At 42.2% G+C, this 57671-nt stretch carries 47 protein-coding genes (1 of these 47 running past the window's edge); 27 read left to right on the top strand and 20 right to left on the bottom strand.

What is annotated here, in order from left to right:
- The 3 genes from CHU92_RS14280 to CHU92_RS14270 all read right to left on the bottom strand — a co-directional run.
- Positions 1 to 1278, bottom strand: the 5' portion of a protein-coding gene (locus tag CHU92_RS14280) for a COG3014 family protein (protein WP_094416735.1). Its footprint begins 213 nt before the window's first position; the window shows 1278 of its 1491 coding nt (coding positions 1-1278); its start codon is at positions 1276 to 1278; its stop codon lies off the left edge, out of view.
- 10 nt (positions 1279 to 1288) lie between these two features.
- Positions 1289 to 1885, bottom strand: a complete 597-nt coding sequence (locus CHU92_RS14275; protein ID WP_094416733.1) for a penicillin-binding protein activator LpoB — start codon at positions 1883 to 1885, stop codon at positions 1289 to 1291.
- 216 nt (positions 1886 to 2101) lie between these two features.
- Positions 2102 to 2296 (bottom strand): hypothetical protein, encoded by a 195-nt coding sequence (locus CHU92_RS14270; RefSeq protein ID WP_094416731.1) that lies wholly within the window; start codon positions 2294 to 2296, stop codon positions 2102 to 2104.
- Positions 2297 to 2366: 70 nt separating this feature from the next.
- Here CHU92_RS14270 and CHU92_RS14265 point away from each other — a divergent pair, with 70 nt between their 5' ends.
- Positions 2367 to 2753, top strand: coding sequence for a pyrophosphohydrolase domain-containing protein (locus CHU92_RS14265; RefSeq protein WP_094416755.1), 387 nt, complete (start codon positions 2367 to 2369; stop codon positions 2751 to 2753).
- A gap of 55 nt (positions 2754 to 2808) precedes the next feature.
- Here CHU92_RS14265 and CHU92_RS14260 read toward each other — a convergent pair whose 3' ends face one another.
- Positions 2809 to 3873 carry a branched-chain amino acid aminotransferase gene (locus CHU92_RS14260; RefSeq protein WP_094416729.1) on the bottom strand — a complete coding sequence of 355 codons (1065 nt, stop codon included), beginning with the start codon at positions 3871 to 3873 and terminating at the stop codon, positions 2809 to 2811.
- A 174-nt stretch (positions 3874 to 4047) separates the two neighbouring features.
- Here CHU92_RS14260 and CHU92_RS14255 point away from each other — a divergent pair, with 174 nt between their 5' ends.
- From CHU92_RS14255 to CHU92_RS14245, 3 genes are all read left to right on the top strand, one after another.
- Complete coding sequence (locus CHU92_RS14255) at positions 4048 to 4704, top strand: DUF4920 domain-containing protein (protein ID WP_243389614.1); 657 nt, start codon at positions 4048 to 4050, stop codon at positions 4702 to 4704.
- The gene (locus CHU92_RS14250; protein WP_094416727.1) at positions 4704 to 5156 is read left to right on the top strand and encodes a hypothetical protein; all 453 of its coding nucleotides are present in this window, start codon (positions 4704 to 4706) and stop codon (positions 5154 to 5156) included. The genes CHU92_RS14255 and CHU92_RS14250 overlap by 1 nt, the downstream gene beginning before the upstream one ends.
- A 178-nt stretch (positions 5157 to 5334) precedes the next feature.
- Positions 5335 to 5844 carry a hypothetical protein gene (locus CHU92_RS14245; RefSeq protein WP_094416725.1) on the top strand — a complete coding sequence of 170 codons (510 nt, stop codon included), beginning with the start codon at positions 5335 to 5337 and terminating at the stop codon, positions 5842 to 5844.
- Here CHU92_RS14245 and CHU92_RS14240 read toward each other — a convergent pair.
- Both CHU92_RS14240 and CHU92_RS14235 read right to left on the bottom strand, forming a co-directional pair.
- Positions 5841 to 6332, bottom strand: coding sequence for a hypothetical protein (locus CHU92_RS14240; protein ID WP_094416723.1), 492 nt, complete (start codon positions 6330 to 6332; stop codon positions 5841 to 5843). The two genes, CHU92_RS14245 and CHU92_RS14240, sit on opposite strands and share 4 nt — an antisense overlap.
- 147 nt (positions 6333 to 6479) lie before the next feature.
- Positions 6480 to 8453, bottom strand: a complete 1974-nt coding sequence (locus CHU92_RS14235) for a trehalase family glycosidase (protein WP_094416721.1) — start codon at positions 8451 to 8453, stop codon at positions 6480 to 6482.
- 172 nt (positions 8454 to 8625) lie between these two features.
- On the opposite strand from CHU92_RS14235, the gene CHU92_RS14230 reads away from it, so the two are divergent.
- Positions 8626 to 9678 (top strand): T9SS C-terminal target domain-containing protein, encoded by a 1053-nt coding sequence (locus CHU92_RS14230; RefSeq protein WP_243389613.1) that lies wholly within the window; start codon positions 8626 to 8628, stop codon positions 9676 to 9678.
- 247 nt (positions 9679 to 9925) lie between these two features.
- Here CHU92_RS14230 and CHU92_RS14225 read toward each other — a convergent pair whose 3' ends face one another.
- A complete protein-coding gene (locus CHU92_RS14225) occupies positions 9926 to 10483 on the bottom strand; it encodes a DUF1543 domain-containing protein (RefSeq protein WP_094416719.1) in 558 nt (185 codons plus the stop codon).
- A 106-nt stretch (positions 10484 to 10589) separates the two neighbouring features.
- On the opposite strand from CHU92_RS14225, the gene CHU92_RS14220 reads away from it, so the two are divergent.
- Entirely contained in the window at positions 10590 to 11096 is a 507-nt protein-coding gene (locus tag CHU92_RS14220) for a hypothetical protein (RefSeq protein ID WP_129583100.1), read from the top strand.
- Positions 11097 to 11373: 277 nt separating this feature from the next.
- Here the strand turns inward: CHU92_RS14220 and CHU92_RS14210 are convergent, their stop codons facing one another.
- Both CHU92_RS14210 and CHU92_RS14205 read right to left on the bottom strand, forming a co-directional pair.
- A complete protein-coding gene (locus tag CHU92_RS14210) occupies positions 11374 to 13746 on the bottom strand; it encodes a glycosyltransferase (protein WP_094416713.1) in 2373 nt (790 codons plus the stop codon).
- A 45-nt stretch (positions 13747 to 13791) separates the two neighbouring features.
- Entirely contained in the window at positions 13792 to 14049 is a 258-nt protein-coding gene (locus tag CHU92_RS14205) for a hypothetical protein (RefSeq protein WP_094416711.1), read from the bottom strand.
- A gap of 343 nt (positions 14050 to 14392) precedes the next feature.
- On the opposite strand from CHU92_RS14205, the gene CHU92_RS14200 reads away from it, so the two are divergent.
- From CHU92_RS14200 to CHU92_RS14190, 3 genes are all read left to right on the top strand, one after another.
- Positions 14393 to 16582, top strand: a complete 2190-nt coding sequence (locus CHU92_RS14200) for a glutamine synthetase III family protein (RefSeq protein WP_094416709.1) — start codon at positions 14393 to 14395, stop codon at positions 16580 to 16582.
- A gap of 205 nt (positions 16583 to 16787) precedes the next feature.
- Positions 16788 to 17570, top strand: a complete 783-nt coding sequence (locus CHU92_RS14195; protein WP_094416707.1) for an OmpA family protein — start codon at positions 16788 to 16790, stop codon at positions 17568 to 17570.
- Between the two features lie 140 nt (positions 17571 to 17710).
- Entirely contained in the window at positions 17711 to 18577 is an 867-nt protein-coding gene (locus CHU92_RS14190; protein WP_094416705.1) for an OmpA family protein, read from the top strand.
- A 10-nt stretch (positions 18578 to 18587) separates the two neighbouring features.
- Here CHU92_RS14190 and CHU92_RS14185 read toward each other — a convergent pair whose 3' ends face one another.
- A complete protein-coding gene (locus CHU92_RS14185; protein ID WP_094416703.1) occupies positions 18588 to 19814 on the bottom strand; it encodes a sterol desaturase family protein in 1227 nt (408 codons plus the stop codon).
- A gap of 59 nt (positions 19815 to 19873) precedes the next feature.
- Positions 19874 to 20797 (bottom strand): LysR family transcriptional regulator, encoded by a 924-nt coding sequence (locus CHU92_RS14180; RefSeq protein WP_094416701.1) that lies wholly within the window; start codon positions 20795 to 20797, stop codon positions 19874 to 19876.
- An 89-nt stretch (positions 20798 to 20886) separates the two neighbouring features.
- On the opposite strand from CHU92_RS14180, the gene CHU92_RS14175 reads away from it, so the two are divergent.
- The 8 genes from CHU92_RS14175 (at position 20887) to CHU92_RS15920 (ending at position 27203) form a co-directional block, all read left to right on the top strand.
- Positions 20887 to 22323: an NADP-dependent isocitrate dehydrogenase gene (locus CHU92_RS14175; protein WP_094416699.1), complete on the top strand. Its 1437-nt coding sequence runs from the start codon at positions 20887 to 20889 to the stop codon at positions 22321 to 22323.
- Positions 22324 to 22661: 338 nt separating this feature from the next.
- A complete protein-coding gene (locus tag CHU92_RS14165; RefSeq protein ID WP_094416695.1) occupies positions 22662 to 23498 on the top strand; it encodes a DUF6671 family protein in 837 nt (278 codons plus the stop codon).
- A gap of 3 nt (positions 23499 to 23501) precedes the next feature.
- Positions 23502 to 24476, top strand: coding sequence for an L-threonylcarbamoyladenylate synthase (locus tag CHU92_RS14160; RefSeq protein WP_094416693.1), 975 nt, complete (start codon positions 23502 to 23504; stop codon positions 24474 to 24476).
- Positions 24473 to 25429 carry a sodium-dependent bicarbonate transport family permease gene (locus CHU92_RS14155; protein ID WP_094416691.1) on the top strand — a complete coding sequence of 319 codons (957 nt, stop codon included), beginning with the start codon at positions 24473 to 24475 and terminating at the stop codon, positions 25427 to 25429. The genes CHU92_RS14160 and CHU92_RS14155 overlap by 4 nt, the downstream gene beginning before the upstream one ends.
- A 91-nt stretch (positions 25430 to 25520) precedes the next feature.
- Positions 25521 to 26213 (top strand): Crp/Fnr family transcriptional regulator, encoded by a 693-nt coding sequence (locus CHU92_RS14150; RefSeq protein WP_094416689.1) that lies wholly within the window; start codon positions 25521 to 25523, stop codon positions 26211 to 26213.
- A 1-nt stretch (position 26214) separates the two neighbouring features.
- Positions 26215 to 26487, top strand: coding sequence for a cyclic nucleotide-binding domain-containing protein (locus CHU92_RS14145; protein WP_094416687.1), 273 nt, complete (start codon positions 26215 to 26217; stop codon positions 26485 to 26487).
- A 128-nt stretch (positions 26488 to 26615) separates the two neighbouring features.
- Entirely contained in the window at positions 26616 to 27035 is a 420-nt protein-coding gene (locus CHU92_RS14140; protein ID WP_094416685.1) for a DM13 domain-containing protein, read from the top strand.
- A gap of 3 nt (positions 27036 to 27038) precedes the next feature.
- Positions 27039 to 27203, top strand: coding sequence for a hypothetical protein (locus CHU92_RS15920; RefSeq protein WP_165764672.1), 165 nt, complete (start codon positions 27039 to 27041; stop codon positions 27201 to 27203).
- Positions 27204 to 28021: 818 nt separating this feature from the next.
- Here the strand turns inward: CHU92_RS15920 and CHU92_RS14130 are convergent.
- The 7 genes from CHU92_RS14130 to CHU92_RS14100 all read right to left on the bottom strand — a co-directional run bounded on the left by CHU92_RS14130 (position 28022) and on the right by CHU92_RS14100 (position 37572).
- Positions 28022 to 28363 (bottom strand): cadherin repeat domain-containing protein, encoded by a 342-nt coding sequence (locus tag CHU92_RS14130; protein WP_094416681.1) that lies wholly within the window; start codon positions 28361 to 28363, stop codon positions 28022 to 28024.
- 59 nt (positions 28364 to 28422) lie between these two features.
- Positions 28423 to 29868, bottom strand: a complete 1446-nt coding sequence (locus tag CHU92_RS14125; protein WP_094416680.1) for an alpha-amylase family glycosyl hydrolase — start codon at positions 29866 to 29868, stop codon at positions 28423 to 28425.
- A gap of 19 nt (positions 29869 to 29887) precedes the next feature.
- The gene (locus CHU92_RS14120; protein ID WP_094416678.1) at positions 29888 to 31723 is read right to left on the bottom strand and encodes a glycoside hydrolase family 13 protein; all 1836 of its coding nucleotides are present in this window, start codon (positions 31721 to 31723) and stop codon (positions 29888 to 29890) included.
- An 82-nt stretch (positions 31724 to 31805) separates the two neighbouring features.
- Positions 31806 to 34115, bottom strand: coding sequence for a glycoside hydrolase family 65 protein (locus CHU92_RS14115; RefSeq protein ID WP_094416676.1), 2310 nt, complete (start codon positions 34113 to 34115; stop codon positions 31806 to 31808).
- A gap of 1 nt (position 34116) precedes the next feature.
- The gene (gene pgmB / locus CHU92_RS14110; RefSeq protein ID WP_094416674.1) at positions 34117 to 34773 is read right to left on the bottom strand and encodes a beta-phosphoglucomutase; all 657 of its coding nucleotides are present in this window, start codon (positions 34771 to 34773) and stop codon (positions 34117 to 34119) included.
- Positions 34774 to 34781: 8 nt separating this feature from the next.
- Positions 34782 to 36347, bottom strand: coding sequence for an MFS transporter (locus CHU92_RS14105; RefSeq protein WP_094416672.1), 1566 nt, complete (start codon positions 36345 to 36347; stop codon positions 34782 to 34784).
- Between the two features lie 202 nt (positions 36348 to 36549).
- A complete protein-coding gene (locus tag CHU92_RS14100; RefSeq protein WP_094416670.1) occupies positions 36550 to 37572 on the bottom strand; it encodes a LacI family DNA-binding transcriptional regulator in 1023 nt (340 codons plus the stop codon).
- A gap of 236 nt (positions 37573 to 37808) precedes the next feature.
- Here CHU92_RS14100 and CHU92_RS14095 point away from each other — a divergent pair, with 236 nt between their 5' ends.
- The 9 genes from CHU92_RS14095 to tsf all read left to right on the top strand — a co-directional run bounded on the left by CHU92_RS14095 (position 37809) and on the right by tsf (position 49998).
- Positions 37809 to 40898 carry a SusC/RagA family TonB-linked outer membrane protein gene (locus CHU92_RS14095; protein ID WP_165764671.1) on the top strand — a complete coding sequence of 1030 codons (3090 nt, stop codon included), beginning with the start codon at positions 37809 to 37811 and terminating at the stop codon, positions 40896 to 40898.
- Between the two features lie 11 nt (positions 40899 to 40909).
- Positions 40910 to 42463, top strand: a complete 1554-nt coding sequence (locus tag CHU92_RS14090) for a RagB/SusD family nutrient uptake outer membrane protein (RefSeq protein ID WP_094416666.1) — start codon at positions 40910 to 40912, stop codon at positions 42461 to 42463.
- Between the two features lie 15 nt (positions 42464 to 42478).
- A complete protein-coding gene (locus CHU92_RS14085) occupies positions 42479 to 43579 on the top strand; it encodes a SusE domain-containing protein (RefSeq protein ID WP_094416664.1) in 1101 nt (366 codons plus the stop codon).
- A gap of 54 nt (positions 43580 to 43633) precedes the next feature.
- The gene (locus tag CHU92_RS14080) at positions 43634 to 46489 is read left to right on the top strand and encodes an alpha-amylase family glycosyl hydrolase (RefSeq protein ID WP_094416662.1); all 2856 of its coding nucleotides are present in this window, start codon (positions 43634 to 43636) and stop codon (positions 46487 to 46489) included.
- A 112-nt stretch (positions 46490 to 46601) separates the two neighbouring features.
- Positions 46602 to 47096 carry a hypothetical protein gene (locus CHU92_RS14075; protein ID WP_094416660.1) on the top strand — a complete coding sequence of 165 codons (495 nt, stop codon included), beginning with the start codon at positions 46602 to 46604 and terminating at the stop codon, positions 47094 to 47096.
- Positions 47097 to 47277: 181 nt separating this feature from the next.
- The gene (gene rplM / locus CHU92_RS14070; protein WP_094416658.1) at positions 47278 to 47733 is read left to right on the top strand and encodes a 50S ribosomal protein L13; all 456 of its coding nucleotides are present in this window, start codon (positions 47278 to 47280) and stop codon (positions 47731 to 47733) included.
- A complete protein-coding gene (gene rpsI, locus CHU92_RS14065; protein WP_094416656.1) occupies positions 47733 to 48119 on the top strand; it encodes a 30S ribosomal protein S9 in 387 nt (128 codons plus the stop codon). The genes rplM and rpsI overlap by 1 nt, the downstream gene beginning before the upstream one ends.
- Positions 48120 to 48297: 178 nt before the next feature.
- Positions 48298 to 49074, top strand: coding sequence for a 30S ribosomal protein S2 (rpsB, locus tag CHU92_RS14060; protein ID WP_094416654.1), 777 nt, complete (start codon positions 48298 to 48300; stop codon positions 49072 to 49074).
- Positions 49075 to 49173: 99 nt separating this feature from the next.
- Positions 49174 to 49998, top strand: coding sequence for a translation elongation factor Ts (tsf, locus tag CHU92_RS14055; RefSeq protein ID WP_094416652.1), 825 nt, complete (start codon positions 49174 to 49176; stop codon positions 49996 to 49998).
- 829 nt (positions 49999 to 50827) lie between these two features.
- On the opposite strand, the gene CHU92_RS14045 is transcribed toward tsf, so the two are convergent.
- Both CHU92_RS14045 and CHU92_RS14040 read right to left on the bottom strand, forming a co-directional pair.
- Positions 50828 to 56038, bottom strand: a complete 5211-nt coding sequence (locus CHU92_RS14045) for a histidine kinase dimerization/phosphoacceptor domain -containing protein (protein WP_094416648.1) — start codon at positions 56036 to 56038, stop codon at positions 50828 to 50830.
- Between the two features lie 330 nt (positions 56039 to 56368).
- Positions 56369 to 56863: a YkgJ family cysteine cluster protein gene (locus tag CHU92_RS14040; RefSeq protein ID WP_094416646.1), complete on the bottom strand. Its 495-nt coding sequence runs from the start codon at positions 56861 to 56863 to the stop codon at positions 56369 to 56371.
- Positions 56864 to 56938: 75 nt separating this feature from the next.
- Between CHU92_RS14040 and CHU92_RS14035 the strand changes: the two genes are divergently transcribed.
- Positions 56939 to 57670, top strand: coding sequence for a class I SAM-dependent methyltransferase (locus tag CHU92_RS14035; RefSeq protein ID WP_094416644.1), 732 nt, complete (start codon positions 56939 to 56941; stop codon positions 57668 to 57670).
- The last annotated feature ends 1 nt before the right edge of the window (position 57671 follow it).

Genomic DNA, 57671 nt, shown 5'->3' with positions numbered 1-57671 from the left:
CCTTGCATAGCTTATTGTTGCAGGCAGGGTCTGCCAGTTTCGCGTATCGGCTTTTTCGGTGGCTGCACCCGCAATATCGCTGGCTGCCCTTACGATATCGCCCCAGTCCCCTCCCAGGTTTTCTTTAGCGATAGTGCCTAACCCCGCTCCGGCGGCTTTTTTTGTGGCAAACCTCAGGGCCAGGTCTACTACTTCGCGCATCATGCGGTCATTGAGGCATTGTTCGGCTATAGGATAAAAATCCTCAACCGTTTCCAGGTTTTGCTCGTTGCTATTACAGGTTACAATAGCATGCTTGTAAAAGCTTTCTCGCCTGTTGTATTTAGGTATGGCAATGGCATTAATTACGCCAAGGTCAACATCACGGGGTATTGGAATTATAATCTCACGTGTTATGCCGTCTTCAGTATAGGTCGCCACAAATGCGCCAAGAGAGGCCGATACAGTCAGTATAATCTGGTCTTTAGCCGGGCCGAGCCCATTTTCCCAAAATAGTATTGCTTCCGCGGGAGCAGGCGGGGCCGGGACATAATCTTTAGCAAAGTTGAATTTTTTGAGGTAGTCATCATATTCCTGCCTGAAGCCGAGTTGCATTGCGGTGCGCAGCAGGTCTTGCTTTAACTGCTCCGGGAATTTTACACCGAAATAAACGTTGTTGCTGCTGCTGTATATTTCTTCCGCATTGCGGTAGGCTATAAAGGCGTTATTGATATCACCGGTTGACTCATAAATTATACCCTGTAGTATCTGCGAAAAAGCATCACGGGTATATTTATTTTTCCTTCCTTCATATTTGTCATTAAATTCAAGCAGCCTTAAGTTTATGCGTTTTGCTTCTACAAGCGCATCATCCGGCCTGCCCATCATAAAAAAGTTGATAGCCTTATAATAATGAATGGTAACTTTTTCAAAGTCTTCGCCTTTGTATGGCTCGGCATTGGGGTTGGTAAATTTAGCGGCTACATACTGCGCGGCCGATGTTTTGATTTTATCATCCACCAGTAAATAGGCTTCTTCAAGAAGGCGGTTGCTGGCTTCATAGTTGCCCCTCAAGTGTTCCGCCTTCCCCTTTTCAAGCAGGTATAACAGCCTGTTCTTGTCTTTTTTCAGGAAACGGTTATTCTCAATAGTAGAAGCTACTTTATCAAAATCACCGTTGTACAGGTCATTTTCAATCCCCAACTGGCTGTTATAAGTGCTGCAGGCACTCAAAGCAAACAGTAACAAAAAGGGCAAAGGCCTAATAATAGCGGCAATAATGTTATTGGCTGCTTTCATCAGGCGCAGGTTATTTTCTTACTACTTTTTTTATCTTTTTGTCACCAATCCATACTTTATCATTTGTCTGGATATTGGTAAGCTCAAGGTCTATCTGGTAATATACAGTTTTGTTTTTGCCGGCCTGGTCTACTATAGAGTTTATGGTACCCTGCAACATGAAATCTGCACCGTTTTCCAGGCCAAATTTTTTCATGGTTGACTGGGAAGCAAAATTTTGCTGGTCTGCCCTTTCGGCGCGTATTTCTTCACGCATGGCACCACCCTGGACTACTTTCATCCTTCCGGAATTTATCATTTCCTTCTCTATATCTTTTGAAAATGTTTCAGTAGCAATATGTTCATGTGATTTATTGGTAATGATACCTACAATTATAACAGGTTTTTTTCCTGTATTTTCTGAAGCATAGGTGCTATACCAGGAGTGCGACATCAGTTCGGCGGTTATTTCCTGAGCCGTTACCCTTGAATCGGTCTCATTCCAGCGGCCACTAAGGTCAGTTACTGTATCTTCATTAACACGTGTTACTTTTGGAGCAGATGAACAGCCCCCAATTAATAGTGCCGTAGCGGAAAAGAACGCCAAAGAAAGTAATTTGATTTTCATGATTTTAAAATTTATTGTGCAAATTAATACTATTACTTATAATGTTAAAATTTTTATAACGATTTTACCCATTACACATACCGTGCCAATTTAACAATTTAACTGATGAATAAAAAGAGATACCAGGATAAGTCATGCTCCCTCTTCAAAACATGTAATGATTACTTTAACAGGCTTTTTAACAGGCTATATGATATTCAAAAACTTTGCAAATTATCAGGGATTGGCTTTAAGAAAGCTTTTTAATACAAATAAGAGCCCTATAAAAATCAGGAAACATATCAATATCCAGTAACTGCCTTTATAATATTTTTTATGCAGGGCAAGGTCTTTCCTGTAAACATAAACCATAACGGCAACAAAAACTACAATAAACAAGCCGGCAAATACAAGTTGTCCTCTGCTAAACATGTTGAAATCTTTTTTGCAAAGCTACAACATAGGCTTTAATATTATCTATTTTTATTGCAAATTCAGAAATATGAAAAAGCAACTTGAAGCTGTACAACAATTCCATGCCGCTTTCGGGCTGGGCATAAGCGAAACACCAAAGGCATCGCTTGGCGAACAGGTAAACATGCTCCGGTATAACCTGATGAAAGAAGAAAATGAAGAATACCTTGAAGCTGCACGGAATAATGATGTGGTAGAAATTGCCGATGCGCTGGGTGATATGTTATATATTTTGTGCGGTACAATAATCGAGCATGGCCTACAGCACAAAATAGAGGAAGTTTTCGATGAAATTCAGAGAAGCAATATGAGCAAACTGGGCCAAGACGGCAAGCCTATTTACCGGGAAGACGGCAAGGTAATGAAAGGCCCCAACTATTTTAAGCCAGATTTTAAAGAAATACTTGGACATTAAAAGGCATTAGCCATACATTCTTTTGGTGTACGTATGGTTCCTGCCCTTGATATTCCTATACCTTAACTGTCCAGCCAAATGTATCTTCGGCGAGTTTATATTGTATGTTGGTAAGTTTTTCTTTTAATTCTGCGGCAAAAGTGTCTTCGCTTACAGGAAGTTCATAGTATTTGCCCTTGTAGCTGAAGCCGCATATCGGATTAATAACTGCCGCTGTGCCCGCGCCAAATATTTCTTTAAGCGTGCCGTTTTCAGCAGCTGCAACAATTTCTGATACCAGTACAGGCCTCACCTCTACAGGTATATTTTCACGGGCGGCAAGTTCTATAATACTTTTGCGTGTTACACCGTCCAGGATTCTTTCACTGGTAGGTGCGGTATATAAGGTATCATTTATCCTGAAAAAAACATTCATGGTTCCGGCTTCTTCAAGCCTTGTGTGCGTAGCATCATCCGTCCAGATGATCTGCTGGAAGCCTTGTTCATTGGCCAGTTTTGTAGGGTAAAATTGGGCCGAATAGTTACCTGCAGCCTTCGCCGCGCCTATCCCGCCATTGGCGGCGCGGCTATAATGCTCCGCAATAATAACCTTTACTTCCCCTGAATAATATGATCGGGCAGGTGAGAGGATAATCATGAAGCGGTATTGGGTTGAGGGCGCGGCTATCACACCTGAACCTGTAGCTATCATGAAGGGCCTTATATAGAGTGAATTGCCTTTCCCTTTTTTTACCCATTCGCGTTCTATGTTTAGTAGTGCTTTCAGCCCGCCGATAAAAATATTTTCCGGTACTTCGGGCATTGCCAGCCTTGCGGCCGATTTATTAAAACGGTCATAATTTTCATCAGGGCGGAAAAGCCATACATCATCATGCTCATCCTTATACGCCTTCATTCCTTCAAAAATTGCCTGGCCATAATGAAAAACTTTGGCCGAAGGATCAATCATGAAAGGTTCATAGGGTTTTATTACAGGAGCCTGCCACGCGCCGTTGCTGTACTCGCAAGCAAGCATATGGTCAGTAAAAACATTGCCGAAAGTAAGGTTTTCAAAATCAACCGAACCTATTTTAGATACCGTTGCTCTGGTAATATTTATAAGGGTTGGGGTTGTATCCATCAAGTGGTGGTTAGTAGTTGTATGGCTGCAAAGTTACTAAAAAAAGATACCCTGTAACTTTTTGATAAAAATTTACATTATACCTGCCTTTTATGAGAAAGGTTCTAAATAAAGTTAAATGTTTTGCTGTTAGAGTTTTCTGTATAACTTTGCTTTCCAAAGAAAATTAAAAATATGAAAAAAATAGTTGTTGCAGCCGCTGTATTATTTTCATTTACAGCCTGCCAAAAGCATAAAGAAACAGAAATAAAGAGTGAAGATACAGTTATTGAGGGAAAGGCAGATACTATGCATGTTGACACCGATACCGTATCAGATACTAATAGTGAAGCAGCTCCCCCGGCAGCTCCTGTTGAGGCTAAAGAAGCGCCTGCCGCTAAAATTGTATCCGGCAATACTATGGAACCTGCCAGGCAGGAAGTTAAGGCTCAATACAGTTCATTTGGTGCGAAGATAGTTGCCGATAAGGCACTTACTAAAGAACAGATGCTGCAAAAGTACAGGTCACTAAAACCGGGGGATACTATAACAGTTAAGTTCAGGTCAACCATAAAAGATGTTTGCCAGAAAAAGGGTTGCTGGATGGAAATGGAGCTTCCGGGCGGGCAGAAATCGTTCGTTAAATTTAAAGACTATGCTTATTTTGTCCCGCTAAATGCAGCGGAGTCAGAAGCAATAGTGAGCGGAAAAGCTTTTGTAAGCGAAACATCAATTGCCCAGTTAAAGCATTATGCTAAAGACGGTGGGCAAAGCGAGGCTGAGATTGCAAAAATAACCCAGCCTAAGATTGAGTATAAGTTTATGGCTGACGGCGTGCTTATAAGTAAGTAATGAAAAAGTTCCCTGTCATACTTTCATCGCTTGTAATTTTTAGCGCCTGCGCCAAAAAAGCGGAAGAGCCAAAGCCGGTAGCCCCGAAAGAGACCGCAAAAAAGCCCGAAAAGGAATTCGTGATGTACGAAATGTCTGAAATGGCAGCTTTAATGGAACAGATGTACGTGGACAACCAGCGGCTTAAGGAGCGCATAAAAAATGGCGATACTATAGGTACTTTCCCTAAGCATATATTAAAAATACATTCCTCAGTAATGACCGACCCTGATGAAAATGATGCTTTTTTCAAGGAACAGGCCGCAAAGTTTATCAAGGCGCAGCAACTCATTTACCAAGATACCCTTAACGCCACAAAGCATTTCAATGATGCTGTTGATGCATGTGTACGCTGCCATGAAGCAAAATGCGAAGGCCCGGTATCGAGAATAAAGAAATTATACATTAAATAAATTGAACATAGCATGAAATATTTTGTGCAATGATACTTTTAAATATTCTGCACAAAATATAAGTATGACTAAAAATGGATATTATTTATATGTATTCAGGTACCTAAACGTATCGTTATACGCGTTGTAACAAATATCTTCTCCTTGCGACCTATAACCGTAACTTTGATATAGGCTTATGGAACTAAAATGGAAACAGGAAAATGATACTGCCTACTCACTAAGCACTGATGGCTTGTTACTAGCCACGTTAGAATGGCATATAACAAAGGGAACGGCAACTGGCACTGTTGATGGCAAACACTACAAAATATACCGTAAAGGCTTTTGGAAAACTGCCATTATTATCCAGAACCACGAAGGTGCTATTGAAATAAAGCCCGTTAACTGGTATGGACATAAGTGGTATTTCAATTATGAAGGTAAAAACTATACCCTTTCGGTGAGTAACAATCCTATGGCCGGGTGGAGCATTACTCATAACGGGCAAGTCATATTGGCCTATAACCTTGATTCTGAAAATAGTAAAGCCACTCTTCGCATTGATGGTAACTCTACCAACGGATTACTGCACTGTCTGCTGCTTTACATGATGCTCCCTATACTTTCAGAAAATTCAGCTGATTTTACAGGATTGATGTTTATAGTTACTGCTAATGCCGATGCTAATGGATTAACGCTGCATTAGTCATCATTAGTATGCTCTTGCTCTATTACGTTAGTTATTTTACTGCTTGCGTTACTGATTTCAGGATGATTAATTTTACCTCCCGTGCTTCCTGTCAATAGTGCAAAATAAACTACACCCATGTTGTAGCAAACCGTAGCCGGGGCCAGAATCCGCGAAATCTTCTGCTGCCTCATGCTGGCCCACAAACTCACTGCAGACAGTAATCCCAGCAGGTAAGATAAAACCGCAAAAGTACCCGCTGCATCTTCATGGGCTTCTATAAGGTTGTGCCCTACAGTGGGCAGTTGCTCTACAACTTCTTCTGCCCCTTCACCACTTGCCATTGCGGCGATAGTGGCAAGCGAACCGGCAATTAATATACAATAAGCGGTTCGTTTTATAACTTCAGTTCGGGTTACCAGTCCGCCCACCAATACGGCCAGTCCAATGGCAGGTATGATAATAGGGAGGTGATTTACAATCAGGTGAAAATGTGCATCATTCATAATTACATAATTTTAGAGCCAAAATTATCCAACTTTAACACAACATGTAATAAGGATGTGGAATACTAAGCAAAATTTAAGTTTACAGCTTCCCTGTCTGTACCACTACCTTTTGTGGTATGTAAGGTGACAGCATTATAGTTGCTGCTATTTAAATATGGCTTCCGGCTTTTCCAAATTATTTAGCTTTTGCACATATTCCGGTTCAAGCAGGCTGAGGCCGAGCTGGTACGAGGCATTCATCCAGCCGAAGCCGCTCCGGGTTATGTAGGCAAACTCAGCCCCAACATTGCCATATTCAGCATAAACCTTGTGCGTACTTTTCACTACATCATATTTTTCCGGTATTGTGCCATTATAGTCTACCGCGTTTTGTGTAATCATATACAGCCATCGGTATATCATTTCACGGGCCTCAGCTTTATAGCCATAATGTAGCAGGCCCTTCCACAGCATCATTTGGTGAGGGGCCCATCCGTTTGGGTAGTCCCACTGGCGCTGCACGTTATTTGTAGCGTATTTATAGGTGCTGTCCCGGCCTGAGGCCAGGAAACCTCCCGCTGCTTTCAGCTCATGCAGGAGCAGGGGTACTATGGCAGCGGCTTCCTCTTCTGTACAAAGGCCTGCCCACAACGGGAAAAAATTTGTAGCCGACATAAAATCCGTTTGGCGTTGTTTTTTTATATTGTAGTCATAAAAACATTGTGCTGTTTTGTCCCATAGGTATTGTTTCATAAGCAGTTTGCGCGTTGCTGTTTTTTCATGCCAGTAGCCGGTGGTGTAAGTATTGCCGTTTTCGGCAGTAAATTCATTGTCAAAATATTTTGCAATTAAATATTGAAAATCGGCCTCATATTTATATAAAAGGGCATTAACATCAACACAATTCAGGTCTGCTGCCACGTTATCCAGCCTCCATGATGTATCATGGCCGCTTTCGCGCAATGTCCGGTCATGGACGAAGTAGCGGTCTAGCCCGGCATCCATGATCCTGCCACTCTTGTATTGTTCCTCAAATTCCAAAATGCTCAGGTTATATTTTTTTGCATAGCTATCAAGCACTTCCCTGAAATGCCCTGGTTCTGTTTCTGGCGGAATGCCAAGGCCGTCAGCATAATAGCGGTTAAGGCCCGTCTGTGGCGTAAACCGTTTGCCCTGCATCCACACCGTTTCATATTCGTGTATAGCCATGGACAGGCTTTCTGCAAGCCACCTTTTATCTTTAACAGGCATGGCTTCATATACTTCTTTGATAAATGATGAGAGGAATGGCGGCTGTGTCCGGGTAAGATAGTAGGAACGGTTAGCATTTAGTATTTTACCGTAAAATTTTATCTGGTAACAGAAATTGTCAACCATAGCTTTTGCAAGGTCAGCCCGCCCATCGAGAATCAGGCCAACACCTTCAAAGTAGCTGTCCCATCCATACATTTCATTAAACCGCCCGCCGGGTACTACAAAAGGTACGCCTTTCCCATTTTTGATTTTCAATGTTAATATTCCCGGTTTGCTATTTATGGAACGCACATATTCCGGTGTGATTACAGGGGGAAGGATGTTCACTTCAAGGTTCCTCCGGCGCTTTTGCAGCTCCAGAAAATAGGCAATGCCCGTACTGTCATAATAGGGTACATATACCCTCTGGTGCGCATCATGCATTTTTTCATCGGTGGCAATACGGTCTAATCCGGCTTCATCAACAGTACGCGTAAGGTCATCCCAAAAATGTGTGCGGATGCGGCGCGATATACGTTCGGCTGGCGGCTCCTGTATTTGCCTGAGGTTTATACTTAGCGTTTCCTGTGCGCTGTCTGCAGCTATGGCAAGTTCCTGCAGCAAATTACTGATGTGATAAGTATTGCGGAGAATTACGGTATCGCCTTTAGTACTTATCATAAAGTAATCTTTCTGGGGGGCATCATCTTTAGTAATACGTTTATCGCCATCGCTATCATAGCCGAGCAGCAGGTCGTTCATGGTTTTTTTTACCGGAAGTTCAAAATAAATTTCCTGTTCTGTAAATCGGGCACTACAGTTCATAAATACATTGGCCGTAAAAATGGTTCCTAAAAAACCTATACAGGCAGATTTTTTAAGATTATGATTAATACCATAGCTCATGAACCTAAAATTACAAATCTTGCAGAAGCTATGAAGCCCTACCAGCCATTCTTAACATTATATTATAATTATTTAAAGAAATATTGAGGTAGGATGGTATACGAAGCCGGGGAACTTACTATCTATACAGGGGAACGTTTTAATATTAAAATTTACTAAAACAATATCTTCAATGAATCAGAATGCATATTTTAGTGCTAAACTACAGGATTCTACAATGAAGATAAATGCAATAGTATGGGTTTTATTATTCTCAGCAGTTACCGCCGTGGCCCAGGTACCCGGCTGTACTGATCCGCTGGCCGGTAATTACAACCCTGATGCTACCATTAATGACGGTAGCTGCACTTACCCTCCAGCTTCGGTAAACCCGGTGGCTTCGGTAGGCCTTTCCCCTGTGCTCAAGGAGACATCCGGCCTTATTCTCTGGGGCAGTAGCTTATATACGCATAATGACGATACGGATATAAACCTATATGCTATTGATCCGGGTACCGGCGCAGTGGGGCAGCCTATTCCCATAAACGGGGTAAGCAACCAGGATTGGGAAGATGTGGCACAGGATGAGGATTATATATACATCGGCGATTTTGGTAACAATGCAAACGGAAACCGTACTGACTTAAGGATAATAAAGGTAGCGAAAACTTCACTGCTGAATGGCGAACCCGTTACGGCAAACATAAATTTTAGTTATGCCGGCCAAACCGATTATACAGCCAAGGAGGCAAACCACACCGATTTTGATTGTGAAGCACTCATCGCCTCTGCAGACAGCCTGTACCTGTTTACCAAACAATGGATAAGCAAAAAGACGTCGCTATACGTATTGCCTAAAGAGCCGGGTACTTACCAGGCAACATTGAAAGCAACATTTGATACACAAGGCCTGATTACAGGTGCGGTATATATTGAAGATAAAAAGATTGTAGTCCTTACCGGTTACAGTACATTTTTGCAGCCATTCCTGTACCTGCTATATGGCTTCAACGGGCATGATTTTTTTTCGGGCAATAAAAGGAAGCTCCGGCTGGGCCTGTCATTCCACCAAATAGAAGGCATTGCCGGCAATAATGGCATAGATTTTTATGTTACCAATGAAAAGTTTGCTAAAGCACCATTTATTGATGTCCCACAGAAACTCCATCATTTCAGCCTGGCCCCGTTCCTGCAGCCGTACATCAGTATAGCTACTGCCCCGGGGCCTGATGGCAAAGCAAGGTAGGTTGTGTCCTGCCTGGCCACTATTTTATAAAAGCCAGATGGATGCGCTCATAGTATAAGCAGCCAGGATAAGACTGGTGTTTTTGCCTAGCCGCGATGGAAGCGGCATCCTCCCCGCCGCCGCGCTTATGGCGGCGGGTGAGATATAGCGGACAGCGCGACCAAACCTTGCAGAAAAGCGCTTAGCCGGCTGCTCCAAGTAAATAACAAGGGTTAGATTTGTGTCCCGGCAAGAGGCAGTGGTGTAGTTATACCGGGCCTATCTTCAGGTAGCCTATGTGCAGGATGTCTTCCCGAGGGTTTTGCGCGGCTGCCAGCTCTAAGGCGTATTTTTCCCTGAAGTGTGGTGCCAGCATGTCTTCAACAGGGTATACATCATCTACATCAATGCCATATTTGTCATCAATATGCGACTCGGCACCCCTGAAGCCAAAATGCTTATAAAAAGCTGATGCTTTTGATTTTTTTATTGCTTCGGCCATGGTAGGCGCCACCATAATCATTTTATAATGGTATTCTTCAAAATCACCGGGACGGTAACCGCCAAGGTTGATGAAAAAAAGTTTGTCACCGCCAGGGCGCATGCTTTTCCTGGGCACTACTTTTATAGTACAGCCTTCCACGGTGGTTACTTCACGCCATGAATCAATGTGCAGGGTGCCGGCATCGGGCCAGAAAGCATACATTTCTTCTTTTAGCGCTTCCGGCGATGTCCCAATCCCGAAAAAAATATCATGCTGTTCCGTGAACCTGCCCTTGGGCTTACAGCCCAGTAAAATCATGTAAAGTTTAAAATCCGTATCCATAGTCTTGCAAAGTTATTCAAATAAAAATAACCAAATTTCTCCTAAATTTAAATTTTGGTGCAGTTTTTGGAATTACCTTTATGACAATAAAAAACAGTTTATAATTATGAAAAAGATTTTCCTATTTTTTGCCTTTGCCGGAATGGCCGTTTTTACAGGTTGTGATAATGACGATGATGTAGTCTATACCGATAATGATACGATTAGCCAGGTAATTGAACTGACCAATGTTGATTTTAATGCCGGAAACAACTTTACGATTTTTTACCAATTTGCACCCCCGACTTTCGATGCGGATGTGGTGCTGGTGTACAGGCTTGTTAATGTTGACGGGTTTGATGTATGGCAGCAAATCCCCCGGACTATATATTTAAATAATGGTGGCGAAGTGGATTATGACTTCAACTTTACCGCTGATGATGTGGAAATTTTTATGCAGTCAAACGAATTTGCCGACCTGAACGCCCTGCCGGGCCTTACCCAAAACCAGATTTTCAGGATTGTGCGCGTACCCGGATTTTTTGCCAATACGGTCAACGTTAATAGTTATGATGCCGTAATTGAAGCCCTTGGCCAGCAGGGCGGGGTGGAAGTACACAGGCTTGAAAATTAATTACAGCTCCTGGCATAGCAAAACAAAAGCCGGTCGTATCAGCGCCGGCTTTTGTTTGTCAGTTATGTAAAGAAAGTATTTCCGGTAAGGCATTGTACTTATACGTTTTCCTGATACTCAGTAATGTACTGCTTTTATTTTTTTGGCAGCTATTTCCCGCTCTCAGCTCTATCTCCCCGCCGCAAAAGCGGGCGGCGGGGAGGATGCCGCTTCCATCGGGGCTGGAAAATGTAGTTGCCAGCCTTGCCTCTGCTTGTCCGGGACATTTTTCGCGGGCTTAGAAATGGAGTCCGTCCATTGCTGCCAGTTGGTCGGCCCTGTTCCTCCTGCGGAAATAACTGCCCTCAGGATTGCCAAAATATTTATTGATAGTCAGCCTGGCCATGAGGTAGCTTACAGTGGACTCCGCACCCTGGTTCAGGTTTACGCTGTGCTCCTCAAGCCCGTCAAAACAACCTCCCGTACAGGGGTTATAAACAATATGCTGGAGATGGTTGTTGCCAAGAAACCAGTTAAATGCGCTTTCCATCCGGCTGAGGTATTCTTCATCTTTAAAGATGTCATGGAACTTCCTGAGGGCCAGTATGGTATAAGCCACGTCTATCGGCTGTTCGCCAAATAGCTCTTTGTTCCGCCCCTTAAAGTACCAGCCGCGGTTCGATATCACCCTGATGGAATTATCGGTAAATATCTTTGACAGCAGGAAATCAAATGATTCCTTAGCTATGGCCTTGTAGGTTTCATTGCCGGTTATAGCGTAGCAAAGCAGCAATGCTTCAGGCAGTACGCTGTTGGCATACGTCAGGTATCCTTCAAACCACTTCCATTCTGTATCAGCTTCGTGGCGGTACATCTGCACCAGCCTGTCGGCAAAAAGTTTTATATATAAAAGGTTATCTACATCCTTAATATGGCGGTTGTAGTAATACAGGCCTTTGATAATAAAAGCCATAGCCCTTGTAGAGTGGATGTTTTTAGTAAGCGACAGCGTTTTCTGGAACATCCCTTCGGCTTTTTTGCCAATTTCTTCCGGAAGTATTTTAGATAAAGACACCACATAGCCTAATGCCCACATGGCTCGGCCCGCGCTGTCTTCAAGGTTTTCATTCCGGTTCTGCGGGGTAAAGTTGGAATTAAAATCTACGTAGTTAAGGAACCTGCCGTCTTCCAGCTGGCAATAATCGATAAAGTTCAGGTACGTTTTGATGTACTTCAGCGACTCTGTATTACGGTACTGCTTGTAGTACTGGCACATAGCTATTAGCGCCCGCGCATTATCATCAAGGGTGTAGCCCGACTCAATATCCGGCTTATTTATTTTGGAAAATTGCAATATGCCAAAATCGGTAGTCATATTCTTGATGTGGCTAAGGTTTACCACCGGGTTTTTATAATGCAGCCCAAGCCCTTCTCCGGCTGCTTTCTGCAACACTTTAGCATGGGCGACAGCCGAATTTTCCCAGGCGGTATGCACTATTTTATGCAGGCCGTTTAACACCATTGTATGCCTTAACTCCACGTCAAACAACAAGGTATTGATAGCACCGGCAAGCTGTTGTGAGTCTCCAAAATCAAAGGTTATACCCGTATCGCCGGCTAATACTTCTTTTGCATGAGGTATCGGTGTAGATATGATGGCGCAGCCGCAACTGAGCGCGTATGAAAATGTACCGCTTACGGCCTGGTTAGGGTCTTTGGAAGTAAACAGGTAAATATCGGTCATTTGCAAATACTCCAGAAGTTCATCGAGGGCTACATACTTATTGATGAATTTTACATTTTCCTCAAGGCCAAGTTCCTGTATCCTGTGTTTAAGGAAGTCCCTGTAGTGTTCTCCTTCATTCAGGGCTACTGTAGGGTGTGTTTTCCCAATTATCAGGAACAGAACTTCTGGGCATTTGTTAATCACTTCGGGCAGCGCGTCAAGGGTAGTTTCAAGGCTTTTTCCGGAACTCAAAAGGCCAAATGTTGATAGTATTTTCCTGCCTTCAAAACCATATTTCCTTTTTAGTTGCGCCTTGTCAGTATGTGGCACAAGGTGCGTACCGTGCGGGATAACAGTAATTTTCTCAGCATCTGCTGCGTAATCGCGCTTAAGGATATTAGCAGCATTGTGTGTCATTACAATGAGCGAATCGGCACGGTCCAGCATATAACAGACATTGTCTTTAAGCGCTCTGTCAGGATTTGGCAACACGGTATGGAATACCAGCGAAAGCGGCTTGTTGATGTCATTTATAAACGTGTTAAAATGGTTTGCCGTTTCAGCAAATAGGCCAAATTCGTGCTGTATGAGCACTACTTTAACGTTGTCATCACGATTTACCTGTTCAGAAAATAACTTATAGGAGTCTGGTTTGGAAGTATTCAGCACATATTTCACGTCAGTATAATCATAATTATGCCTTTCATTGGTATTTTCAACCGCGCACACTTTTATAGAAAAGGAGTCTATATAGTGTTTTTTTAGCGCCCTGATGAGGTCTTCTGAATATGTTGCAATACCACATTCCCTTGGTGGAAATGTGGTTACTACTACTATTTCAGGCAATATATTTACAACAGGTTTTACGGCATCCTGTGCGCCAAGCCTTTCAATCAGTTTGTTGTAGGATTGAAAATTTTTTCCTGTGGTCTTCCTGGTTTTCATACCTCATTAGATGTTATTAGCAGTGGTGTGGTTCTGTGGTACCGGCTATGCGTTGGCCCTTTTCACCCATTCTTCTGCCCGGCCTTTAGCTCTATTTACGGCTTCCAGGGCTCCGGGACGGGAATTTTTATATTCTTTTTTTGCCTTCCGCTGCAGTTCAGTTAATTTCTTTTTAAAATTTTCTTTTGCTTCGCCTGCCTGTGCGTTAAAACGTTTTTCACTGTTTCTCCTGTTTATCAGGATAGCGGCAATTCCCAGGGCTGCTGCTCCCGCGGCAATTCCCCATATAATTTTTTTGTTCATGGCCTTGCTGTATATTTTTGGTTAATCAGAGAGTTATTGACATTGCTAAATTAGCCATTCAGGTGCCTGCTAACAATTTGATTATAATAAGTTTAACAACGTTTTTTAGGATTGTAAGTATTTTAAGTTATATTTAAGAGGGGCAATGGGTTTATATATAATTTTAATTATTAAAGCTGGTCAATTATGGTTGTACCTGTCAAAATTTTAGGGTAGGTCGGCAATTTATAGGTTATTATTTTGTTTTAACCCTATTTTTTATAGGGGTAATATAAATTATAAAATATTAATTTAATATCTTTGCCCTGTTTTTTTTATAAGTGTAACCCAAAATTTTTGTTTCATGTCAACATTTCGTTTTCAGGCGTTAAAAGAAGCCGCAGGAAGAAAGCCTGTAAAAGTCGAGGAACTCGACAGAAAGTCCGTTATTTTCGGAAGTAATGTATTCAATGACAAGGCGATGCGCCAATACCTGACGCCTGAGGCTTACCAGGCCGTAAAAAATGCGGTGCAGCACGGAACAAAAATTGACCGCAGGCTGGCAGATTACATCGCCATCGGCATGAAAGAGTGGGCGCTAAGCAAAGGCGTTACCCACTACACACACTGGTTTCAACCGCTTACAGGCGCTACTGCCGAAAAGCACGATGCTTTTTTTGAAACATCGCTTGATGGCAGCGACCCTGTGGAAAAATTCGGGGGCAGCCAGCTTGCACAGCAGGAGCCTGATGCTTCAAGTTTTCCTAACGGAGGCATAAGGAATACTTTTGAGGCCCGTGGTTATACGGCCTGGGACCCGACATCACCTGCCTTTATATATGGTACCACACTTTGTATACCTACAGTATTTGTTTCTTATACCGGTGAGGCACTTGATTATAAAACACCACTTTTAAGGGCGCTTCATGCAGTAGATGAGGCAGCAACAGAAGTGTGCCGTTATTTTGATAAAAATGTAAAAAAAGTAACCGCTACTTTGGGCTGGGAGCAGGAGTATTTCCTTGTTGATGCGGCGCTGGCCGCTTCAAGGCCGGACATATTGCTAACCGGCCGTACTTTGCTGGGTCATGCTTCGGCAAAAGGGCAGCAGCTTGAGGACCATTATTTCGGTTCTATACCTACACGTGTCCTGAACTATATGCGTGACCTGGAAAATGAGTGTATGCTGCTGGGTGTCCCTGTTAAGACACGCCATAATGAGGTGGCGCCCAACCAATTTGAGCTTGCGCCTATTTTTGAAGAGACCAATCTTGCGGTTGACCATAACTCACTCCTTATGGATGTGATGCAGAAAGTTGCGGAACGCCACGATTTTAAGGTACTTTTCCACGAAAAGCCTTTTAAAGGCGTGAATGGTTCGGGCAAGCACAACAACTGGTCAATGGCTACTGATACCGGTGTAAACCTGCTTAGCCCCGGCAAAACTCCCATGAGTAACCTGCAGTTCCTTACCTTCTTTATAAATACTATAAAAGCTGTTTATAAAAATGAAGCACTGCTAAGGGCATCAATAGCCACGGCATCAAATGACCACAGGCTTGGTGCTAACGAAGCGCCGCCGGCTATTATATCAGTATTCATAGGCCAGCAACTTACCAAAGTGCTCGAAGAGCTGGAAGGCGTATCGAGCGGGAAGCTTTCGCCGGAAGAAAAAACCGACCTTAAGCTGAACGTGGTAGGTAAAATACCTGATGTATTGCTGGATAATACCGACAGGAACAGGACATCGCCTTTTGCCTTTACAGGTAATAAGTTTGAATTCCGTGCTGTGGGTTCAAGCGCTAACTGTGCCAATGCCATGACCATACTCAATGCTATTGTGGCCAGGCAGCTAAGGGATTTCAAAAAAGAAGTCGATGCCCTAATCGATGGCAAAGGCATGAAGAAGGACGATGCGATATTCAATGTACTGAGGGAGTATATTAAAGAGACTAAGAATATACTGTTTGAAGGTGACGGCTACAGCGAGGCGTGGGAGCAGGAAGCAGCAAAGCGTGGCCTAAGCAACCACAAAACCACACCGGCTGCACTGAAGGCAAAAGTATCTGAAGATGCACTGAAGCTTTTTGAGGAGCTTGGCGTAATGAACCATGTTGAAGTGGAAGCCCGTTATGAAATTGAGCTGGAAGAATACACCAAAAAGATACAGATTGAAGGGCGTGTGCTGGGTGATATTGCGCGTAACCACGTAATCCCAACGGCTATACGGTACCAAAACGTGCTTATTGAGAATGTTAAGGGGCTTAAAGAGATTTTTGGCAGTGAGTTCGAAAAAATTGGCAGGGAGCAGATAGCGCTTATCAAAGAAATATCAGAACACATTTCGGAAATAAACTCTAAAGTGGAGGAAATGACCGAAGAACGCAAAAAAGCTAACGCGCTTGATAATGCCGAGGCTATGGCTCATGCCTATTGTGAGAAGGTGAAGCCGTATTTTGACATCATCAGGAACCACTGCGATAAGCTGGAGCTGCTGGTTGATGACGAGATATGGACACTGACCAAATACAGGGAGTTATTATTTACACGATAATTTCATAGCAATTAATTGAGTACAACCTGCCGCACAACCGGCAGGTTTTTTATTTCCTACCTGTAATAAAATAATAATCATTAAATTGAGGCGTTTCTTATTTTGAAATCCCTTATTAATGAAGCACAAAGTTTCTTCATTATTACCTAATTAAAAAGGGAGTAGAGTCAAACTGATTGATTTATTTAACGGCTAAATAAGATTCATGAAAAATCTTTTACTCTTACTGTTACTGCTGCCTCTTACAGCATCTACACAGGAAAAATTTATTGTTTATTTTGATTTTGACGTTGCCGAAGCTAATCCTTCGTCAGCCAAGGATTTAAAATTATGGATTGATGCCAATAAAAATGCTGAAGTACTTCAAATAGATGGCTATGCTGATGCGGTGGGTACTGACGCCTACAATAAGGAACTATCAGAAAAACGGGCAGCATATGTTTATAGGCTATTAAGAGCAGAAGGCCTTGATGTAACAGGCATCCGTCAGCAGGGCTTTGGCGAATCCGTTGCTAGAGGAGGCAAATCTCCACAAGACAGAAAAGTTACAGTAGTTATCAAAAAGCTTCAGGTTGAAAAGGCATCAGTAGCGCCTAAACCTGAAACAAAACTTTTTGGGGCAGTTTCCACAGCCAAAAAAGGTGACAAGCTGCGCCTTTCTAATCTCAATTTTTATGATAAGTCTGACGTGGTCCTACCCCAATGTGAGCCTGTACTGAGGGAACTTCTGGCAATAATGCAGGCTAATCCTAATCTGAAGATTGATATACAGGGGCACATCTGCTGCCAGGAAATTGATGTATTGGATGTTGCTAATAAACGGGCGAAGGCTGTACACCGTTTTCTGGAACTTAACGGCATTGCTGGTAACAGAATATCTTATCAAAGTTTTGGTAGCAACAGGCCTTTATATAAAATACCTGAAAAAAATGAGGAAGAGCGAGTTGCTAACCGTAGGGTAGAGATAGAGATACTGGAAATAGATTAGTTAAAAGCCAAAAAAGATAGATTTTCAGTTGTTCTGTTTCAATGGAAGCAAGAGTTTTTTAGTAAGGTTTATTATATGTAATTGATCTCGTGAAATAAATAATATGTAACTTCGTTCGGCGTACAATGATATTCTCCCCAATGAAGAATTTATATTTTTACATCATATTGCTCGTCACTGCTACACTCTCAGCCCAGGAACAATTCTCGGTATATTTTGACAGTAATAAGCATGAGTTGAAGAAAAGTGAGCAGAACCGGCTTGAGGCCTGGATAGCAGCCAACAAAACTTCAAAAGTCCTGGCTATAAACGGCTATACAGACGAAGATGGTACTGTAGGCCTTAATGATACGCTGGCACAACGCCGGGTAAGCTACGTGTATGCTACCCTCAAAGGCAGGGTAAAAACACGTGAGGATTTTAAGGCCAGAAGTTTTGGCGAACTGCACCAGCATTCCAAAAATAAGGCAGAAAACCGCAAGGCTACAATATTTTACCTGCCTGAAAAAGACCTGCACCGCGAAAATGAAATACTCGGTATAAAGCCTGAGCCGGAGGTGGTAACATACCCTTCCCGGATTGTGCTTACCAACCCAAATGGTACTAAACAGGAAATTATACTTGACCCTGTGTTCATGAAACAAGTGGGACAGGCAAAACCGGGAGAGAAGCTAAGGTTAAAGAACCTCAACTTTTATGAGAATACCTTTAACATAATACCGGAATCAAGGCCTGTGCTATATGAGCTGCTGGAGGTAATGCGCCTGCACAAAAAACTTAAAATAAAACTTCTCGGACATATTTGCTGTATGAAGAGCGACCCCCGCAAACTATCGTATGATCGTGCCAAGGCTGTTATGAGGTTCCTTACGCTCAACGGTATTGAAAAAAGCCGTTTAACTTTTGAAGGCTTAGGCACTACGCAGCCTATTAATCCCATTCCTGAAAAAAACGAGGAAGAACGCGCTGAAAACCGCAGGGTAGAAGTGCTGGTGCTTGAAAATTAATATTAGGTACTTATTTACCCTGCCTTTCAGCCTGTAGTACGAACCTGCTGTACCTTTTGCCCAAATGAAGTTTTTGCTCAGCAATAACCATAACTATGAGCGGCAGTAATGTATATTCTTCGAGGTCATATTTATGGAGCAGGTAAACCGAGCAGAGGAAAAGCCGTGCATATTCAAGGTAATATATCCACCTGCGCTGTTCAAGCAGGGCACCGCAGTTAATGAGTGTTATCAATATAAATAGTGTTACAAAAAGCCGGGTACCCCCATCGGTAAACTGCCAGTAGTAGGTTAATGCCGTTAACGCTGCAATGCAAAACCCAATTTGCAGGTACAGGTAGCCCCTGAACTTCAGGCGCGGTACATCATGCGTACGGTCCTGCAGGAAACGCTTTTCGAGCATTGGCCTTATGTCCTGGTCCATTTGGGCAGGGCTGCCAAAAACAGCATTCCATTTCGCCCTGAAACCTTTTGAGCGCTTCCACAGTTCATAAATTTCAAAGTAGTAGTGGAAATGCTGCCACAAAAAGCTGTAGCTTTTCAGCGGGTGCGTAAGCCCGTATCTTGGCTTTTCTTCTTCTGCCTGGAAAGTACCGAACATGCGGTCCCAAAACGTAAACATATCGCCATAATTCTTGTCGAGGTATTTTTCATTTGATGCGTGGTGTACGCCGTGTACTGAGGGTGTCACGAAAATATATTCAAGCCATTTTATACGTCCTATAAGCTGTGTATGCGTAAAGAAGGAATAGGCCCCGTGCACCAGGAGCATGGTTATTACCATTTTAGGATGGAATCCCGCCAGGGGCAATATGCACCAAAAACCTGTGCGTATAATAGCCTGTATGGTAGTAATGCGTGCCGCAGCAGTAAAATTAAACTCTTCGCTTTGATGATGGACTATGTGTGCTGCCCAGAAAAAATTTACTTCATGGCCGAGCCTGTGGTACCAGTACCATACAAAATCCGTTCCCAGTATCAGCAATATCCAGGCAGAGTAAGAGCTTCCTGCATCAAATAGCCGGTAGTTGTTGTAGATGTAATAAAATAATTCATAGAAACTCGCCGCTACAAAAAGGTTGATGAGCCTTTCAGCTATTCCCACACTTATGTTCGATACGGAACTTTCGTGCCTGAAAATGCTTTTTTGTCGGGTCTTACGGGTTATCTGGTACTCCGCATAAACAAACAGCAAAAAAGCAGGCATGGCAAATGCCAGGAATGGTATATTTTCCATAAATTCTGGTTTAAGGCAAATGTATATAAAAAATATTAATCTACTAAAATAGTAGGGTATTAATACAATTCATACCATTCAAAATGCTTTTGCACCAAAGCCTCCTTTTCCTTTTTGAGATACTCCAGGTATTTTTCAGCAAGGGGAGAATGCTTTTTTCCTTTCAGCCATATCAGGCTCCACATGCTTTTTATTGGTAATCCTTTAACGGGTATGATTTGAAGCTGATGGTCAATAAGTTCACTTTTCAGGCCAATGAGTGGCATTATTGAGTAGCCCATTCCGGCCAGTATAGCCTGTTTTAATGCTTCATTGGAAGTAAGTTCCATTTTCTTGAGGACTTTTATGTTATTGGCTTCAATAAATTTGTTCATCGCCTGCCGCGTGCCTGACCCAGTTTCCCTGAAGATAAGGGGCAGGTTGCTGAATATATCGATGCTGTGCGCCCCTTCATTAAATTTTTCTTCAGTATTCCCCACCAGGTAAAGCCTGTTCTGAAGCAGGTCGAGTTTCTCAATATTGAGGTTGTTCGGCACTATGGAAACCAGCGAAAAATCTACTTCATTATTTTCAAGGCTCGCCAATACGCTTGTTTTATTAGTGACATCAATATAAAGTTCTACGCCGGGGTTATTCTTTATAAACCCTGAAATAAAATAGGGCATGATGTATTTGCCTGTTGATACTACTGATATCTTAAGCCTGCCAGACATTTCTCCTCTGTATGACAGTGTTTTGTGGTTTATGTTGGCAACTTCTTCAAGTATTTTTTCGGCTGCAATCGCTATTTCTTTACCAAAATCTGTGATATATATCTTGCGGCCCACTACCTCTGTTAGCGGTATACTGAATTGTGACTGAAAATTGCGGAGCTGTATGGAAACCGCGGGCTGTGTAAGGTGCAGTTCCTCAGCTGCTTTGGTAACACTTTGTGTCTTTGCTATCTTAAGAAAAATCTGCAGCTGGTTTAAGGTATAATTCATAAAAACATTTAATGTATTCTATATCAAATATAAATAAAAATTTATGGATAAAGCATTGTATATTTGCCGCATCAAACAAATGACATGGTATGAAAAAAATTACTATTGCAAAAGGTGACGGCATCGGGCCAGAAATCATGGATGCCACATTGAAAATCATTATGGCTGCCGGCGCGCAGATTGAAATTGAAGAAATTGAAGTAGGTGAAAAAGTTTACCTTTCCGGAAATACTTCAGGTATAGCCAAAGAGTCGTGGGATGTAATACGCAGGAACAAAGTTTTCCTTAAAGCACCAATAACTACACCTCAGGGAGGTGGGTATAAGAGCCTTAACGTTACTACCCGTAAATTTTTAGGGCTTTACTCAAATGTAAGGCCATGCATGAGCCTGCATCCTTTTGTTGATACTAAGCATCCTGTAATGGATATCGTGATCGTAAGGGAAAATGAAGAGGACCTGTATGCAGGTATTGAACACCAGCAGACCGATGAGGTAGTGCAGTGCCTTAAACTTATAAGCAGGCCTGGCTGCGAAAAAATTGTACGTTATGCTTTTGAATATGCGAAACAATACAAACGCAAAAAAGTAACCTGCTTTACCAAGGACAATATTATGAAGCAGACTGACGGGCTTTTCCACCAGGTGTTTGATGAAATTGCCAAAGAATATCCTGAAATAGAAAATGAGCACTGGATTATAGATATAGGCGCAGCTAAAATGGCAGATACGCCAGAAGCTTTTGATGTTATAGTAATGCCAAACCTTTACGGTGATGTGCTTTCTGATGTTGCCGCGCAGATTGCCGGTTCGGTAGGCCTTGCCGGCTCCGCTAACATAGGTGAAGAGTGCGCGATGTTTGAGGCTATACACGGTTCTGCACCGCGCAGGGCAGGGCAGAATATGGCAAATCCTTCAGGTTTATTACAGGGCGCTATTATGATGCTAAACCATATCGGGCAGACAGAGGTTGCCGAAAAAGTACAAAATGCCTGGCTAAGGACTATAGAAGATGGTATCCATACCTATGATATATATAAGGAAGGTACAAGCACAAAACGTGTAGGTACCAGTGAGTTTGCCGATGCGGTAATTGCTAACTTCGGGAAGATGCCTGAAAAACTTCAGCCGGTCAGCTACGATAAAAACAGCATAATCAACGTACCAAAGTATGTCCGCAAAGCACCGGGGCAGAAGGAACTCGTAGGTGTTGATATTTTCGTACACTGGAATGGCACCGATGCTGAAGAGCTTGCCGAAAAAGTTAAGGCTATAGAATCCGGTTCGGTAAAACTAAGCATGATAACAAACCGTGGTATTAAAGTTTGGCCTGAAGGATTCAGGGAAACATTCTGTACTGACCACTGGCGTTGCAGGTTTAAGCCTGCCGAAGGGCAGCAGATAAATAAAAATGATATCATAAACCTGCTTACGGCTGCTGAAGGCAACAATATTGATGTAATAAAAACTGAAAACCTGTACAAGATCAACGGTAGAGATGCATACTCACTGGGACAAGGCCAATAAGGCTGTGGCAAACAAAAGTTACAGGTTAAAGCTGCTGTGCCTCTCTGGCATGGCAGCTCTTCTTATTTTTTAGCCTCTCTATGAAATAAACTTTCATCAAAAGGCGCCTGCCTGATTGTTTTTCAATTTTAGATTGTATTTTTATATCCAAATTAGTAAAGCCAGTAGGAAAATAGGCTTTCACATTTTTTTGCGGGAAGTAAAACAAAGGGTACAGCAAAAAGCATTTGCCGGGGCGGCTAAGGCGATTAGAAGGATTTGGGGACAATTGCCACATATAACCTTATACATAGTTGCCGGCGCATCCTTTATGCCTCTGCAAAATAATTATATATATTATGTTTGCCGGAAGAAAATTACTAATAGTTACAAAGCACAGCAAAGAAACAGTTATGGCACCCCTGCTGGAACAGGGACTTGGTGTAGAATGCGTGGTGGCATCAGGATTTGATACTGACCTGCTGGGTACTTTTGCAGGCGAAATAGAACGGCAGCATGACCCGCTTACAACAGCAAGGGAAAAATGTAACAGGGCCATGGATATGCTGGGATATGACCTGGCTATAGCAAGCGAAGGTTCTTTCGGGCCACATCCGTCTATATTTTTTGCCTCGGCCGATGATGAACTTGTTTTACTGGCTGACCGCAAAAACGGCCTTGAAATTAAAGCCAGGGAATTATCTGTTGATACCAATTTTAATGGTAAAACCATTAAAAGCATTAGCGAATTAAAAGATTTTGCTGCTATGGCAAAGTTCCCCACACACGCACTGATACTAAAAAAAGCGGAAGGTAACCTCACGGATATGGTAAAGGGCATAACTGACGAGGCCCTGCTTACGCAAACATTCAGCAGGTTCTATAGCCAATATGGCAGCGCGTACGCCGAGACTGATATGCGTGCCATGCATAACCCTACGCGTATGGCGGTTATTGCCACAGCTGTAAGAAAACTTGTAGAAAAGGCCCTTACATTATGTCCTGTTTGCCAGACACCGGGTTATGGTGTAACCGAGATAAGGACAGGCCTTCCATGCAGCCTGTGCGGGTACCCCACAAAATCAGTACTCAGCCATATTTACCAGTGCGCGAAATGTTTTCATTCAGATGAGTTATACTATCCTAATAGTGTAAAGACAGAAGACCCAATGTATTGTGATATATGCAATCCCTGACAAATGGCTATAATTACCACAGATATAGAGGAAGCAGCAAAGGTACTTGATACCAATAATGTTGTTGCCATACCTACCGAAACAGTATATGGGCTTGCGGGAAATATTTACAGCCAGATTGCTATAAATAAGATATATGCCATAAAGCAACGGCCTCATTATAATCCTCTGATAGTACACATTGCATCTGTATTGCAGCTTCCCAAAATTGCTGCAGAAATACCTCCTCTGGCACAAAAACTCGCCGAAATATTTTGGCCGGGGCCACTTACATTAGTGCTAAAAAAACAACCTGAAGTACCCGGCTGGGTTACAGCAGGTAAAGATACCGTAGCCGTTAGGGTACCGGCACATCCCGTAGCGCTAAGCCTGCTAAAACAGTTACAATATCCGTTGGCTGCGCCGAGTGCAAACCCTTTTACTACGATAAGCCCCACTACAGCGAGGCATGTACAGGATTATTTTGAAGGCAAAATACCACTTATCCTTGATGGAGGCGCGTGTGAAGCCGGTATTGAATCTACCATTGTAGGTTTTCGCGGTAATGAGCCTGTTGTATACAGGCTAGGCTCTTTAACCATTGAGCAGATTGAAGCCGTAACCGGAAAACTCGAACTATTCAATAAACAGGAAAAACAGCCTGAAGCCCCGGGTATGCTCTTAAAGCATTATTCACCGAAAAAACCTTTATATCTTACGGATGATGTGGCAAGGCTGGCCGAAAATTTTTCAGATAAAAAAATTGCAGTATTGGCGTTGCGCGAAGTTGTAAAGTCAAAAAACATTGTATATTGCAAGGTGCTTTCAGTAAGCGGGAATCTTAGGGAAGCTGCTGCTAACCTCTACCATACGATGCATCTGCTTGATGCTACCGATGCCGATGTTATAATAGCCGAAAAAATGCCGGGCGAAGGTTACGGGCGTGCAATTAACGACCGCCTTGAAAGGGCATCTAAACCGATAAACACACGTAAATGAACTTCGACCTTCTGATTGAAAATCTTACAAACCCTGCACTGTTATTCTTTATCCTGGGTATTGTGGCAGTGTATTTGAAAAGTGACCTTGAAATTCCTTCAAACACTTCAAAATTTATTTCACTTTACCTCCTCTTTGCTATTGGCTTTAAGGGGGGTCAGGAACTTTCTCATGAAGAATTTACAACCGAAATTGCCACTTCCATGGCTTTTGGTATTTTTATAGCCCTTGCCATACCGGTTTATACCTTCTTTATCCTGAAGCGAAAGCTGAGTATTTATGATTCAGGCGCTATTGCCGCAGCCTATGGTTCGGTAAGTGCCGTTACATTTGTAACTGCGGTATCATACCTGGAAATGCAGCAGATAACCCTCCAGGGCCACATGGTAGCCATAATGGCGCTCATGGAGTCACCGGCCATTATAGCCGGATTAATCCTAATATCATTGTTTGATAAGGAAAATGACACCCAAATAAAAAAGCGTACGGTAATTAAGCATTCGCTTACCAATGGCAGCGTACTGCTTATACTGGGTAGCCTTATGATAGGCTTCCTCACCAGTGCTAAACAGGCCGAAGGTATTAAACCTTTTACAAATGATATCTTTAAAGGCTTCCTCGCAATCTTTCTGCTTGATATGGGTATTGTAAGCGGGCGGAAGCTCGGCGCGCTTATTGCTAAAGGCTGGTTTCCATTTGTATTTGGCATCATTATCCCGCTTATTAATGGTTCTGTTATAGCCTATCTTAGCGCAATGGTTACCCATGATGTTTCAAACAGGTTCATATTTGCCGTACTGGCCGCCAGCGCATCATATATTGCGGTGCCCGCAGCTATGAAAATAGCGGCGCCTAAAGCAAATCCGGGCCTTTACCTCCCCATGGCGCTCGGTGTTACTTTTCCTGTGAATATTACTATTGGTTTTCCATTGTACTTTTACCTTATTGCATAACCCTCGTGCTGGTTATACAAAACTTAAAAATTTTTAACCGCTGTAGACAGCAACTCCTTTTGTCCTTATTTTTGGAAAAACTATAAGCAGTATGTCAGCCGATTTAAAATTTTGGTACCTCAGGAACCACAAGCTGTTCAGGACATTAAACCTTTCCCAGATAAAGCAGCTCTGCATCATCACGGGCTTTAAAAAGGCCGGCCGGGGCGATATTATCTATTTTTCTGCGGGTGAGCTTCCCCGTATCTTCTTCCTTAAAAAAGGGAACATAAAAATAGTTTCTGTTGATAAGGAAGGGAACGAAATGATCAAGGATATTATACAAAAAGGCGACCTGTTTGGTGAACTTACGCTGGAAACACATACGGAAAACAATGAATATGCCCAGGCGCTTACCGATGAAGTCATTATTTGCAGCTTTTTATTATCTGATTTTGAAAACCTGCTGCTGAAGCATCCGGACCTGGCACTTTCCTATACAAAGTTTGTAGGGCTAAGGATGATGAAATGGAAAAACAGCTATACCAATCTAATATCAAAAGACGCAAGATCCAGGCTGATGCTTTTCCTGAAGGATTGGGCACACCGGGAAGGCAAGCCGGAAGGAGATACTGCCAATATTGAGAATTACCTTACGCAGAATGATATTGCGCAGATAATATGCACTTCAAGGCAAACTGCCACGCAGCTATTAAACGAGCTGGAAGAAAAGCAGCTGATACAATATTCCCGCAAACATATTATAATCAACAGCCTTACCGCCCTTGAGGACCAACTTAACTGATATGGAACCACTGCAACCCCTTATTGACCACGTTAATGCCAGGGTAAGCCTCACACCTGAGGAGGCCCGCCTGTTTACCTCTTATTTTAAGCTGGTAAAGGTGAAGAAAAGGCAGTTCATCATACAGCCGGGCTTCACAGCCAGGCACAGGAGCTATGTGCTGCAGGGCGCATTCCGTGGTTATGTGGTGGCGGATGAGGGGCAGGAGCATTCTATACAATTTGCGGTTGAAGACTGGTGGATATCAGATTATAACAGCTATATTATCGACTAGCCAGACACCATCGGCAATAAAATTATAAGCAATTATTTCCACACTTATTTATTTTACCGGATATGTAAAGTAGCCGACAAATGCCTTTTTTGCTTACAATTAGCTTTGTAGTGTAAAATACTAAGAATATGAAAAGAGCTATTTATTTCATCCTTGCAGTACTGGTGTTGGTTTCATGTGAGGAGACAGGAGATTTGACCGCAACAAAACCTCCGGGCACGGTTGCCGAAACTGCCACGCCAATATTTGAAGGTGTTTTTGAACCTACACAGGGAATAAGCGTAACCGGCAATGTAAAAATTTATCTGGAAGGGGGCAGTTACAAGCTTGATTTTGAAAATCTGGCAATATCTGACGGGCCCGACCTCAAGGTATATCTTTCAACAGCACCCTTTCCGCAGGGGTTTGTCAACCTTGGTAATTTTAATGTTAATAATGTATATACTATCCCTTCGGGTGTAGCGGTTGAGCAATATTCGCATGTACTCATCCATTGCCAGCAATATAACCACCTGTTTGCTTACGCTGCTTTACAAGCCATTCCTTAATTTATGAAAGTTTATATCCTACTTTTCCTGGTGGCAGCCAATGCCCTTTACGCACAAGGTTGCAGTGATGCAGGTATATGCACGCTGGACAACAATGTGTACCGGGATAGCACGTACAGCAATAGTATAGAGGTAACCCCGGTTTTGGCGCTGGAGAAGCCGATGTAACCTATATAACCGGCGCTCTGGCATATACCCGTGTACTTAGTGCCCGGTGGGTAGTAAGTGGCCGTGTTACCTATTCGCAGGCGCATGGCAGCTTTGGCACCCGCGGGCAGTTTGGCGATGCTTATGCTACGGCAGCATATAATTTCAGCAGCAAAGGCAACAGGCAGTGGTGGCTAACCTTTGGCGCCAAGTTCCCCTTTACACAGGCAAACCTTAAAATAAACGGCTTTTCCCTGCCTATGGATTACCAGGCAAGCCTCGGGACATTTGACGCCCTGTTGGGCATTAACTACAAAACCGGGGCGCTAAGTTTTACTGCTTCCCTGCAATATCCTGTTATTAATATCAATAAAAACTCTTATATAGCTGAATATTCAGGTACTGATGATTTCCCTACAACCAACTTGTTTGAGCGCAGGCCCGATATTTTGCTAAAAGGGCTGTACACATTTTCTGCGGGAAAATTTATGGTGAAGCCGGGTATCCTTGCAATTTATCATCTCGGCAAAGATTCTTATGAGGATATTTTCGGGAGGAGGCGCGATATTGATGGTTCTGAAGGCCTTACCCTTAACGGCACTTTTGAAGTTTACTACAGCCTTCACCCGCGGCATGGCCTTGAATTTTTAGCCGCTGCTCCTTTTGCAGTGCGCGATGAGCGGCCAGACGGGCTTACCCGGAGCCTTGTATTGGGAATAACTTATAANGAAGAACCTCCAAAAAGTGAAGTAAAAAATATTCAGGGGGTTTTGTTTTGAAAAAAAGGATATAAAACCAAAATTATCCAACAAAATGGTTAAGTTTGATAGTGTTAAATTTTATTTAGGACAGGATTGAAATGTAACATTATACGTACCAGGCGCTACCTGAATGTTGACGCCTCCCGGTATAGCTGTTCCCGAAGGAAAGGTATTCCCACCCCAGTTTACTTCCCAGGCGTCATCTTTACGGAATTTAACCCCAGGGTCATTACCCGGCAACGGGTTTATAAGCACCACATTATCCAGGGTGTAGGTAATACCGTCTGTTGTAATCATATCAGTATCCGATGCCCAGCCGGTAAGGGTTGAGCCTCCAAGGAGCCCGATATTGTCAAATTGTGCACTGGCACTAAAACCGCATAGCGCCAATAGCGTTACTAAAAGTAGTTTTTTAATCATAAGTATTCTGTTTTAAAGTTAATAAAAAAGCCCCGCCCTACTATGCGAAGGCTATATCATCAGTTAATAAGTATCATGTATTGCCATGGCCTGAATGAAAGTTCCCTGGTTTTATCAACTTTTACTTTAGATGCTTTCATGTAATCTTCATATTCGCCTGCTGCGTCTATAGTAAAGGTAACAGGCTTATCACTAAGATTGGCAATATATACAACTTTTTTACCGTTTTTCTCTCTTTCAAAAGCCAGCACCTCCTTATCAGCAGAAGTAGCTAACCTTTTATAGGATGCTGGGTTTTTGCCTCCGTTAAGCGCTGCATTTTCATTCTTCAGTTTACCCAGTTTTTCATATACGGCATACATCCTGCCTTTGTTCTTATCTATCTGGTCTTTTTCAAAAAACTTAAGCCTGCGGTTCAGGTCATACTCCTGCCCTGTGTAAATAAGCGGCATTCCAGGCATTACATAGGTAAGCGCAGCAAAAGCCTCTGCTGCATCGGGATTACCAAGCCTCTCATATTCGGTACCGTTCCAGGCATTTTCATCATGGTTAGATGTAAAGTTCATGAAAATGTCCTGCGCTTTATACTCTTTGCCAATCTTTTCCACCAGCGCATCCCAGTCCTTCACCGTCTTCTTTCCTTTTGCAATATCATTCATTAGGTGGTGGGCTTCCCAGCCGTAGCCCATATCAAAAAGCTTATCGCCAAAAAGGTAGGGTTTGTTCGATTCCATGAGCATAAACAGGGGCTTCTGCTTTTCCAGTTCAGGAATAGCCATCTGCCAGAATTCGGTAGGCACGTTATCGGCCACATCACAACGGAAGCCGTCAATTTTATGCTCCTTTACCCAATACAGCATTTCGTCTTTCATAACTTTATGAAGCTCTTTATTGCGGTAATCAAGGTGTGCCACATCTGTCCAGCCCCAGCTTTTACCGGTTTCTGGGTTTAGCGGGTCTGTAACTTCTCCTTTTGCATTTTTATGATAATATTCCGGGTGTTCGGTTATCCATTTATGGTCCCAGCCGGTATGGTTGGCTACCCAGTCCAGTATTACATAAATGCCATTTTTATGTGCGGTATTTATAAGATTTTGAAAATCTTCTTTTGTCCCCATATCCGGATTTATAGCGGTATAATCTGATATGGCATAATAACTGCCCAGGTACTTTTTGCGCTCTTCAGGGTCTTTAATGTCTTCCACCGAAAGGTCTCCTGTGGCTTTCCTGTTCTTTATTGAAACAGGATATACCGGCATAAGCCAGATGACTTTAACGCCAAGCTTTTTAAGTTCAGGTATATCTTTGGTAAACGCATTAAAAGTCCCTTCTGGAGAATACTGCCTGATGTTGGCCTCATAAATGACGCTGTTTTCCATCATGGCAGGACTTACTGCTGCCAGTGTTGCATCTTTATCGCCTCCGGCAGATGTATCGGCTTTTTTATCATCCTTACAACTCATAAAAGCTGCAAGAAAAATTCCTAAAAAAAGTGTTTTTTTCATGTTTGCTGTTTTTGGATGCTTAGTTCAGTTCCAGTATCAATACTGATTTAGGCTCTATAGTTATATCGTTAACCAGGGTTAGTGATTTTCCTGTAAGCACGTCTTTACCTGTTTTATAATTTTTGATACCTTCCGCAAAACGGCCTGTTTTAAAAGTGCGGCTTTCGTTACTGTTGTTCATAACTACCATTACCGTCTCCTTATCATTGTAGCGGAAATACACATATACGTTATCCCACGGCAGGTAATGCAGCATTTTGCCTGTGTGTATTACTTCCTTGTTCTTCCTCCAGCTGAACAGTTTTGATGTAAAGTCAAAGTACTGCTTTTGCTGCGCTGTCCTTCCGGAAGCCGTAAACGCATTATTGGCGTCACCTGCCCAGCCACCCGGCATATCACGGCGGATGTCGCCATCGCCCTTGCCCTTATCCCCGGCCATACCTATTTCAGACCCGTAGTAAAGCTGCGGAATACCTCGTACCGTAGCTATAAGCGCCATTGCCATCTGGTATTTTTTGAAATCGCTGTTATAAATATGGTTGAAACGCCCCGTATCATGGTTTTCTACAAAAACCAGCAAATTATTTACGTTGGGGTATAAAAAATCGTTGGTAAAGTTGTCATACACTTTTTGCATTCCCTGATCCCATGACGGCTTGTCTTCATTGAAAACACCGCCAACAGCATCATGCAGCGTAAAATCCATTACGCTTGGCAGGTAGGAATTGTAGCTTTGTATCGCAGCAATTTTGCTGTCTTTCTGCCAGTAAGACATTTGTGCCTGGTCATGCATCCATACCTCGCCTACAATATTAAAATACGGGTATTCATCAGTAATAGCCTTTGTCCACTTTGCAATACCTTCCTTATCATTGTATGAGTAGGTATCAACACGGAAACCATCAAGGTCGGCATATTCTATCCACCATATAGCATTTTGGGTAAGGTATTTAAGCACTAAAGGATTGCTCTGGTTAAGGTCGGGCATTGATTCTACAAACCAGCCATCCATACAATACTTTGCATCAATATCCGAAGCGTTAGTATCAAACTGGGTAGTCATCCGGTAGTTGCTTTGCGCATACCCGGGGAACTGGTGCACCCACTCATAAGTTGGCAGGTCTTTATACATCCAGTGCTCACTGCCCCAGTGGTTGGTTACATAGTCCATAATGAGTTTCATACCCCTTTTTTTTATTTCTGCCGAAAGGCGAAGGTAATCCTCATTGGTGCCGTAGCGGGGATCTATCTTATAAACATCTGTCTGTGCATAGCCGTGGTAAGAATAGGCCGGGTGATTATCCTCGCAAAGGGGGGTGCTCCATATAGCTGTTGCCCCAAGGCCCTGCAGGTAATCAAGATTTTTGATAATGCCTTCGATATCGCCCCCGTGGCGGCCGTTTATGTCAGCACGGCTGGCTTTTTCCGCCATGCCTGAATTATCATTGGCCGGATTGCCGTTAGCAAAGCGGTCGGGCATAAGCAGGTAGATAACATCAGAGGAATCAAAGCTTTTTCTTTGTGCCGAACCTGCCCTGCGCTGCTTAAGGGTGTAGTTACGGGTGAATTTTGTTTTACCCTTAGTATCCTTAAATGTAAAAACAAGGTCTGAAGGCGGTACATTCCTGGTATCAATAGTTATAAAAACGTAGTTCGGGTTTTCCGTCTTTACTACATTTTTAACCGGAACATTACCGGACACTGAGGGTGTGTATTGCGCGATGCCTTTCCCATAGAACATTACCTGTAGTTCAGGGTTATGCATGCCCGCATACCAAAACGGAGGCTCTACCCTTTCAGCCTGTGCAAAAGCAAAAGCGGTTGATAATAGTAATACTGCTAATAATCTTTTCATTGTGTTGTTTGTTGTTTTGCCACGAATGACACGAATAACAGAAATTAATTAGCATATTTCATGTAATTCGTGGCTGGTTTATTTAAACCGTTACCAGTGTATTGGGCTCTACCTGTACAGGTTTGCCGTTAACATATACTGTCAGTTCCTTATCTCCTTCAAGGGTAAACTCCGTTTCACCGGGCAGCACCGAAACTTTCAGTACCTGATTACGGAAGTTGATCTTGAAGCTGTAGCCTTTCCATTGCTCCGGTATCCTCGGCTCAAAATGCAGGGTGTCATACTTTACACGCATGCCGCCAAAGCCCTCTACAATGCTCATCCATGTACCGGCCATACTGGTTATGTGCAGCCCTTCTTTCACTTCCTTGTTATAATCATCAAGGTCAAGGCGCGATGTCCTTAAATAAAACGTATAGGCCTGTTCCATGCGGCCAAGCACAGCGGCCTGTATGGAATGCACACACGGCGACAGGCTGCTTTCATGTACCGTAAGCGGCTCATAAAAATCAAAATGCTTCTGTAGCTCTTCCCTTGTGAAATGGTCTTCAAAAAAGTAAAAGCCCTGTAATACATCAGCCTGCTTAATGTAGCAGGAGCGTAAAATCCTGTCCCAGCTCCATTTTTGGTTTATAGGGCGCTGGCTTTTATCAAGCTGGCTTACGGGTATCAGCTCCTTATCCAGGAAACCATCCTGCTGCAGGTACACCCCGTGCTCTTCAGAATAGGGTAAATACATATTATCCGCCACCTCTCTCCAGTCCCTGATCTCCGCTTCCGAAAGCCTTACCTTATCCATAATCCGGTTATGGTCGTCTGCGTATTCCTCTTTAACCCTGCCTATCTGCTCAACGGTGTAGTTGATACACCACCTGGCAATATAGTTGGTATAAAAGTTATTGTTGATATTATTTTCGTATTCGTTAGGGCCGGTTACACCTAATATAACATACTTGTTCTTATTGGTAGAGAATGTAGCCCTCTGGTGCCAGAAACGTGCTATACCTATCAGTACCTCAAGCCCTTTTTCAGGAATGTAGCTGTAATCGCCGGTATAGCGGTAGTAGTTGTATATGGCAAAGGCAATAGCCCCGTTACGGTGTATTTCCTCAAAGGTTATCTCCCACTCATTATGGCATTCCTCGCCGTTCATAGTAACCATAGGATATAATGCAGCGCCGTTGCCAAAGCCCAGTTTTTCGGCATTTTCTATAGCTTTGCCTAACTGGTCATAACGATAGGTTAAAAGATTGCGGGCTACCTGCTGGTCTTTGGTAGCCATGTAAAAAGGTATGCAGTAAGCCTCGGTATCCCAGTAGGTGCTGCCGCCGTATTTTTCGCCGGTGAAGCCTTTAGGGCCAATGTTGAGCCTCGGGTCTTTGCCCAGGTAGGTCTGGTTCAGCTGGAAGATATTAAAACGGATTCCCTGTTGCGCTTTTACATCGCCCTCAATAGTAATGTCAGCCATTTCCCAAACACTGGCCCAGGCCTGTTTCTGCTCTTCAAGCAGGGCCTCATAGCCTTTAGCCTTTGCTGCTGTAATTACATTCCCGGCAGCCTCAACAAGCTTATCGCCGTCATGGTTAAGCGAAACTGTATATCCGCCAAATTTAATTATAGATGCCGTTTCGCCGATACCTGCCTCAACAGTGTAAGTAAACTGCACTTTATTTTCAGTAGCCTGTGTACCTGCGGGTTCAAGGCCAAGATCGTTGCCGCTGAGCAAAATGCTGTTGTGCATAAAAGCCGCCACCTTGAAATGTGTTTTAAAGGTGCGGGCTACCACATAGCCTTCATTACCTGAATGCTGCACCTCTATCGGTTCCCAAAACGATTCTTCCCAATTGGCATCCTCGTTTTTTACACCACCGTCAACATACGGTTTAAATGAAATAGTGGCTCCGCTTTTTATCGAAGTCACCTTATAGTTGATAACCCCAAGCTCGTCTGCCTCCAACGACAGGAAACGGGTTACGTCAACAGCTACTTCGGTACCGTTCTGCAACACGGCCTCAAAAGAGCGGTTATACCAGCCTTCCTTCATATTAAGCTCACGGCGGAAGTTCCTTATTTCACGGCACGTATGCAGGTCAAGGCTTTCGCCGTTAACCTCAATGTCTATCCCTATCCAGTTTGGGGCATTGAGTACCTTGGCAAAATATTCCGGGTAGCCATTCTTCCACCAGCCCACTTTAGTTTTATCAGGGTAATATATACCCCCTATGTAACTCCCCTGAAAGGTTTTACCGCTGTAGCGCTCTTCAAAGTTAGCGCGCTGGCCCATGGCGCCGTTGCCAATGCTGAACAAGCTTTCTGATGATTCAACCCTTGCTGCTTCAAATCCTTCTTCTATTATCGACCAATTATCCGGTACTATATAATCCTGGTTCATTTTAATTCGTAATCAATCTATTTAAAAAATCTGTTGTAATCTCTGTAAAATCTGTATACACATAGTGTGCCTCGCCTAAAATGGCAGGGCTGCCTATACCAATGCTTGTCATACCTGCAATATTAGCTGCCTGAACACCGGCCACTGAGTCTTCAAACACCACTGAATCTGTGGCTGATGCCCCTACCAGCTGCGCTGCCCTTAGGAACACTTCCGGGTCGGGCTTGGCATTGGTAACATCATTTCCGTCCACAACGGCATCAAAATAATGCAGTATGTTAACTTTTTCCAGTATTGGCCTGGCATTTTTGCTTGCCGAACCCAATGCTATGTTTTGGTTTTGTGCTTTTAAAAACTGCAGCACAGGCACCACTCCCTGCAGTATCTCCTCTTCATTCATGGCGGCAATGTAATTAAGGTAATCCTCATTCTTTTCTGCCAGCCATTTTTCCTTGTCTTCCCGGGTGGCCTCAACACCGCCAAGCCCCAGGATGATGTCGAGCGAACGCACGCGGCTCACTCCCTTTAATTGTTCATTGTGCTCATGTGTAAATTCGATCCCGAGGCGGCCGGCTATTTTTTGCCATGCCAGAAAATGGTATTTGGCCGTGTCAACAATAACCCCGTCCAGGTCGAAAATAAATGCTTTCTTTTTCATTAAATTTTTTATGCTTTGATTTCAATTTTTGCCCTGTCATTTACTGTAAGCGACATCAGGCCTGCAAGCACCATTGAACCACCGCCAATAAGCAGGGCATATACAGGCTCATTATTAAAAAAGTACGATACCAGGAAGCCTAATATAGATGCTGCCACAAGCTGGGGTATTACAATAAAAAAGTTAAACACCCCCATGTAATAGCCCATTTTTGAAGCAGGTAATGAACCCGACAGCATTGCATACGGTATTGAAAGGATACTTGCCCATGCTATACCTACACCTATCATTGAAAAATCATACATGTAAAAGGTAAAGGCGCCAATACTGAAAATTTCCTGGTTAAATATACCCATGTTACCGAGGAAAAATATAGATGCAAGCCCGAAACCTCCTGCCAGTAGTGCAAGGAAATGGGTAAACTTCCTGCTGGTTTTCCGTGCTATTAAAGGAAGCAGGAATGCCGCAATAGCTGCCACCAGATTATAGTTGGCAAACATTTCTCCAACCTGGTTAGCACCGGTATTATACTCAACTGATGTAGTATCAGTGGTTTTGTAAATATGCTCTGTTACTGCGCCCGTAGTATATATCCACATAGAGAATAAAGCGAACCAGGAAAAAAACTGTACTAACGCAAGCTGCTTCATAACGCCCGGCATAAACTGAAAATCGTTCATTATGGTTATAAAGCCGTTGGAATACCTGCCTTTTTTCTGGAAAAGCCCTGAAATGATAAGCGCAAGGCCTCCTGTCCCAATAAGCCCGAGCGAAAGGACATAAAGGTCTTTTTTCAGGCCATAGCAATAAATAGCGTAAGAGAACAATAACCCAAATATAAAAGCTGCCAAACCCAAAACAAGATGCTTCCTGCCATTAGCATGAAACCATGACAGAGGGCGCTCTTCTTTCTGATACTTTTCGGCTTCGTGTTTTTCAAATGCTTCAAGTTCTTCGGGTGAATATTCTTTAGTGGTAAATATTGTCCACAGCACAGATATTATAAATGCAGCGCCACCAATATAAAATGAAAACTTTACCGAATCGGGTATTTCTCCGGGCGGAGCCACATTACTGACATTGTAGTGCGTCAGGATATTAGGCAGTTTAGAAGCCACGTATGCGCCAAGCCCTATAAAAAAACTCTGCATGGCAAAGCCTGTAGTACGCTGCCTGTCTGGCAGCACATCTCCAACAAAAGCCCTGAAAGGCTCCATTGAGATATTAATAGAGGCGTCCAGTATCCAGAGCATGCCGGCTGCAAACCAAAGCACAGGTGAGTTAGGCATAATAAAAAGGGCTATTGATGCCAGTAAGGCACCTACAAGGAAATATGGTTTTCTCCTGCCTAGTTTTGTCCAGGTACGGTCGCTGAAGTATCCTATTATTGGCTGTACTATGAGCCCTGTGAGCGGAGCCGCCACCCAAAGTGCGGGAATGTCATCAATTTTAGCTCCTAATGTCTGGAATATCCTGCTTACATTGGCATTTTGAAGGGCAAAACCCATTTGAATCCCCAGGAAACCGAAACTCATGTTCCATATTTCCCAGAAACCTAATTTACGCTTTTCCATTATCGTAATTTAATGGTTTATACTACGATAAGCGCGTTACTGCTTATCAAAACTTAAGGGGTGCGAAGTGAAGTATAAGCTTTGATAATCAGGACAAATATATAAGGTTTTTTTAATCAGAAATTATTTTTGAGAAAAAATTTTAAATTCAGAGCAATCCACAAAAAATATAAAATGTTGTATTACAGATTATTAACAACAACTACAACGATAGCGTAGATTCGCGCTCCACCAGGTGGGTTTCTATAACCTCAGTACGGTACCGCTCGTCTTCTTCCTCCATTTCAAGGCGTTCGATAAGCATTTTAGCTGCTTTGCGGCCCATTTTTATTCCGTTTTGGCTAACTGTAGTGATTGAAGGGGATGAATATTGTGATATAATACCATCAGTAAACCCGATTATTGAAAGTTCTTCAGGCACTTTTATACCCATTTTGGTAGCCTGCTTGATACAGGTTACAGCAAATAGTTCATTAACTGCAAAAATAGCTTCCGGCCTTTGTTGCTGGAGCATTGCCTCAATTTTCAGGGCACAATTTTCAATATCTTCAATTTTTACTACCAGGTCATCATTAAGCGGCAGGTCATGGTCATGCAGCGCATTGGTATAGCCGTCAGTGCGAAGCTTGCCAACGCTCACATAATCTACAGTTGTAACAAGCGCTATTTTTTTAAACCCTTTTTTGATAAGAAACTCTACGGCCTCGTAAGCGGCCCGCCGGTCATCAATTATTACCTTATCACAAAGCACATCATTGGTAATCCTGTCAAAAAGCACTACGGGCATACCCTGGTTTATTACTTCCTGTATATGGTGGAAATCTTTTTTTTGCTGTGTTTCTTTGGAAAGTGACATGATAAACCCGTCAGTACTGCCTGTGGCAAGCATCTCCATGTTGATGACTTCCTTATCAAAAGACTCATCTGACAGGCATACAATCACGTTATAACCACACTCATTGGCCACCTGCTCAATACCGCTTATTACCGTGGCAAAAAAATGGTGTACTATTTCGGGTATGATAATGCCTATGGTCTTGGTCTTTTTATTTTTGAGGCTGAGGGCGATGTTGTTTGGGCGGTAGTTATAAAGTTTAGCAAAGGCCTGCACTTTCTGGCGCGTATCTTCACTTATCTCAGGGCTGTTGCGCAGGGATTTTGAAACGGTTGATATCGACACGTCAAGTTCCTTTGCGATTTGTTTAAGAGTAACTTTTCTTTTCATTATGAAATTATAAATCGGGCTAAATGTGAAATTATTGAAATAAAGATATAAGTAAATTTTATTAATAGCAATTATCTTACTGAATTTGTGTTAAATGCAGAAAGTTTTCAACACGATAACGTTTTCGGGGCAACCTTTACACGAAAACGTTTTTTTCTTCTGCCAATTTACATAATTTTAACATTGCGAAGTGATTTATAAGCGCCAAAAAAGCAAAATTAACCTAAACAACTTGTATGAAAACAATGTACCAAAAGTTTTTACTTTTATTGCTTATGTTACCTCTTACTGCCCTGGCGCAGGGTACGGTAAAAGGTACCGTACGTGATAATGCAACCGGTGAGCCTTTACCCGGAGTAAATGTAATCATTGAAGGCACTACCAACGGTACTTCAACAGACATGGACGGTAACTATACACTGTCAAATGTTAAAAACGGAGACCGGCTGGTATTTAGCTTTATAGGCTACTCCAACGCTGTTGTGGTATACAACGGGCAGGCTACTGTTAATGCCAGCCTTAGTGAAGACGCCACGCAACTTCAGGAAGTAGTAGTTATCGGTTATGGTACCACTACCAAAAAGGATGCTACCGGATCTGTAACCGCAGTTACTTCAGAAAAGTTTAACCGAGGCGCCATTGCTACAGCAGACCAGCTTCTTACTGGCCGGGCACCTGGCGTGAGGATTACCAGCGCGGGCGGGCAGCCCGATGCTGCTCCAAACATCAGGATACGTGGCGGCAGCTCACTTTCGGCACAGAATAACCCGCTTATAGTGATTGACGGTGTGCCGATTGATTTTGTTAACCCCGCAGGTGTAGCTAACCCATTATCATTGGTAAATCCAAACGATGTTGAAAGTTTTACAATTTTAAAAGATGCCTCTGCGACTGCTATTTATGGTTCAAGGGCATCAAACGGTGTTATCATCATTACTACTAAGAAAGGCTCTTCAGGAGCGCCTAAATTCAGTTATAATGGCAGTGTAGCTATTGGAAAAGCAAGGGGTATTATAGATGTAATGGACAGCAGTACCTTTGTAAGGTTTATTCAGGAATATCATTCTGACCCCAATAATGCTACTAACAACCTACCTAATTACCTTGGTGTACCGGACGGCACAGGAACATTAGATGATCCCACCACACCGGCTGTAGAGGGAAGGATAATATCTGACACCAACTGGCAGGATCAGGTATTAAGGACCTCTGTATTTACAGACCACAATTTTAGTGCCAGCGCTAATCTTTTTGGAAAACTCCCAGCACGCGCTTCAATTGGTTATACTGAAAATGAAGGGCTTGTAAAGACTAATGATTACAAACGTTACAGTGCAACGGTTAAATTAACGCCTACATTATTTGACAACCACCTGAAAATTGATGTTAACGCTAAAGGTCTTTGGGCAGAAAAAAATGCGATTGATGAAGGTGGTGCGTTAGGAGGTGCCCTTAATATGGATCCTACAAAACCTGTTTATACATCAGGCACTTATGGAAACTTCGGCGGCTACTACCAAAACGTGACCCAGGCTGACCCCACAAGAATAGACGGACAGATAAACCCCGTAAACCTATTACAAGAAAGAGAGAGGCCGGAAATGGTAAACAAACTTATTGGTAATGTCCAATTCGATTATAAAATGCATTTCCTTCCGGAGCTAAGGGCGGTACTTAACCTTGGTGTTGAAGCCTCGAGGTCTAAAATCAGGGAAGAATTTGGGCAATTTGCACTTGCCACTTACAGGCTTGATAATACTACAGGTACATTCCGTTTCAATCCCGGTGTAAACTTCAGGGAAGAACAGCACATTACTAACAGAACCCTTGACGCATACCTGGCTTATACCAAAACATTCAGCGGCTTCCTTACCAGAATAGACGCTCAGGCGGGCCATGCCTACCAAAGTTTCGTGAACGATGGCTTTAAAACAGAATATCAATATAATACCCAAACCGGACAACGGGAAATTAATTTTAACAGCCAGAACCCTAACAACAGGTATTATAACAAAACTGTCTTACAATCTTATTTTGGAAGGGTGAATGTTGACCTGCTTGACAGGTACCTCTTAACGTTTACATTAAGGGCAGACGGATCCTCATTGTTCAGGGAAGAAGAAAGATGGGGTTATTTCCCTGCTGCTGCGCTTGCCTGGAGAGTTACTGACGAAAGCTTCCTGAAAGACAGTAAAACCGTTAATGACCTTAAACTTCGTCTGAGTGTTGGGCAAACCGGCCAACAGGACATTACAGCAATAGCGGGCTATTATCCAACCACCGCATTATACAGTCCCGGAAACCCTAACAGCCAATACCTTCCGGGTGTAAGTACTTATAGCGCAAACGCATTTAACGACCAACTTAAATGGGAGGTTACTACAACTTATAATGCCGGTATTGATTTTTCATTTTTTAATAAAGGGCTTTTATCAGGTAGCATTGATGTGTACCAGCGCGACACAAAAGACCTGCTTGTTCGTTCGGCTGTGCCACCTGGGCAATACCTAACCAACCAGATTACACAAAACGTTGGTGAACTTACAAATAAAGGTGTAGAGGTTGATCTATCCATAAAGCCAATAGATAATGATAAAATGACCTTGGAATTTTTAGGTAACATTACATTTAATGAAGGCGAAGTAACAAAACTAAACCGGGGTAGTGTGATTGACGCCGACGAATCCGGGCTTCCTGTTGGTACAGGTAACAGGCTTGCAAGGCACGCTGTTGGCCAACAACCCTATTCGGCTTGGGTATTTGAGCAGTTATATGATGCATCTGGCCGGCCTATTGTTGGCGCTTATAAAGACCGCAACGGCGATGGTGTAATAACAAATGATGATAGGTATTTTCAGGCATTGCGCCCTAACTGGACATTTGGTTTCGGTACTAATTTTACCTATAAAAACTTTGATTTCTCGGCTAATTTCCATGGACAACTTGACGGCAAAGTATACAATGCCATAAAGCTTGCAGGTGGCTGGACAGACAGGGTAAGGCCTAATAATACCAACAGCCTTAACAACGTCCTTAACTTTTACAGTGGCGCTGCTGACCCGGCATTCCAGACTATACAGGGTAATATTCCGCTCTCAGACTATTATCTTGAAAATGCTGCTTTCCTCAGGTGTGATAACATAACAGTGGGCTACAGGTTTAAAGAACTTATAAAATCTGCCTCATTACGTATTTACGGAACAGTGAATAATGCCTTTATCCTTACAAACTACTCAGGGCGCGATCCGGAAAACTTTAATGCTATTGACACCAACTTTTACCCAAGACCCAGGCAATATACCTTTGGTGTGAATCTTGATTTCTAAAATAAATTGATATGAAAAATTTTAATAAAAAGTTAATTGTGGGATTTGCAGCGCTGGCGCTGTGTATCTCCTCCTGTACCGAAGACCTTAATACGGAACCCAAGGTGGAGCTTTCCCTTGAAAACCTTCTTGCCCGGGATCCGCAGGCTATTGAAGGGCTTCTTTCAAAGATGTATGGTACATTTGCCCTTTCAGGCCCTAATGGACCCGGAAGTTCAGACATTACCGGGCCTGACCCGGGTGAGACGGCTTTCCTGAGGAATATATTAAACCTGCAGGACTTTACGGCCGACGGGATGAAGAACCGATGGGGCGATGACGGGCTTGACCAGCTTACCACAACCTCTAACTGGGACGAGAACAACAAGTTCTTCCGTTACCTGTATGACAGGGCCTACTACGTTATTCCCCAGACTACCAATATTATATTGGCTCTTAGGAATGTAGATGTATCCAATGAAGCACAGATTACCAGCGAACTCCGCTTTATTAGGGCATTAGCGTATTATTACCTGATAGACTGCTTTGGCAAAGGAGTAATTGTGAACGAAAATAACTATGGTAGTACAGACCCGCTTCCTGAAGCGACAAGAACACAATTGTTTAATTATGTTGAGAGCGAGTTACTTGCAGTGATTCAAGGTTTACCGCAAACCAATGGTTACGGGAGGGCAAATAAATCTGTAGCACGCATGCTCCTTGCTAAACTGTACATGAATGCTGGAGTGTACACAGGAACGCAAAAATATAATGAAGCGCTTACTAATATAAATTTAGTAATCAATGAAGGGGGCTATACATTGGCTTCGGAATTCAGGATGAATTTTTCAGGTGATAATAATACTTCTCCTGAGATTATTTTCCCTCTTATCGCCGACCCTGTTGTAAGCCAGAGTTTTGGTAACACAACCTATATTGTTAATGGTTCAACAAGTACTGAAACTATGACTAACATCCCGCAAAATTTTGGCACTACCGATTCTTGGACCGGGCACAGGGCCACTAAAGCATGGTATGGCCTTTACGGGGATCTTAACACTACTACAGATAAACGTGCGCTTTTCTGGAGGACAGGCCATAACTATGAAATGAACGATTATAAAGCGTGGGCCGACGGCTATCCTTCAACCAAGTTCAGGAATACTAACTTTTCCGGGACTTCGACAGCTACAAGTTTTTCAGGTACTGACTTCCCGCTGTTCAGGCTGGCTGACGCTTACCTGATGTATGCAGAATGTGTACTCAGGGGTGCAACAGGCGGGTCCCAAGGACAGGCGCTAACGTATGTGAACCAAATACGCACAAGGGCTAATGCTTCGACTATAGCTGCCAGCGAATTGACGCTTGATTTCATACTTGACGAAAGGGCAAGGGAACTAAACCTTGAAGGACACCGCCGTACAGATCTTATCCGTTTCGGCAAATTTACCGGATCTTCTTACCTGTGGCCATGGAAAGGCGGCGCCCAAAATGGTGTTTCTATTCCATCTACATATAACTTGTTCCCGGTTCCACAAAGTGCCCTTCAGGCAAACCCTAACTTAACACAAAACCCAGGCTTTTAATTAAAACTATATATCATGAAAAAAAAATTAAACTTAACTTTTATAACATTACTATTTTTGACAGTAATGTCATGCTCAGACGATGATAATACTGTAGCATCGCCTTCAAATGCACCACAGCTCATTGCTCCTGAAAACAACACATCAATTGTGCTTGACCCCGAATTCGCTTCGAATCCGGCTATTACATTTGTATGGAACCACGCAGGCTATAATGTAGCAACAGAAATTGACTATAAAGTAGAAGTAGCCACCGCAGGTAGTAACTTTGCAGAACCTACTCAGGCCGGCGCTACAACAAGTAACCGCTTCCTTGTGCTTTCGGTAGCAGACCTCAACGCAGCAGCACTCGAAGCTGGTTTAACTCCTTTTGAAGCAGGCAACCTTAATGTAAGGGTAACTGCAACACTTGGCGACAATGCTGACATGCCAATGATATCTAATGTAATTACAATAAGTGTTACACCGTACACTACTGAAAACCCGAAATTATACATCAGGGGCAACTTCCTTAGTGACAGCGGCTACGGGCCCAACTGGGGTGACAATACAAACCCTCCTTTCATTGCCGGTGATGGTTTCGGTTCACCATCGTATGAAGGCTTTATTTACATGAATAACCCTAACCCTGAATTCAAACTTATACCTAATGCTGTAAATTTTGAAGGAGATTATGGTGATGCCAATGCCAGCGGAAATAGTGGAAACTTAATTCAGGAAGGTGAAAGTAACATTAAAGTTTCCGGTGCCGGTTATTACCTCGTGAGAGCGAATACTGACGCGCTTACGTATAATGTAATTCCAACAGAGTGGGGTATTGTTGGTAATGCAACTCCTGGCGGATGGGGCAACAGCACACCTATGACATATGACCCTGCTACCAAAAAATGGAGCGTTACCCTTATGCTTACCGCTCAGGCTGCGCCGGATAATGGCTTCAAATTCAGGGCTAACAACCAGTGGACATATAATTTTGGCGATAATGTATTAAATGATCCGGAGAGGAAACTCAGGTATGATGGCGTTAACATTGGTGTGGCTACTACAGGTATGTACACAGTGACCCTTGACCTTAGTAATCCGCGTAACTACAGTTATACAATTACACCACAATAAAAAAAATGAAAGGGTTGTGAACATTATCACAACCCTTTTTAAAGTTTAAATATTATGAAAAAAATCACATGTTTATTTATATTCCTTTGTAATTATCTATTGTTTGCGCAACAGCAGACAATTACTTATTCCGTTTCACCGGCTACTTTTGAGGAAACCCAGCCTATTACTATCACCATTAATGGTAACAGCATTAATGAAAGTACGTGGGGCGTTACCGGCAATGCGCTATACCTTTGGGGATGGTCTTTTGACCAAAATTTTGCCAATATTCAGGATTGCCCTACCAACGGCACCTGGACAAATTCTAACGAAGCTAACAGGCTCAATTATAATTCAGGTAATGATACATATACCATTACATTTGTGCCTACAACTTTTTATAACCGCACAGGTATCGGCCGGATTGGCTTTCTTGTAAAGGCTAAAAACGGTACCGGAGATAAAAAATCGCAGGACATACTCGTCAATGTAGGATTATTCCAGGTAAACCTTACGGCCCCTGCACAAAATAGTACCACTATCCTGAATTCAGGAGGAAACCTCGCAATCACGGCAACTAATACAGGGGGGCCGGCAAATTATAACCTGTTTGCTAATGGTACAAGTATTAATACCGCAGCAAATACATCAAGCTATTCTTTTACGAACACTAATATAACTGTAAATACAAATTACAGCCTGGTTGTTACCCAGGGGAGTAATACGCTAACCCGTAATTTTTCGGTTATTGTAAATCCGGGTACCGTAACGGCAAGCCTTCCGGCAGGCGTTGAAGACGGTATTAATTATAATAATGCTGATGCTACCCGTGCCACACTGGTACTCGATGCGCCGGGAAAAGACTATGTATATGTGGCCGGAAGCTTTAACAATTGGCAACCATCTTCGGCATTTGCCATGAGAAAAGACGCCGCCACAGGCAAATTCTGGCTTGAGCTTACAGGCCTTACCCCAGGCCAGGTATATACCTACCAATACTGGGTAGTAGACCAGACACCTTTTACTAACTCACCAGCTTTGGTAAAGACCGCAGACCCTTACTCAACACTGGTGCTTTCACCTTTCGATGATCCGTTTATCCCGGCTTCAACGTATCCTAACCTGCCTGCTTACCCTGCGGGCCAGGAACGCGAAGTAACAGTACTGCAAACAGGACAGACTCCTTACAACTGGCAGGTAACCAACTTCCAAAAACCAAAAAAGGAAGATCTCGTCATTTATGAAGCACTGGTAAGGGATTTTGATGCTGACCGTAACTATCAGGATCTTATTGATAAAATAGACTATTTTAAGAACCTTAAGGTGAACGCGATACAGCTGATGCCTGTAATGGAATTTGAAGGAAATGAAAGCTGGGGCTACAATACTTCTTTCCATTTAGCCCTGGACAAGTTCTACGGTACTTCTGCTAAATTCAAAGAGTTTGTTGACCTGTGCCACCAAAATGGCATTGCTGTTATACTTGACGTAGCGCTTAACCATGCTTTCGGCAGGAATCCAATGGTACGTATGTGGATGACTGACCCTGACAACGACGGATGGGGCGATCCTAATGCCGAAAACCCTTATTTTAATACAGTGGCGAGGCACAGCTACAGCGTAGGTTCCGATTTTAACCATCAGCAGGCAAGGACGAAAAATTATGTAAAAAGGGTAATCAAGCACTGGATACAGGAATATAAAATAGATGGTTTCCGCTGGGATCTTACCAAAGGGTTTACCCAAAACTGTACCGCGGGTAATGATGCCTGTACGAATGCATACCAGCAGGACAGGGTTGATGTATTACGTGAATATGCTGACTATTCCTGGAGCCTTGATGGTGACCACTACGTAATTTTTGAACACCTTGGTATAGACTCTGAAGAACAACAGTGGGCTAATTACAGGACCAATGAAGGTAAAGGTATAATGCTTTGGGGTAAAATGACCAACGAGTACAACGAACTAACAATGGGCTTTACCGCAAATTTTAACCGTGTAGGGCATGCAAGCAGGGGTTTTAATGCACCAAGGCTTATCGGTTATGCGGAAAGCCATGACGAGGAACGTATAATGTACAAAAACCTGCAGTTCGGTAATAATTCAAATGCCGCGCATAACGTTAGGAACCTTGGCGTGTCCCTGTCCCGTATGCCGGCGCTTGCAGCAATACTCATCCCTATTCCAGGCCCTAAGATGGTATGGCACTTTGGCCCCCTCGGATGGGAAAAATCACTCTTCACATGCAACAATGGCACTGTAAACCTTGAAAGTGATGCTACTCCGGGAGATTGTAAACTTGATACCAAGCCACAGCCACAGTGGACTGAAAACTGGCTTGCCAATACACAGCGTTTACAGATTTATAATACCTATGCGAAACTGATTGACCTGAAAAAGAATGAGCCGGTTTTTGAAGGTGATTATGCCATAAACTCTGGTACATTACTGCCGCGTGTCTATATATTCAACAACAGCCTTCCGGCATCACAACTTAAAAACGTAGTAATACTGGCTAACTTTAATGTAACAGCACAGAATATTACTCCAGATTTCCCATATACAGGTATGTGGTATAACCTTATGGATAATACAACATTCAGTGTTACCAGCACCACAGCGCCAATAAACCTGCAGCCGGGTGAGTTCAGGATATACGGGAACCAGGCAGCGCTTAGTACGCCTGAGGAAATATTAACTACAATGCCGGTGCTGTATCCTAACCCCGCATCGGAAATGTTTGCGGTATCAGTTGCTGCCGAAAAAGTGGAAATCTATACCCTTACAGGGCAAATGGTAAAAGCATTTGGCGCAAATGCAGCTTACGCTGTATATAATGTGAGTGATCTTTCTTCCGGGTTATACCTTGTTAAGATAACTGACAGTAACAACCGCGAAAGCACGCTGAAACTTATAAGAAAATAATATTTTTGAGTTAGTTTATTAGTTAAGTACAAGGCCTCCGGAAACGGGGGCCTTTTGTTATTTATATCTTAAAATGATTTACAGTAAAAAAGCAGGGTTTTAACTTTACTGTATGAAGAAGATATTTTTGATACTGCTGGCCGCTGTGTTCTTTGCCATGTGCAAAAGCAAAAAAACGGCTGCACCTGGTGAAGTGGAAACAATAACAGAGACAGCCGCTGCCGATGTGCAGTACCGTGATGATTTCCGTGCTGCCAGCGCTGCTGAAAAAGCCGCCCTGCTGAAAGAGCTGCGGGCAGTTGATGCAGGTTATTCCGTAATAATATTTACTAAAGGTTACAAAGGTGAAAAACTGGTGGTAAGCACAGCAGGAAAAACAATTTACAGCGGTAATTTTATTTCAAACCTTAAAACCGGCATAGCAGGCAGGGTACGTATACAAAACACTGCCGATACACGGGTGTTTGATGACTTTACTAAGAATGAAGCTGTAATAAGCGCTGAAGAAGCTGCAAAGCATAAATTCATTTACCTGATGAAAGATACAAGCCGCAAAGGCAACCCCTTCATGATTACCTATAGTAATACCCTCAGGCCTTTGAAGTAGTTGGCTTTTCACATACCTGCAAAGTGCCGTGGTAATTTCTATCGATATATCTTTGTCTGAACTTCACCATAAAATTATCCTGAAAAGGAATAATTTTTCTACTTGTTTGAATTTCCAATAAATAGTTATACTTTTGCACTCCCTTTATTGGGGATGGAATGTTTAATTAAAATAATTTATTGTGAACACATTAAGCTACAAGACAGTTTCAGCCAACAAAGCTACTGCTGACAAACAGTGGGTTGTTGTAGATGCTGAAGGTCATAATTTGGGCCGTTTTGCTTCAAAAGTTGCGATGCTTTTAAGGGGCAAATACAAGCCGAATTATACACCGCACGTGGACTGTGGTGATAACGTGATTGTTATCAACGCAGAAAAAATCAACCTTACAGGTAACAAGCTGGAGGATAAAACCTACATACGCCACACAGGCTACCCTGGAGGACAAAGGACTTTGTCTGCTAAGAACGTAATGGCTAAGAACCCTGCCATTTTAGTAGAAAAAGCTGTAAAAGGAATGCTGCCTAAGAACAAGCTGGGCGCTGAGCTATTCCGCAATTTAAATGTATATACAGGTGCTGAGCACAAGCATGCTGCGCAGTCGCCTAAAACCGTTAATTTAAACGATCTTAAGTAATGGCAACTATCCACAAAATTGGTAGAAGAAAAACCGCTGTTGCCCGTGTTTACCTTACAGAAGGTACCGGTAAAATCACGGTTAACAAAAGAGATTTAGAAACTTACTTCCCTACTGCCACATTACAGTACAAAGTGCGCCAGCCGCTTGCTATGACAAACAGCGTAGAAAACTTTGACGTAAAAGTGAATGTATACGGAGGTGGTATTACAGGACAGGCTGAAGCTGTACGTATGGCCATTGCCCGCGCTATGTGCGAGGTTGATGCCGAAAACAGGGGCATCCTTAAACCTGAAGGATTATTAACAAGGGACCCACGTATGGTGGAGCGTAAGAAATTCGGCCAGAAGAAAGCCCGTAAGAGATTCCAGTTCTCTAAGCGTTAATATCCTGTTGGCTGCCTTATTCAAAGGGCGGCACCGTTCATTATTATTTATTGAATTTAAAAAACCCAAGTTGTTGTTGCCCCGTTGAGGCGGGGGTTAGTTTAGCATCTAAATGGGCAGGGCCGGGAAACCGCCACCTGAACATTGCTTACTCAACAGAACGTAAACTATTACAAAAATGGCAAATAAAGTAGACGTTAAAGAATTACTGGAAGCTGGTGTTCATTTTGGGCACATGACCAGGAAATGGGATCCTAACATGGCTCCTTACATCTATATGGAGCGCAATGGCATCCATATCATAAACCTTTACAAAACTGCAGCAAAAATTGAAGAGGCTAACGATGCCCTTAAAAAAATTGCTGCTTCAGGCAGAAAAATATTATTTGTTGCCACTAAAAAACAAGCTAAAGATATCGTTGCTGAAAAAGCTACCGCGGCTAACATGCCTTACATTACCGAAAGGTGGCCGGGCGGTATGCTTACCAACTTCGTTACTATCCGTAAAGCCGTTAAGAAAATGGCTTCTATTGATAAAATGAAGAAAGACGGTACATTTAATACGCTTTCAAAGAAGGAGCGCCTTCAGGTTGACCGCCTTCGTGCCAAGCTTGAGAAAAACCTTGGTTCTATTGCCGACATGACAAGGCTTCCTGCCGCATTGTTCGTAGTAGACATCAAGGCTGAACACATCGCAGTAAAAGAAGCTCAAAAATTAAACATTCCGGTTTTCGCAATGGTTGACACCAACTCTGACCCCCGTCAGGTTGACTATGTTATCCCTGCAAATGATGATGCTTCTAAATCAATAGAAAAAATCCTTTCTTTAGTAACAGGCGCTATTGTTGAAGGCCTTGCTGACAGGAAATCTGACAAGGAAGACCTTCCTGAAGCTCCTGCACAGGAAACAGCTCCTGTACAGGCTGAGGCTGAAACTCCTGCTACCGAAGAATAATTAACATTACAGTAAAGCCGTTGTGCTGATGGATGTTTACTTTTGTAGCATTATCAGTATAACGGCTTTTATCTTTAACCTTAAAATACTTTTCTAAAAATGGCAAACATAACTGCTGCAGACGTAAATAAATTAAGACAAATTACAGGTGCCGGTATGATGGACTGTAAAAAAGCGCTTGTTGAAGCCGAAGGTGATTTTGACAAGGCAATTGAGATACTTCGTAAAAAAGGTCAAAAAGTGGCTGCCAACAGGGCTGACCGCGAGTCAAGCGAAGGTGCTGTAATTGCTGTTGTAAACGCTGATAAAACCGCCGGTGTTGTTATATCGCTAAACTGCGAAACTGACTTTGTTGCTAAAAATGAGTCTTTCGTTAAGCTGGCTAACGACCTTGCCCAGTTGGCACTTAACTATACTACTAAAGAAGAGTTTCTTGCTGCTCCTTTTAACGGTATTACTGTAGAAGAGAAACTTACTGAGCAGACAGGTGTTATCGGTGAGAAAATTGAGATAGGCTCTTTCGAAAGGATTGAAGGCGCTTTAGTGGGTTCATACATCCACGCGGGTAACCGTATTGCTACCCTTGTAAGCCTTTCAGGCGCTGCTGAAGGCGCTGAGGAAGCCGCACGCAACGTAGCGATGCAGGCTGCTGCTATGGTACCGCTTGCCCTTAATGAGGAAGGCGTTGATGCTGCTGTTATTGAAAAAGAAATAGAAATTGCCAAAGACCAGCTTCGCCAGGAAGGCAAGCCTGAAGCGATGCTTGACAACATTGCAAAAGGTAAGCTTGGCCGTTTCTTTAAAGATAACACGCTTGTAAACCAGGATTACATTAAAGACAGCAAACTTAGCGTAAGCGAGTATGTTAAGTCGGTTGATGCTTCACTAACTGTTACAGGCTTTAAAAGGGTTGCACTTGCATAAGGATTAACTCTTAGTATTAAATAAAAGAACCCGCGCCGGAAGGCTGCGGGTTCTTTTATTAAATTATTTAAAAATATGATACGTATTATCCTGATATTAAAACCTCAACTTTGTGACAGGTAAATCACGTTGAATAGATACATTTATAAAAAAACTTCTGAATGAAATCAGGGTACTATGTAATTTTTAAAAGCTCAGAGTATCTACTGCTATTTTGATCCCTGTGGAACTTCATTTTCACCATTTTAAGAAATTGTTTAGCGTCTTCCTTATCGTACTCACGGACTGGAATATGGATATTAATATCATTGTAATTGAAACAAAAACTGTAATAGTATTTTCTATATAAAATAGCAAATAAAAATAATACTATTCCTGCTAGTAATGGCGTTGTTAAAACCATTATATTTTGATTCTTAAAGTATAAAAAAGAAGCTAAAAAAAAGAAAAAAAAAGACGCTGCCGCAAAACGCAAATTGTAGGAAAAGGTTCGTCTTTTTACAAGCCGGAAACTCCTTACACTCTTCAGACAAAAAGGTTTTTTGTTTTTGAACGCATTAATGTAAATGCGGTCATTGAACACAAATCCAATTGTATTATAAAAATCGGGGGCTCCTGAAGGCCCTATATGAAGTTCGTGGCTTACCATATTTTTTAATTTCAGATTAGTTTTATCAAAAATATAGATCACGACTTAGAAATATATTCTAAAAATTAAACCGTTATGCTAAAACCTGACATTTTTATTTAAGAAATAGGATAAATTTCTTAAAACCGTGGAAATTACTTAAACTATACCAACAACTTCAGGGGCGGATACAGGCTGGTATTATTCCAAATCGTGAAAGATGACACGGCTCGTAGTGTCAGCATCCCGGACAACCTCAAAATGCCCCTGTAGCTGGCTGACTAATATTTGTATCAGTTGAAGGCCAAATGATTTGTTCCTGAATTGCTGGATACTATAACCAATCCCGTTGTCTTTGAGTTCAAGCATATATTTAGCTGGCGCAATTTGTCTTAAACGGATCCAGATTGTGGGAGAGTCTTTAATTGTTTTAAAAGCATGTTTAAAAGCATTGGTAAGAAGTTCATTCACAATAAGCCCCATGGAAATAGAAGTAGATAAATGGAAATTGACGTGAGGCTCTATATCATACTGAATATTTATATTAGATTCTTCTGAGTGATAGCTGTCTTTCACCGTGTTCGTCAAAATTTCGAGGTATGAGGCGAAATCTACACTTGAAAGTGAATCACTTTTGTATAAAATTTCATGAATAATAGACATTGATGTGATGCGGTTCTGAGCCTTTTGGATAAATTCATCAATAGAGTCAAAATTTCCTTTCCGGGCCTGTATGCTTAAAATACTGATTACCAACTGCAAATTATTTTTAACGCGATGGTGGATTTCTTTTAGCAGAATTTCTTTTTCTGTTAAGGAATCAAGCAGTTTATTTCTTGATTTCTCCAACTGCAGGTTTTTTTCATTCAATTCCTGTGTTTTTTCTAAAACTTTTTTTTGAAAAAAAAGTGCCTTCTTTTTATTGATTTTCAAACCAATTTTGAAGGAAACAAACAAAATCAAAAGAAGTAATAAAAATATGCCAACCCAAAACCAAGGCAGTTCATAAAATTTAGGCTCGAAGTAAAATGTTATTTTTTTATATACATCTGCTTTGGAGGATACTCCTTTGGTATGGATACGAATTATTAAATGTTTACCGCCAGAACCCGGCCTAGAAAACTGTATTTGTTTATTTTCTGCTTTATTCCACACCTCTTTTCCATCCAGTTTGTAGCTAACTGCCAGATTTACCTGATTCTCATGATACGCATAATCAAAATTTAAAATGATTTGATCAGCATTTTTTGAAATATAGTAACTATCGTTTTTAGGGGAAATAAGTTTATCTTCCGATCTAACAGCCGTAACAATGATTTCCTTATCAAATGGATTTGCCCTGATTTGTCCCGGATAAAACCATACAAAACCATTCATGCCGGGAAATCCGATGATTTTCTTATTCATGTTTACCGATGGGGATGTTGACCCTCCGTTAAATTCATTGGTCAGCAACCCGTCATCAACTGTAAACCGAAAAAACTCATTTGTTTTTCCTTGTAAAGTAGTAGTTATTACCCTGCTTTTATAGGCCATGAACAAGCCCTCATTACTACTAACCCAAATTCTACCCAGAGAATCTTCTTCTACACTATGCGAAGACACGAAATAATCTGGTTTTGAAACATGCACATGATAAGGCTTTAACTTTTTTAAAAGATACAGGCCGTTTCCATAGGTGCATACCCAAAATTTTTCATTATCTATCCTGATAAGATTTCTGACATAAACATTACCTAATCCCTGAACTGAACTAATTTTTTTTTGTTCTGGAGAATAGATATAAATCCCTTTTGTACCTGTAAAAAATAAGTCATTATTAAAACTATAAATACCCGTAATACTTTCATTTTTGAAGTAATTGGTAGCAAAATCATCTCTTTTCAAAGATTCATTTTCTATATAATTTACGCTGTTCAATAAATCGGTTTTACAAATCCAGACTCTGTCTTTGTGATGGCAAGAAGCTGTATAGCTCACAAAATCTATTAACTTATTCGTCTTAAATAGTTTATCACTAGAGTTCAAAATATTTATAAAACTCCCGAAATGCTGAATATAGTAACTATTGTTGAGTGGAAGTATAAAACTATTATTTGTACTTTTTAGTTTATATTCTATCAGTTTATGATTTTTAAAGTTAAAACTCCATCCGCAGTTACTATAAATTTCGTCATCGTTAATTTTTTTTACATTATAATTGATATCTTTTGTATAATCATCAAAAAAAATGTGATTAAATGGCGTGGGCTTTACAATCAATACATGGCCCTTGAGGCTAACGAGAACATAAAACCCATATTTTTGATTATAATGTATTCGAATAATATTTTGCTCGGGCATATCGAATAAAAAAGTAGAAGTAATACGATTATTTTCATAGTTGAGCTTATATAAGCTATTTTGTAGTATAAAATAATAAGCATTTTGATTGTCGATAAAAAAAAGATTCTTTACAGATGTATATTTTCCTGCCTGAAATAGAAATTTTTTAAATGCTGAATCTACTGCATTAAAAATCATCTTACCTTTTTTGTGAATGATATATATGTTTTTTTTATCAATAAAAAATAAATTGTTATTAAACTGAATCAAAGGAATTGAACTTTCCAATGGTGTAATAGAGGGAATAGTATAATTTTTTTTATCAATCTGNGTAGTACTTCCGTACTGATTGGCAGCTGCATCAAATTTAAGTTCATAACCTGTAGCAGGTATGCTTATAGCCGGAGATATGAACCAGTCATTCCTTGTAGCCTGCCAGATATTGATTGTTGGGGCCCCGGTAGTGCCTACATTGGCAAATCCATCATTATACCATGAGTTAAAAGCAGCAAAATTAGCAGGTCCGGTAGTTGTGTTACCACCTGTACCTCTCGACCAGCATTCCGGGGTTGCTGCTGTAAAGTCTTCCAGTAGCGGAGCTGTGAGTGAATTACAGGTTGAGAAAGATGATGTAGTACATCCTGTAGCGGCACCTGTAGCATTATATGGAGTTACAGTCACATAATAAGTAGTACCAGACAAAAGAAAACCAAGATTATAAGATGTTACATTGCCTACATCAACATTATTTAAGATTTGAGAGCCCGTAGGTGTAGTTCCGATTGTTAGCCTATAGCCCGTAGGGAATCCTGTAGCACCACCCCATGTTATAAGTGATGATTGTACGTTTTGTGCACCATCAGCAGGTATTGTAAGGCTGGTACATTCCGGAGCAATATTTTGCGTTTCTGTAACTTCAAAATTATCTACAAAAAAGTCTATAGAAGCAGCCCCGTTAGCTGTTCCTTCAAATCCTCGGAATGCTATCCTGATATTTTGTCCTGAGTAAGCTGCAAGGCTTGCGTTATATGCAATTCCGGCAGCAGGAGGCACGTTTGTATTGTTGAATAGTAACAGTTGTTGCCATGTTGTTGTACCTTCAACCTGTACCAGTACCTGTACAAAATCATCAGCCTCCCATGGCGTTGTTGGCGTTCCGGTGCCAAATGCCTGTGTTGCAGCGGCATTAAAACGTAGTTCATAACCATTAGTTGGGATACTGATAGCTGGTGAAATAACCCATGCATTTTTTGAAGCGCCATCTATATTTATTCTTAAGGATCCGGTTGTACCCACATTAGCGTAACCGTCAGCTACCCATGTATTTGTTGTTACCTGGCTGGTTGGTCCTGTAGCAGGATCTCCGCCATTCCCTCTTGTCCAGCATTCAGGGCTTGCTACATCAAAAGGTTCAAGAAGTGGGACAGAAAGTGCGCCGCAGGTACTAAAAGTAGAAGTTAAACAGCCTGTGGCGTTACCTGAAGCATTATAAGGGATAACCGTTACATAATAAGTCGTTCCGGATAGTAACGCGCCGATATTATAAGTAGTGGTATTTCCAACATCAAAATTATTTAATATCTGAGTGCCTGTAGGTGTAGTGCCAACAGTTAAGCGATAGCCTGTTGGCGAACCTGTTGCGCCTGCCCATGTAATTAATGATGATACTACATTTTGTGCGCCGTCTGTGGGTGTTGTCACAGATGTACAGTTTGGCGCTGTTGATGGTACAGGACTAATTTCAAAGTTATCAATTGAGAAATCAATATCCGCAACCCCGTCCTGTGTTCCCTCAAAAGCACGGAAAGCTACTTTGATGGTTTGTCCTGAGTAAGCTGAAAGAGGTATTATGTAGGGCGTACCTGAAGCTGAAGGTTGGTTGTTACTATTAAATATATAAACTTCCTGCCATGCAGTTGTACCTTCAACTTGTACTAATACTTGTATAAAGTCATCCAGTTCCCAAGGTGTAGTAGGTGCTGTTGTAGCAGCAAACTGTGTTGCCGCTGCGTCAAACCTTAGTTCATATCCATTAGTGGGTATTGCAATCGCCGGGCTTATAAACCAGTCATTCCTTATTGCCTGGTAGATATTATTTTTTATGGCCCCGGTTGTTCCGTTATTTGCAAACCCGTCAGCTACCCATGTATTGGTTGCCACAAAATTAGCAGGCCCTGTAGCTGGCGTGCCGCCTGTTCCCCTTGTCCAGCATGTAGGGTTAGCTACATCAAAAACTTCAAGGAAAGGTACAGTTCCAGCGCTACAGGTTGAAAAAGATGTAGAAACACATCCTGTAGCTTCACCGTTAGCATTATATGGTTTTATGGTAACATAATAGGTTGTCCCTGAAAGCAGTGAACCTAAATTATAGGTTGTAACGTTGCCAACATCTACATTGTTGAGTATTTGTGTGCCTGTAGGCGTTGTGCCAATAGTTAGGCGGTAGCCTGTTGGCAGGCCGCCCTGGTCAGCCCATGTAAGGACAGGTGATGTTACGTTTTGTGCTCCGTCAGCAGGGCTTGATAATGTAGTACACGCCGGTGGAGTTGTACTTGGCTGTGTTGCAGAAATATTATCAATGTAAACATAGTAGTCACCTGACGTACCGAAGTTACACCTCCAACGTATGCGTACATTAGATCCTGCGGGTACTTCTGCACCAGGAACAACATAAGTAACAGTCGCACATGTGTTGGCTACAACGTGATTACTGTTGTTAATTACTCCGGCCGAAACTCCCCAAGAGTCACCTCCATCCAGAGAAATTTCTGTCGTAATAGTTCCGTTATAAGGATTTGTTGCTACTGTAGGGGCGGACCAGTTAACAATTTTATAATCAAAAGAAATTGTAAGGTCTGACCCGTTTGAAACCTGTGTAGGCGTAGTCAGTGAACTTTCAGTAAGAAAATCGTAGATATTAACGCGCCACGAGGCACTGGCGCAAGCCTGTGTGGTACTTAAAAAACCAGCGGGGCTTGTCCAGCCCGTGGGCAGGGTTGTTGTTGGGAAGTTTTGCACAATGCCCACCTGTGCAAAACCAAGGCAGGATATTAATAACCCGGCCAGGGAAAGCGTAATTTTTTTCATAATTAAGATTTAGTTTAAGTATCCACGCAAATTAATGAAAAAAAATATACTGTTAATGAAATATTAAATATTTTTTATTATTCAATTATCATTTTGGCATCNTTTTTATTATATCTTTGTCAAGTACACTGTACATAAGGGTTGATTTTGAAATAATTATGTTTTGCAACACAAATTTCGTCAACCCTTTTTTATTTAACAAATAAGTTTAAACCACTTCAATATATAACACTTCTGTTTTGTTTTCTTTCACACTCGTAAATAAAGCATATGCCAATGGGCAAAGAACAAGAAGTACAAGCCACAAATCTACTTTTGACCGGTATATTTTCATAAAGCTATCCTTTTCTTCATTTCTTCAACAATATTATAAGCAGCAGGGCAAATAGCAACATTTTTCAGGGTTAGCGAAGCTATCTGCTGAAATTTTTTCCTGTCAGTGTGCGGAAATTCGCGGCAGGCCTTAGGGCGTACATCATATATCATGCAATAATTTTCACTATCTAAAAATGTGCAGGGTACGCTTTGCAATACATAGTCATTGTCTTCATCAATGCGAAGATACCGCTCAATAAACTGCTGTGGCTTAAGCCTCAGGTGCTTGGCTATCCGTTCAATATCGGCAAGGGTAAACAGGGGGCCGGTTGTTTTGCAGCAGTTGGCACACGCAAGGCAGTCCGTACGCTTAAACTCACTGTCATGCAGCTCCTGCATTACATAATCAAGGTTCTTTGGGGCTTTCTTTTTAAGCTTGTCAAAAAACTTCTTGTTTTCATTATGCTTATCTTTGGCTAACTTTTGAATATTACTTACAATCTGTTCCACGTTTCAGGTTTCATATTGTACCTGCAAAGGTACTAACTTTAAAACCTGGGCCTGTAACCTGAAACTAAAAATTTAATGAAAGACCTCTTCGGCAAAGCCATTCTTGATTACCAAACCAATAATGCGCCTGAAAACCTGATTACAGCAACGTCAATATCTGAAGAAGATGAAATGAGCGTGGCGTACCTGTTCCGCGATTTTAATGACATGCCGCTACTGGAACAAAAAGCAATGCAACTGGCCAGCGGACGCGTGCTTGATGTTGGCTGCGGCGCCGGAAGCCACAGCCTGTACCTGCAGAAGGAGCGGAACCTTGATGTTACTGCCATAGATATATCGGCCAATGCCACTAAAGCCTGTAAGCTAAGAGGCTTGAACGATGTACGAAATATAAATGTGATGCAACTTAAAGATGAAAAGTTCGACACTATATTACTGCTCATGAACGGCGCCGGTATGTGCGGGAGGTTAAATAAGATTACGCCCTTTTTACAAAAGCTCAAGTCGCTGCTTAATGAAAGGGGGCAGATATTGCTTGATTCTTCTGATATAATATATATGTTTGATGAAGATGAAGATGGCGGCAGGTGGATACCTACCAATCAAAATTATTATGGCGAGGTGACGTTTACTATTACTTATAAAGGGGAAAAAGAAGCGTCTTTTGAGTGGATGTATGTTGACTATAACACCCTGCAGAATGCGGCACATGCCAGTGGCTTACAATGCGGACTGGTAAAGGAAGGAGAACATTATGATTACCTGGCGCGTTTAACCCCCGGCCCGCCAAAACCGGGAAGGCGGTAAA

This window comes from Flavobacterium cyanobacteriorum, assembly GCF_002251835.1.
GTDB classification, from domain to species: domain Bacteria; phylum Bacteroidota; class Bacteroidia; order Flavobacteriales; family Flavobacteriaceae; genus Flavobacterium; species Flavobacterium cyanobacteriorum.
Note: the sequence above shows the minus strand (reverse complement) of the source record. Positions and strands in the feature narration are given on the sequence as shown.

Bases quoted from the DNA above. Each gene is read 5' to 3' on its own strand.
- CHU92_RS14275 (WP_094416733.1), bottom strand. From the start codon at position 1,885: ATGAAAATCAAATTACTTTCTTTGGCGTTCTTTTCCGCTACGGCACTA.
- CHU92_RS14270 (WP_094416731.1), bottom strand. From the start codon at position 2,296: ATGTTTAGCAGAGGACAACTTGTATTTGCCGGCTTGTTTATTGTAGTT.
- CHU92_RS14265 (WP_094416755.1), top strand. From the start codon at position 2,367: ATGAAAAAGCAACTTGAAGCTGTACAACAATTCCATGCCGCTTTCGGG.
- CHU92_RS14260 (WP_094416729.1), bottom strand. From the start codon at position 3,873: ATGGATACAACCCCAACCCTTATAAATATTACCAGAGCAACGGTATCT.
- CHU92_RS14255 (WP_243389614.1), top strand. From the start codon at position 4,048: ATGAAAAAAATAGTTGTTGCAGCCGCTGTATTATTTTCATTTACAGCC.
- CHU92_RS14250 (WP_094416727.1), top strand. From the start codon at position 4,704: ATGAAAAAGTTCCCTGTCATACTTTCATCGCTTGTAATTTTTAGCGCC.
- CHU92_RS14245 (WP_094416725.1), top strand. From the start codon at position 5,335: ATGGAACTAAAATGGAAACAGGAAAATGATACTGCCTACTCACTAAGC.
- CHU92_RS14240 (WP_094416723.1), bottom strand. From the start codon at position 6,332: ATGAATGATGCACATTTTCACCTGATTGTAAATCACCTCCCTATTATC.
- CHU92_RS14235 (WP_094416721.1), bottom strand. From the start codon at position 8,453: ATGAGCTATGGTATTAATCATAATCTTAAAAAATCTGCCTGTATAGGT.
- CHU92_RS14230 (WP_243389613.1), top strand. From the start codon at position 8,626: ATGAATCAGAATGCATATTTTAGTGCTAAACTACAGGATTCTACAATG.
- CHU92_RS14225 (WP_094416719.1), bottom strand. From the start codon at position 10,483: ATGGATACGGATTTTAAACTTTACATGATTTTACTGGGCTGTAAGCCC.
- CHU92_RS14220 (WP_129583100.1), top strand. From the start codon at position 10,590: ATGAAAAAGATTTTCCTATTTTTTGCCTTTGCCGGAATGGCCGTTTTT.
- CHU92_RS14210 (WP_094416713.1), bottom strand. From the start codon at position 13,746: ATGAAAACCAGGAAGACCACAGGAAAAAATTTTCAATCCTACAACAAA.
- CHU92_RS14205 (WP_094416711.1), bottom strand. From the start codon at position 14,049: ATGAACAAAAAAATTATATGGGGAATTGCCGCGGGAGCAGCAGCCCTG.
- CHU92_RS14200 (WP_094416709.1), top strand. From the start codon at position 14,393: ATGTCAACATTTCGTTTTCAGGCGTTAAAAGAAGCCGCAGGAAGAAAG.
- CHU92_RS14195 (WP_094416707.1), top strand. From the start codon at position 16,788: ATGAAAAATCTTTTACTCTTACTGTTACTGCTGCCTCTTACAGCATCT.
- CHU92_RS14190 (WP_094416705.1), top strand. From the start codon at position 17,711: ATGAAGAATTTATATTTTTACATCATATTGCTCGTCACTGCTACACTC.
- CHU92_RS14185 (WP_094416703.1), bottom strand. From the start codon at position 19,814: ATGGAAAATATACCATTCCTGGCATTTGCCATGCCTGCTTTTTTGCTG.
- CHU92_RS14180 (WP_094416701.1), bottom strand. From the start codon at position 20,797: ATGAATTATACCTTAAACCAGCTGCAGATTTTTCTTAAGATAGCAAAG.
- CHU92_RS14175 (WP_094416699.1), top strand. From the start codon at position 20,887: ATGAAAAAAATTACTATTGCAAAAGGTGACGGCATCGGGCCAGAAATC.
- CHU92_RS14165 (WP_094416695.1), top strand. From the start codon at position 22,662: ATGTTTGCCGGAAGAAAATTACTAATAGTTACAAAGCACAGCAAAGAA.
- CHU92_RS14160 (WP_094416693.1), top strand. From the start codon at position 23,502: ATGGCTATAATTACCACAGATATAGAGGAAGCAGCAAAGGTACTTGAT.
- CHU92_RS14155 (WP_094416691.1), top strand. From the start codon at position 24,473: ATGAACTTCGACCTTCTGATTGAAAATCTTACAAACCCTGCACTGTTA.
- CHU92_RS14150 (WP_094416689.1), top strand. From the start codon at position 25,521: ATGTCAGCCGATTTAAAATTTTGGTACCTCAGGAACCACAAGCTGTTC.
- CHU92_RS14145 (WP_094416687.1), top strand. From the start codon at position 26,215: ATGGAACCACTGCAACCCCTTATTGACCACGTTAATGCCAGGGTAAGC.
- CHU92_RS14140 (WP_094416685.1), top strand. From the start codon at position 26,616: ATGAAAAGAGCTATTTATTTCATCCTTGCAGTACTGGTGTTGGTTTCA.
- CHU92_RS15920 (WP_165764672.1), top strand. From the start codon at position 27,039: ATGAAAGTTTATATCCTACTTTTCCTGGTGGCAGCCAATGCCCTTTAC.
- CHU92_RS14130 (WP_094416681.1), bottom strand. From the start codon at position 28,363: ATGATTAAAAAACTACTTTTAGTAACGCTATTGGCGCTATGCGGTTTT.
- CHU92_RS14125 (WP_094416680.1), bottom strand. From the start codon at position 29,868: ATGAAAAAAACACTTTTTTTAGGAATTTTTCTTGCAGCTTTTATGAGT.
- CHU92_RS14120 (WP_094416678.1), bottom strand. From the start codon at position 31,723: ATGAAAAGATTATTAGCAGTATTACTATTATCAACCGCTTTTGCTTTT.
- CHU92_RS14115 (WP_094416676.1), bottom strand. From the start codon at position 34,115: ATGAACCAGGATTATATAGTACCGGATAATTGGTCGATAATAGAAGAA.
- pgmB (WP_094416674.1), bottom strand. From the start codon at position 34,773: ATGAAAAAGAAAGCATTTATTTTCGACCTGGACGGGGTTATTGTTGAC.
- CHU92_RS14105 (WP_094416672.1), bottom strand. From the start codon at position 36,347: ATGGAAAAGCGTAAATTAGGTTTCTGGGAAATATGGAACATGAGTTTC.
- CHU92_RS14100 (WP_094416670.1), bottom strand. From the start codon at position 37,572: ATGAAAAGAAAAGTTACTCTTAAACAAATCGCAAAGGAACTTGACGTG.
- CHU92_RS14095 (WP_165764671.1), top strand. From the start codon at position 37,809: ATGAAAACAATGTACCAAAAGTTTTTACTTTTATTGCTTATGTTACCT.
- CHU92_RS14090 (WP_094416666.1), top strand. From the start codon at position 40,910: ATGAAAAATTTTAATAAAAAGTTAATTGTGGGATTTGCAGCGCTGGCG.
- CHU92_RS14085 (WP_094416664.1), top strand. From the start codon at position 42,479: ATGAAAAAAAAATTAAACTTAACTTTTATAACATTACTATTTTTGACA.
- CHU92_RS14080 (WP_094416662.1), top strand. From the start codon at position 43,634: ATGAAAAAAATCACATGTTTATTTATATTCCTTTGTAATTATCTATTG.
- CHU92_RS14075 (WP_094416660.1), top strand. From the start codon at position 46,602: ATGAAGAAGATATTTTTGATACTGCTGGCCGCTGTGTTCTTTGCCATG.
- rpsI (WP_094416656.1), top strand. From the start codon at position 47,733: ATGGCAACTATCCACAAAATTGGTAGAAGAAAAACCGCTGTTGCCCGT.
- rpsB (WP_094416654.1), top strand. From the start codon at position 48,298: ATGGCAAATAAAGTAGACGTTAAAGAATTACTGGAAGCTGGTGTTCAT.
- tsf (WP_094416652.1), top strand. From the start codon at position 49,174: ATGGCAAACATAACTGCTGCAGACGTAAATAAATTAAGACAAATTACA.
- CHU92_RS14035 (WP_094416644.1), top strand. From the start codon at position 56,939: ATGAAAGACCTCTTCGGCAAAGCCATTCTTGATTACCAAACCAATAAT.